The sequence below is a fragment of the Tardiphaga robiniae genome (assembly GCF_001618955.1).
Taxonomy (GTDB): Bacteria; Pseudomonadota; Alphaproteobacteria; order Rhizobiales; family Xanthobacteraceae; genus Tardiphaga; species Tardiphaga robiniae_A.
On the sequence record NZ_LVYV01000023.1, the window covers coordinates 1 to 57671 of the forward strand.

The following is a 57671-nucleotide window of genomic DNA, read 5'->3' on the forward strand; positions in this document are numbered from 1 at the left end:
GCTCACCGAGATGATCGCCATGGAGAAGACCCGGCTCAAGCAGACCGACGAGCCGCTGCTGCTCGCCAGCCATCGTGCCGCCATCGCGGGCCTCACCGAGCAATGCCGGCAGATCGAGGCGGAGCTGCGCGCCGCATCGCCGACGATGCCCGGTTGGCAACGAATTTCGGAATCCTGACCTCGATCCCGGGGATCGGCGAGCGCATTGCCACCATCCTGATGACCGATCTGTCCGAGATCGGCAGCATCGACCGCAGGGCCATTGCAAGCCTTGCAGGGCTGGCGCCGCATGTCAGCCAGTCCGGCAATGCGCCACCGCGGGCGATGATTGCCGGCGGTCGGCCCTGCGTTCGCGCCGCGCTGTACATGGCAGCTCTCGTTGCCTGCCGCCATCATCCGCAGATGAAACAGGCCTATCAGGCCCTGCGGTTGCAGGGAAAGCCTGCCAAGGTCGCACTCATCGCCGTTGCCCGAAAGCTCCTCATCACCGCCAACGCGCTCGTCAAAGCCAACAAACACTATGACGGAGAGACCCAGCCTCATTGACACACAAGACAGTCGCCGGGTTCGCGTGCGCGAAGATGCGCCCGCGCCCCGGAATGACGAGTTTGGGGCAACGCAGCAGGACAGCGCCGCGCCGAGCTACACCGCCGCCGCGTCCTCATGCCCGAAATAAGCCCGCTCCAGTCGCTGCGGCAGGTTCGCTTCCGACGTGGTCGCTTCCAGCACGATGCGCCCCTGCGACAGCGCATAGACGCGGTTGGCAGCAGCCAGCGCTTTCTCCACCAATTGCTCCACCAGCAGCACCGCAGTGCCTTGCTTCTGCAGTTGCGCGATCACCGTCAGCACGCGATCGACCAGCACCGGCGAGAGGCCCGCAGAAGGCTCGTCCAGCATCAGCAGCCGCGGGCGCCGCACGAGGCCCTGTGCCACCACCAGCATCTGTTGTTGTCCGCCCGAGAGTGACGCTCCGCGCTCATGGCGTTTCTGCGCGATCTCCGGAAAGAACGACAGCGCCTCGTCGACGCGCGCGTGGCGCTCGCCGCGCGGCAGGTCGTAGGCCGCGAGCAGCAGGTTTTCCGTCACGGTCTGCTGCGTGAACACACGGTGGCCCTCGATCACATGGACGAGCCCGGCACGCGCCGCCTCGCGCGGCGTGCCGTTGCTGATGTCGCGGCCGTCGAAGCGAACGCTCGCGGCATTGACCGGCAACAGGCCGGAGATCGCGCGCAGCAACGTGGATTTGCCGGCGCCGTTGGGGCCGAGCAAAGTGACCACTTCGCCGGCGGCGATATGCAGGTCGATGCCATGGAGCACGCGGATCTTGCCGTAGCCGGATTCCAGCGCGGTGACCCTGAGCAGCGGTTCAGCCTCCGAGGTAAGCACTGACAACCTCCTTGTGAACGCGGATTTCGGCCGGCGTGCCGGCGGCGAGGATCTTGCCGAGGTTCAACACAGTGACCTGATCGCAGATGTCGAAGATCAGGTCGGCGTGATGTTCCACCAGCAGCACGCCGGTGCCGCGGCGGCTGATCGCCTTGATCAGCGCGCCGAGCCGCGTGATCTCGTCGCTGGAGAGGCCTGCGGCAGGTTCGTCCAGCAGCAGGAAGTCCGGCTGCAACATTAGCGCGCGGGCGATCTCGATAAAACGCAATTCGCTGTGCTGCAGGCGATCGGCGCGGACATCCGCCAGCGCCTCCAGCCCGACGACGCCGAGCATGGCGCGCGCCTGTGCGGTGAGCTTGCGTTCGTCGCGATGATGCCGCGGCAGCGACAGCAGCGCCTCGGCAAATGTCGCTTCGCCCTCGATGGTGCCGCCGACCATCACATTCTCAAGCACCGAGGCTTCGCCGATCACGCGGGGCGTCTGGAAGGTGCGGGCGATGCCTTTGCCGGCGCGCAGTTCCGGCATGCCGGGCGGCAGCGCGTCATCGCCGAGCGTGATGGTGCCGCCCTTGGCGGCGTAATAGCCGGAGATCACATTCAGCGTCGTGGTCTTACCGGATCCGTTGGGCCCGATCAGGCCGTGGATCTGGCCGGGTTTCACGTCGAGATCGAGGCCGTCGATGGCACGGACATTGCCGAAGGTGAGGACGACTTCGCGCAGGGTGAGCGTCTTGGTAGTTGCCGTCTTGCGCAACACCTCGGAGAGTCCCGCGATGCGCGGCACGATGGCGCGGTTGCTGGCGAGCGGGCGGCGGCTCTTGAAGTCCAGCAGCGCCGCGATGCCGCCGGGCATCACCAGCACGATCAGCAACAGCAGCACCGCATAGAGGAAGGTCGACCACGCGGCCAGAGGTGCCGCGATCTCCGGCAGGATGGTGAGAATGATGGTGCCGAGCATCGGGCCCAAGATCGAGCCGCGGCCGCCGATCAGGATGGCGATGAAGAACAACACTGAGAGATCGAAGGTGAAGGCGTCCGGCGTGATGTAGGTCTGCAGGCTGGCGAACAGCCCGCCGGCAAAGGCCGCCATGGCGCCGGCGAGCAGGAAGATCGACACCAGCAGCTTCGGCTTGGAAATGCCGGTGGCTTCCGCGGCGACATCCGCGTCGCGGATCGCAATCAGCGCGCGGCCGAACCGGCTATAGGCGATATTGGCGCTGAGCCAGGTCGCCACCGCTGCAAAGCCGATGCACAGATAATAGAACCCCCATGGAGTATTGAACGGTGCCGAGAATTCCGGCCCGACGATGCCTATGCCGCCGCCGGTGACGCTCTGCCAGGCCAGTGCGATCTGCGTCACGATGGTGGCGAAGCCGAGCGTGGTCATGGCGAAATAGAAGGTACGCAGCCGCATCGCGGGCAGGCCGACAATGACGCCGAACACCGCGCCGACGCAGCTTGCTATGATCAGCGCGCCGTAGATCGGGACGGGCGGCAGCACATTGCCGGCTGCGAGCACGCTGGTCGTGTAGGCACCCAGCGTCAGCAGCGCCACATAGCCGATGGCGAGATGGCCGGCAAAGCCGACGACGAGATTGAGCCCGGCCACCAGCACCCAGTAGATCGCGGCACGCGTGCCGATCAGTGCCCAGTAATCATTGCTGACGAAAGGCAGGATCATCGCCAGCACGAACACGCCGAGAAACGGCAGCAGTGCCGGCAATACGGAGTGTCTGGTCGTGGTCTCGCGCGATGTCGGGATATCGGCGATTGCGGTCATCACACCCTCCGCGCCGTTGCAGAGCCGAACAGGCCCGAGGGCGCTGCCAGCAACACGATGATGAAGATCGCGAACACCGCGACCGACGAGAAGATGCCGCCGACCAGGAAATTCGCAGCCTGCTGGAACAGCCCGAGCGCCAGCCCGCCGATCAGCGCGCCGCGATTGTTGCCGAGGCCGCCAAGCGCCACCGGCACGAAGCCGTAGAAATTCAGCAGTGCGCCATTGGCGAAGAAGGCCAGCATCAGTTCGCCGCCGGCGAAGCCCGCCACGCCGCCGATCACGCCGGCGAGGGCATAGCTCGCCACGCGCAGGTTACGCTCGGGCAGGCCGAGCGCGCGCGCGGCGAAATTGTCCTCGGCAATCGCCATGAAGGCGTGGCCGACCAATGTGCGGCGATAGAGATATTCGAGGCCGAGTATGGTGAGGCCGCAGGCCACCACCGGCAGCCAGAATTTCTCGTCCCACACGCCGGTGCCGAGGCCGACGATACGCGGGAACGGCTGCGGCTCGGTACCCCATTTGATTGCGGTGACCTGCTGGATCATCAGCGCCAGCGCGAGTGTCGACAGCACGTAAAGATGCTGCTCGAGGCTTTTGAGCACCGGCCGCACCGCGACGAATTCGGTGATGACGCCGATGATGGCGCAGGCGATCAAAGTGAGGGCGAAGCCGACCAGCGTCGGCATCCCCATTTTGAGCATGAACAGCGAGCCGAACACCCCGCCGAGCATCGCGAGCTGTCCGGCGGTGAAGCTCATCACCCGCGAGGTCGAGAACATCGTATTGTAGGTGATTCCGACGAGCGCATAGATCGCGCCCGCCGCGAGGCCTGAAGCTATGATCGAGCCGAGCATGTGTGTCGTCCTCGCGCCGGCTTATGAGTAGCCGGGGGCGAGGGCGAAGGTGCCGTTCTTGGCGGAACGCGCTTCCGACATCACGATCTCGTCGGTCGGATAGCCGTTGTGCTGTGTGGGTGAAAACGAATAGTTGCCGAAATAGCCGGGATATTTGGTCAGCGAGTTCCAGTATTTGACGATGCCCTCGCTGTCGGTCGATCCGCTGGCCTCGACGGCCTTGGCGATCAGTTCGACCGCGTCGATACCGCCGGCGATCCACCACAGCAGCGTGTCGTTGAGCGGCACCTTGGCCTTGTTCAGGCGATCGACGAGATCCTGACTCTTCGGCGGCAGTTTTCCGGCTGAATCGTAACTGCAGCTCTTGTAGCCGATGGCGTAGACCTTCTCCCAGTTGGCGGGTTTCTCGACCAGGCCGGCGAGTTCGCCGGACGCCAGCGACGGATGGCCGACAAAGGGAACGTCCCAGTTCATCGACGCGCGGGTGTTGAACATGCGCGCTTCCATGCCGGTGGAAACGCTCCATACCACGATGACCTGCGCAGCGGCATTCTTGGCGCGCAGCATGTCCGGCGTCATGTCGGGCTGGGTCGCGTCGATATTGGCGCTGTAGACCACATCGGCGCCGTCTTTCTTGAAGGCCTCGACGGAGGCTTTCACGGCGGTGACGCCGTAGCCCGTGGTGTCGCCGATCACAGCGATCTTGCTGACTTTCAGTACTTTGAGACAATAGTTGCGCACCGCATCGTCCCACTGGCCGTTGGATGGCGCGATCCGAAACGCGGCGGGGAATTTCGCGGGGTCGATCAGCGTGTCGACGACGCAGGGATGCAGATCGGGCATCTTGGCGCGCGCCATCAGTGGCGTGGTGGCCAGTGCTTCGCCGGAATTCACCGGCCCCCAGATCGCATGGACCTTGGCCTGGCTGATCAGTTCCTGGGTGGCGTTGACAGCCTTGGTCGGATCGCCCTGCGTATCCCGCGTGATGATCTCGATCTTGCGGCCTTTGACGCCGCCAGCGGCATTGATGGCTTCCGTGGCAAATGTGACGCCGCGGTTGAAGCCGACGGTCGGCGCCGAACTCGGTCCGGTCATGGCCGCGAGCCAGCCGATCTTGATCGGTTCGGACGATTGCGCAATGGCGGGACGTGCGAGTGGAAAACTTGCTGCGCCGAGTGCGCCGGCGCCGCCCAACAGAATACCACGACGAGAAATGCTCATCTTGACTTCCTCCCTGTGTTTTCCCTTTGCGGTGCCTGTCATTGATGCAGGCATCCGTTTCGTCCGCCCGGTCACTGCCGGATTATGTATGTGTGTGATGTCGTTGGTTGGTCAGATACTCCGGATCGTCATGACATGCGTCGATGTCGCGCGGTGGCAGAGCGCGATGCGCAGATCCATCTCCATCGCCTCAGGCTGACCTGTCGCGGTGGCTTTGGCAATCGGCTTGTGATCTTTGACGATGGCAGGGGCGTTGCCAAGGGCCTGGCCGTTGCACGTCGCACGGTGCTGCTCTGCAGTCCTGCTTGTCTGTTGCAACGCAACGATATGTGGCCGTCGTCAGGTTGCGCTGAAGCCGCCATCTGCTGATAGCACATGGCCGACGATGTAGCCGGCATCGTCGGATGCGAGCCACACCACGGCTTCGGCGACTTCGTGCGGTTGGCCCATACGCCGGATCGGCAGGCCTGCTGCGACGGCCGACATGTCGGCGATCCCCGAGGCCAGCATCATGTCGGTGACGACGCGGCCCGGTGCCACTGCGTTGATGCGGATGCCGCGCGGCCCGCATTCCATCGCCGCCGAGCGCATCAGTGAGATCACCGCCGCTTTCGATGCGGAATACAGCGCAAGGCCGGGATTGGGATTGCGGATGCCGCTCACCGAAGCATTGATGACGATGCGGCCGCCGCCATTCAGTTCCATGGCCTGGATCTGATGCTTCAGGCCGAGAAACACCGAGCGGACATTGGCATCGAACACGGTGTCATAGACCGCGCTGGTCTGCTGCTCGACCGGCGCGCGCCGTTCCTGATAACCGGCATTGTTGAAGGCCACATCGAGCCGCCCAAAACGGGACATCACAGCCTGCACCAGGCTGGCGACCTCGGCCTCCTCGGTCACATCGGTGCGCACGAACAGCGTCTTGGTGCCGAACCGGCCGCAGTCGTCGGCGGCAGCCTGTCCCTCGGCCTCGCGACGGCCTGCGATCACCACCGCAGCTGCGCCTTCCTGCGCCATCAGCAGCGCAGCCGCCCGCCCGATGCCGGTGCCGCCGCCGGTCACGAGGCAGATGTGTCCGGCCATGCGGTCGCGGGGGCGGAACTGGGCAGCGCTGGTTGTCATAATCATTCCTTGCACGGATCGTGCTAACACGGTCGTTATTCGTCGCCAGCAATATAGTTGTATCATGCAACTATCGTCAAGGAGCCTGCGATTGTCTGATATTGACGCCGATTTGATTGATCACATCCGCGCCGCGTCGCGTCTGATGGTGCGCGAGCTCGGTTTCATGCAGGCAACGGTTGCAGCGACCGACTATCCGCCATCGGCGGTGCATACGCTGCTGGAGATCGGCGCGCGCGAGGCGATGACCGCGGTCGAATTATCCGCGTTTCTTGGGCTGGAGAAATCCAGCGTCAGCCGGATGATCCGCAAGCTGATCGACGCCGGCGAGCTGAAGGAAGCCGCCAGTGCCGGCGACGGCCGCGTCAAGCGGCTGCTGCTCACGGCCAAGGGGCGTCGCACCCGCGAGGCGATCGAGGCCTATGGGCAACGGCAGGTCACCAATGCCTTGCAGCGACTGGCTCCGGCCCAGCGTCAGAAGGTGGCCGAAGGTCTCGCACTTTATGCCGAGGCACTGGAAGCGCATCGGCTGGCAGATGCACAGACGCCGGACCGGACATTGGCCAGGCGGTCTTGAACCGCTACAGTCGAATCCGGCACACTCGACCGGCTTGACTGGTTCGCATCGTGCAAAAGTAAGTTGTGCCAAAGCAAAAAGAAACAGGGATGGAATTATGCCGGGCCACAAGAAGACCCCCGATCAACTCCGCAGCGCACGCTGGTTCGCGCCGGACGACCTGCGTGCCTTCGGCCATCGCTCGCGCGCGATGCAGCAGGGCTATGCGCCGGTGGAGTGGCAGGGGCGCCCGGTCATTGCGATCCTCAACACCTGGTCGGAAGCGCAGCCGTGCCACATGCATTTCAAGACCCGCGTCGATGACGTCAAACGCGGCATCCTGATGGCTGGCGGCTTCCCGATGGAGTTGCCGGCGCTTTCGCTGTCGGAGAGCTTTCTGAAGCCGACTACCATGCTCTATCGCAACATGCTGGCGATGGATGCCGAGGAATTGTTGCGCGGCCATCCCGTCGATGGCGTGGTGCTGATGGGCGGCTGCGACAAGACCACACCGGGGCTTCTGCTCGGCGCCACCAGCGCGGGCTATCCCGCGATCTATCTGCCCGCAGGCCCAATGCTGCGCGGTAACTGGAAGGGCAAGACGCTGGGCTCCGGCTCCGATGCCTGGAAATACTGGGACGAGCGCCGCGCCGGCAAAATCTCCGACAAGGAATGGGTCGAGGTCGAAGGCGGCATCGCCCGCAGCTACGGCACCTGCATGACCATGGGCACGGCGTCGACCATGACGGCGATCGCGGAATCCATCGGCATGACGCTGCCCGGTGCCTCGTCGATCCCCGCCGCGGACGCCGGCCACATCCGCATGGCCAGTGAATGCGGTCGCCGCATCGTGGAGATGGTGTGGGAAGATCTGACGCCGCAGAAGATCCAGACGCGCAAGGCCTTCGAGAACGCCATCACCGTGGCGATGGCGATGGGCTGTTCGACCAATGCGATCATCCATCTGATCGCGCAGGCGCGCCGCGCCGGGCAGGATATCGGCCTCGACGATTTCGAGATCGCCAGCCGCAAGGTGCCCGTGATCGCGAATGTGCGCCCGTCCGGCGACACCTATCTGATGGAGGACTTCTTCTATGCCGGCGGTCTGCCGGGACTGATGAGCCGCATCAAGGAACATCTGCATCTCGATGTGATGACGGTCACCGGCAAGACGCTCGGCGAGAACATCGCCGGCGCCGAAGTCTATAATGACGACGTCATCCGAACCGTCAAAGATCCCATCTACGCCGAGGGCGCGCTCGCGGTGCTGAAGGGCAACCTCGCGCCCGATGGCTGCGTCATCAAGCCGTCAGCCTGCGAGCCGCGCTTCCTCAAGCATACCGGCCCGGCGATGGTATTCGACGACTATCCCAGCATGAAGAAGGCGATCGATGACGAGAGCCTCGATGTCACGGCCGATCACGTACTGATCCTGCGCAATGCGGGTCCGCAGGGCGGGCCGGGCATGCCGGAATGGGGCATGCTGCCGATCCCGAAAAAGCTGGTGAAGCAGGGCGTACGCGACATGGTCCGCCTGTCGGATGCGCGCATGAGCGGCACCAGCTACGGCGCCTGCATCCTGCATGTTGCGCCGGAATCCTTCATCGGCGGTCCGCTGGCGCTGGTCGAGAATGGCGACATGATCACTCTCGATGTCGATGCGCGCACCATCAATCTCGACATCTCCGATGCGGAGATGGAGAAGCGCCGCGCCGCCTGGAAAGCCCCGGAGCGCAATTACGAACGCGGCTATGGCTGGATGTTCACCAAACATATCCAGCAGGCCAATGAAGGCTGCGACTTCGACTTCCTGCGCACCGACTTCGGCGCGCCGGTCAAAGAACCTGTGATTTATTGAGTGAGTGATCCCATGACCAAGCTCAGCGACGCGACCCGCGCCAAACTCAAGACCATCTCGACCGCCACGGTGGCCACCGCGCTCTACAAGCGCGGCTTCCGCAATCAGTGCATCCAGGATGTCCATCCGCTCGGCCCGGACCAGCCGACACTGGTGGGCGAGGCCTTCACGCTGCGCTACATGCCGGCGCGCGAGGATCTCAACAAGCTCGATGTGTTCAGGGACCGTTCGCATCCCCAGCGCAAGGCGGTCGAGGATTGCCCGCCCGGTGCCGTGCTCGTGATGGACAGCCGCAAGGATGCGCGTGCGGCCTCCGCCGGCGCGATCCTGATCAACCGACTGGCGCAGCGCGGCGTTGCCGGTGTGATCACCGATGGCGGCTTCCGCGATTCTGCGGAGATCGCCAAACTCCGCTTCCCCGCCTATCACCATCGTCCGAGCGCCCCGACCAACCTGACGCTGCATCAGGCCATCGAGATCAACGGCCCGATCGGCTGCGGCGATGCGCCGGTGTTTCCAGGTGATGTGATCCTTGGCGACAGCGACGGCGTCATCGTCATCCCTGCGCATCTTGCCGACGAGATCGCCAATGAAGCCTTCGAGATGACGGCCTTCGAGGATTTTGTCACCGAGCAGGTCCAGAAGGGGAAGGGCATCTTCGGGCTCTATCCGGCGACCGATGAGCAGACGCTGGTGGATTTCGCAGCGTGGCGGAAAGAGAAGGGGCGGTAGGGCGCGATCACGGCGTGCATCGCGTCAGGATGGAACCAGAGGCGGTTCTTGGCTTTGTCTTGGAGAGATGCGCCGGTGCGCATCATCCATCACTCAGCCGGAAAGAGACGCTATGCGCAGCCTCATCGTCGCGATCGGACTGTCGCTGCTGGCGCAGGGCGCAGCCCTCGCCAAGGATTCCGACAAGCCGTCCAGGGCTTTCAATGCCGAGACGATCAACGCCGCCAATTTCACCGGCAAGCTGCCGCCCGACGAGAAGCTCAGCCCGCTGGCGGTGAAGCTACAGGTGCTGCTCGACCGCGCGCATTTCTCGCCGGGCGAGATCGACGGGATGTTTGGCGACAATGTGGAGAAGGCACTGCTGGCTTTCGCGGAAGCCAACAGCCTGCCGTCCGGCAAGGCGCTGACGCCGGAGATCTGGGCGAAGCTGCAGGCGGGATCATCGGACCCGGTCATGACCGACTATGTGCTGACCGAGAAGGACGTGAAGGGCCCATTCCTCGACAAGCTTCCGGTCAAGATGGAAGAGATGAAATCGCTGAAGAAGCTGGACTACACCAGCGCCCGCGAAGCCCTCGCCGAACGCTTCCATATGAGCCAGGATCTGCTCGAGACGCTCAATCCCAAAGCGAAGTTCGACAAGGCTGGCGACACCATCACCATCGTCAAGCTCTCGGATCGCAAGCCCGACAGGGTCAGCCGCCTTGAGGTCGACAAGGTCCGGCAGACCGTGAAGGCCTTCGCCAAGGACGGCGCGTTGCTCGCCTTCTATCCTGCCAGCGTCGGCAGCGAGGAGAAGCCGACGCCATCGGGTGCACTGAAAGTGACGTCGGTTCACACCAACCCGGTCTATCGTTACGATCCGAAATACAAGTTCAAGGGCGTGGAATCGTCGAAGCCCTTCACCATCAATGGCGGCCCCAACAATCCCGTCGGTGCCATGTGGATCGGCCTGTCGGAGAAGAGTTATGGCATCCACGGCACGTCGGATCCCTCCCGCGTCAGCAAGAGCGATTCCCATGGCTGCGTGCGTCTCACCAACTGGGACGTGGAACGCCTCGGTGCGTCCGTGAAGAAGGGCGTGGAGGTCAGTTTCGTCGACGGCAAGCAGGCGGCGAAGTAGTGCGCGCGGTATTGCGCGTCCTCCTCGTCATTCCGGGGCGTGGGCGGCGCCAGCCGCGCGCGAACCCGGAATCCCGGAGTGTTTTCCGCTGAACATGCTGGGATTCCGGGTTCGCGATACGCCGCCTTCGGCGTCTCCTGCGCCCCGGAATGACAGTGTGGGGGACCCGAACATTTTTTCCTATCTCCCGTTGACAACATCCCCGTCTGGTTTATATTCCCATTCGTCCTGCCCCACCGAGAGGGGCGATCGCGATCGTCACGTTCGCGGGGTGGGATGCGGTGGACGCCGGAGATGCGGCGTTACGCGGTTTGGGGGTGACGTCTGTCTTCGGGCAGGACGGATCTGCGCCAGCACTGCCACTGGCAAGGAGACGGCCGAGTTTGGGATGGAAAGACTCTCTGGACAGTGTGACGGACGACCAAGTCAAAACGTGTCCGGCCTATTCGCTTGAGGCTCCCTTCCCATCGCCTTGGGACTTTAATTCGCGATCGGAGCGTTCGTCGAGGCAAAGTGCAAGCAACCGAAAAAAACACCGCAGGCGGAACGCTGGGCAATCGCTCGTGCTTCCGAAAGTCCTGATGGATTATCCTTGCGGAAGACCGCATTCGCATCAGGCCCAAGGGTGCAACGGGCACCTGGCGTTCCGCACGCCCTCTCACAGGGGGCGGGAATGCAACAGACGACGGCGCCCCCGCGCCGCAAACAATGGGGGTGATGACGCATGTCTGAAGAGCAGTGGCTGTTTGAAATTCACATCCGACGATCTGTGCGTGCTGTTATCCGCGATACGCCCGCACCCGCTTCACCATCTGCTCCACATGGGCGATTGGCGTTTCCGGCTGGATGCCGTGGCCGAGATTGAAGATGAAGCGTCCGCTGGCATAATTCGCCAGTACGTCATCGACTGCGCGATCGAGCGCAGCGCCGCCGGCGATCAGCACCAGCGGATCGAGATTGCCCTGCACGGCGACGTGGCTCTGCACTCGCTCGCGCACGAAGGACGGCTCGGCGGCCCAGTCGATACTCACGGCATCGACACCGGTGGCGCCGACATAACTTGGCAACAGGGCGCCCGCGCCGCGGGGGAAGCCGATGATCTTTACATTCGGAACCTTCGCGCGCACGCCAGCGATGATGCGCTTGGTCGGCTCCACCGACCAGCGCTGGAATTCCGCCGCAGGCAGTATGCCGGCCCAGGTATCGAAGATCTGCAGCACATCGGCGCCGGCCTTCAACTGATGGAGCAGATAGGTGATCGAGTTCTCGACGATGGTGTCGATGATTTTTGCGAAGGCCTCCGGATGCCGATAGGCCATCATCCGCGCCGGCGCCTGATCCGGCGTGCCCTTGCCGGCGACCATGTAAGTCGCAACGGTCCATGGCGCGCCGCAGAAACCGATGAGCGTAATCTTCGGATCGAGCTGCGCGCGCACGCGGCGCAGCGCTTCGAACACCGGTTCGAGCTTGGTGAAGTCTGCCTCGGGCGAGAGTGTCTCGACCTTTTCCGGCGTGTCCAATGGATCGAGCCGCGGACCTTCGCCGACTTCGAAGCGGACCGAGCGGCGGAGCGCATAGGGGATCACCAGAATATCCGAGAAGATGATCGCGGCATCGAAGCCGAAACGCCGGATTGGCTGTAGCGTCACTTCGGTGGCGAAATCCGGATTGAAGCACAGATCGAGGAAACCACCGGCCTGCGCGCGGACCTCGCGATATTCGGGCAGATAGCGTCCGGCCTGTCGCATCATCCAGAGCGGCGGCACCGCCTGGCGCTGGCCGGCGAGGACATCGAGGAACGGCTTGCGGGGCGCGGACTGGGTCAAATGCTTGGGTTCCGGAAACTGGTGCCGAAAGGCATGATTTTGCCGCCTCTGATACACCGCCGCTGCGCTCTTGGCGAGGCGCGGCAATTTCGCAAAAGCGGGTGATCGCCTCACGCTTTTGACGCATCTCAAGGTGCCATCGCGCCGCAAGCGGCATATAGACTGTACGAACATCATGAGCGAAAAGACCATGAACATCATGACCCCGATCGTCAGTCCAGAAATCGAACAGAACCGCACCTGCGCCAAGGTCTGGTTCGAATCCCTCCGTGACCGCATCTGCGCTGAGATCGAGGCGCTGGAGCGCGAGGCGCCGCAGGCGCTGTTTCCGGGCGTACCGGCCACGTTCACCTACAAGCCCTGGACCCGCGCGACGGGCACCGGTGGCGGCGTCGGCGGCTTCCTCTCGGGCGGTCGCCTGTTCGAGAAGATCGGCATCCACACCTCAAGCGCGAACGGCAAGCTGTCGCCGGAGATGGCGCGGCAACTGCCGGGCGGCGGATCGCAGCTCGATTACGTGTCCAGCAGCATCAGCCTGATCATGCATCCGCGCAGTCCGCGCGTGCCGACCGTGCATATGAACACGCGGTTCCTGTCGACGGCGGTGGGCTGGTTCGGCGGCGGCGCGGATCTGACGCCGATGCTGCCCGAGCAGCGCAAGGTCGACGCGCCGGATACGATCACGTTTCACGACGCGATGCGCGGCGCCTGCGATGCGCATGACCCCGCTTATTACAAGAAGTTCAAGGCCTGGGCCGACGACTACTTCTTTCTGCCGCATCGCGGCGTGGCGCGCGGCGTCGGCGGCATCTTCTACGATCAGCTCAACACGGGTGATTTCGAGAAGGACTTTGCCTTCACACGTGATGTCGGCTCGGCCTTCCTCGATGTCTATCCGCGCATCGTGCGGGCGCGGATGCAGGAAGCCTGGACCGAGGAAGAGCGTGCGCAGCAGCTCGAAACGCGCGGCCTCTATGTCGAGTTCAATCTGCTCTACGACAAGGGCACAATGTTCGGCCTGCAGACCGGCGGCAACGTCGAGAACATTCTGAGCTCGATGCCGCCGCTGGTCAGCTGGAAGTAAGGTCGATCAGGCTGCGCTCGGCGCCTGTTCGATCGCACCCTGCACGGCCCAGGACAGATCGGTGTTGAGCTGGAAAGCTACCGAACCTTCGTCGATGATCGCCTGCGGATTCTTGGCGAGCTTGCCGGCCTCGTCGAGCGCGTTGCGATAGTCCGACTTGAGCACCGCCAGATCGGCATAGGCCGGGAAGTCGTAGAACGACAATTCCTCCGGCGCGAGGCCGGGCTTCTTGGCGAGCAGGCGCTTGAGAATCTGGCCGCCGGAGAGATCGCCGAGATAGCGCGTATAGGCGTGGGCAATCAGCAATTCGCCGTCGCCCTTGGCGGCATCCGCGATCCGCTTGGCATAGGCTTCGCCGGCGGGCAGCATCGGCACAGCCGAGAAGTCGCCATCGCACAGCACATTGAGATCGGCTTGCATGGCCGATGCGCGATCGAGCCGATATCGGGCGAGTGCGGCGAGCACCGGCGTGTCGCGATGGCTCTCGAGCCCAGCTTCCAGCGCCTGATAGGCCGCCAGCAGATTTCGTTGCAGCAGGACATAGCCCTTGCGGCTGACGTCGCCGCGCAACATGTCCTTGATGATGCCGGAGCGCTCAGCTTCGGTGTGAAGCACCTTGGTGCCGAGATAAAGGGCGGTCACGACGCTGACGGGCGCAGTGCTATCTGCCGAGGCAGCAGGCATTGAATTCTCCGATGACTGATAAAGGGATGTGTTGGCGCTCGGGCTGACGACATCATATCACCCTCAGTGGATGCCACAAGGTGAGGCCAGGCCTGTCGCTACAGCGCGCGGCTGCGGGACTTGCGGCGTACCGGCGCAGATTTTCCGGTTTCCGTCGCAGGCAGGAACTGCGCGCCCTGTGCGGCGAGGAATGCGCGCATCGCCTGTGCCGGTGGCAGCAACACCTTGTCCTTGCGGTTGAGCACGAACCATTGCCGGATGATCGGCAGGCCGATCACATCCAGCATCACCAGTCGCCGCTGCTCCAGTTCGGTGGCCACCGTATGAGCGGAGATGAAGGCGATGCCGAGCCCGGCCATCACGGCCTGTTTGATGGTCTCATTGCTGTCCATCTCCATGCCGATCGTGGCACGCAAGCCTGCGCTCTCGAACAGTTGCTCCATCAATCCGCGCGTGCCCGAGCCGGGCTCGCGTGTCAAGAAAGTCTCGCTTGCGAGATCGCTCATGGAGAGGCGCGCCTTGCCCGCGAGGCGATGGTCGCTTCGCGCGATGATCACATGCGGATGATCGCCGATCAGGTTCACATCCATGTCGATCCCGGCCGGCGGTCGACCCATGATCGCGATATCGAGATCGTAGCCGCGCAGACCTGCGATGGTCTCCTCGCGATTGCCGACCGTCAGCAAGATCTCGATCTTGGGATGGAGCTTCGCGAAGGCCGAAATTGCGAAGGGCACGAAGTATTTCGCGGTACTGACGGCGCCGATGGAGATGCGCCCGCCGGTCTTGCCGGCCATCATGTCCAGCGATGTCGCACAGGCCGCCATCGCCGCTTCGATCCGTTCCGACAGCGCCAGCACCTCGCGGCCCGCATCGGTCAGAATCATCCCGTCGCCAGTGCGCTGGATCAGCGGCAGGCCGGCGAGGCCTTGCAGGTTGCGCAGTTGCAGGGTGACAGCCGGCTGTGTCAGGCGCAGCTTCAAAGCTGCCGCCGTAATGCTGCCGCTGGCGGCGACGGCGGCCAGTGCACGCAGCTGGCGGATCGAAATGTCGCGGAAGCGCTTCGTCATATAAGGAAAACTTTCGCCGCCTAATTTTTACGAAAGTTCCTTTATTTGGCCTGGCCGGTCAATATCTGTGGGCAAAATGGGCTATTTCTGTCATTCCCGGGCCTTCCGGACGCGGCCATGTGCCAGAAGGAGCCCAGTATTTTGCGGAGAGTGCGATGACCGACCACATGCCCCTGTCCCGATATACGGCTGACTATGCCGGACAGGATCCGCTGCGGCTGGCCGTGGCTGCTGCGGTCGATGCCTTCGCCAGGGCCTCCATCGAGATCTCCGACCTGATCGGCTGCGGCGCGCTGGCCGGAATTACCGGCGAGGCGCAGGGTGCGCAGAATGCCGACGGCGACGTGCAGAAGGATCTCGATGTCCGCGCCGACGAGATCGTTCGCGCCGCGTTGAAGTCCGTGTCCTGGGCCGCATTGGCCTCCGAGGAAGCCGAGACGGCAGATATCCGCGACGGGGGGCTGCTGGACATTGCCTATGACCCGCTCGACGGATCGTCCAATATCGAAACCAACATGACGGTGGGTACGATCTTCTCGATCATGCCATCAGCGAAGGGTGCGACGCCGTTCATGCAGAAGGGCAGCGCGCAGATCGCTGCCGGCTTCGTCGTCTATGGTCCGCAGACCTCGCTGGTTCTCACGCTCGGCGATGGTGTCGATATCTTCACGCTCGATCGCGCCGCGGGGAGCTACAAGCGAATTCGAACGCGTGTGCAGATCCCGGCCGAGTGTGCGGAATATGCGATCAACGCGTCCAACCATCGTCACTGGGAAGCGCCAGTGCGTGATTTTGTCGAAGAGTGCCTCGCCGGTGTCGATGGCCCGCGCGGCAAGAACTTCAACATGCGCTGGATCGCAGCCCTGGTCGCCGAGGCCTATCGCATCCTGATCCGGGGCGGCGTATTTCTCTATCCGTCCGATGCGCGCAAGGGCTATGCCGATGGCCGGCTGCGTCTCGTTTATGAAGCGCATCCCATGGCCTTCATCGTCGAGCAGGCCGGCGGCGGTGCGACCACGGGCCGTGCTCGCATTCTCGATCTCGTGCCGACGGCGATCCATCAGCGCGTGCCGCTGATTATGGGCTCGATCAGCAAGGTGAAGCGTATCGAGGCCATGCATCTTGATGCCAGCGCGGGACAAGCGCAGGCCGCGGCAGAATAAAGCAAAGCGCAGCCGAACAAAGAATGTGCCTACGACACATCCTGTTTTGACTCATTCAAAACATGACAGGCTTGAGGCCTTCTAAGACCAGCCGGCCCGAAACGGGTTGAGCATGACGTGACCGCGGCCTAGACAATCGCAGGGGTCGCAAAGGATACGCGCATGCTTCCGCAGCAGGTCAAGGTCTCCGATATCACCGACGAGAATTCGGCGCAGACCTATCTCAACCAGGCCATCATGACGACGTTCTGCCGCGTGCTCGATAGTTCGCGTCTGGCGCCCGATGTGGTGATGCGGCTTCTGGCAACGGCGATCGGCTCGACCTATCGCGAAGTTGCTGCTGCCCATCAGGACGGCCAGTGCCCCTGCGGATGGCGCCCGGTCCCGGATGCCGATATCGAGGCCCTGCGAGCGTCGCTCGAAGATGCGGCTGCGCCGAAGATGGCCGATGATCTGCACAGCATGGTGATCGCCGGACGGGCGTAACCGCCGGTCGATCTGCCCTGAAATAAGGCTCCATCTGCGCGAAATGGGCCACTGCGGATCACCGCAGATGGCAATTTTGCGTCTGTTCCGCTCTCCCGATCACGTGATTGGGCCAGCGCGATCGACATATGGCAATTCCTTTAGACCTAAACTACTTTGGCCCGATCCTTGAATGTCGAGGAGATCGCGATCGGTGCAAAGTGACCTCATGACATCCTCATCCGCTGCAGTTCTCGACCACACCCCGGCCAGCTCGACCGTCTGGCGCGAAGTCGCACGCGCGATCGCCGATATCGGCGCCAAGCGCTGCTTCGGCCTGGTCGGCGGCGCAAATTTCAAGGTGACGCTCGGCCTCACCGAGTTCGGCGTCGAATTCGTTGCTGCGCGTCACGAAGGTGGCGCGGTGAGCATGGCCGATGTGGCTGCGCGTCTGACGCGCGACCTGACTATTGTCAGCGTGACGGCGGGGCCAGGTCTCACCAATGCGATCACCGGCATCGGCGAGGCCGCCAAGAGCGACACGCCGCTGCTTGTGCTCGCGGGTGATGTGGTGCTCGGCGACAAGCAGTCGGCGTTTGCGTTTAATCAATCCGAACTCGTTCACGCGGTTGGCGGCGAATGGCGGCAGATCGCCGATGCGCAGAGCGCTTACGCCGACACCTGGAAGGCCGCGTCGTTGGCGCTGCGCGAGCGCAAGCCCGTCGTGCTCAGCCTGCCGATCAATGTGCAGGAAATGCCGGTGACGGCAACGATGGGCAAGAAGCATTTGCCGATCATGCCGCGTATCACGGTCAATCCTGCGAAGCTGGAAGAACTTGTTGCAACGATCCGGACATCGAAACGTCCGCTGATCCTCGCGGGGCATGGTGCGGTCGTGGCCGATGCGCAGCCGTTACTGGTTCAACTGGCCGACAAACTCGGCGCGTTGCTGGCGACGTCGTTGCAGGCGCATGGGATGTTTTCCGGTCATCCATGGAATCTGGGTGTGGCCGGTGGCTTCTCGTCGAAGGCGACGGCCGAGCTGATCGCGCAGAGCGACATGATCCTCGCCTTCGGCATGTCGCTGAACATGTGGACCACGAAGAAGGGCAAGCTGATCTCGGACTATGCCCAGCTCGTGCAGATCGATGTCGAGAAGGGGCGCATCGGCATGCATCGCCCGGTCGATCTCGAACTCGAAGGCGATGCCTCCGCTGTGGCCACTGCCGTGTTGCAGGCGTTTGATAAGACGCCGCCCAGCGAGGCCGGCTGGCGTACGCCAGAGGTTGCCGCGGTGATGACTGCCAGGGGCAACCATAATCTGGCCTATGACGACACCAGCACTGCCGACCACATCGATCCGCGCACGCTGAGCAAGGCGATGGACGATATCCTGCCGAAGGATCGTACTGTCGTGGTCGACGGCGGACATTTCGTCGGTTGGGTGACGCGCTATATTTCCGCGCCCGACCACAAAGGCTGGTGCATTCCCATCGCGTTCCAGTCCATCGGCCTTGGCCTTGCCGGTGCGATCGGTGCCGCAGTGACGCAGCCCGAGCGGCTGACTGTGCTGGCGGTCGGCGACGGCGGCTTCCTGATGTCGATCGCGGAACTTGAAACCGCCGTCCGGCTGAAGAAGCGTATCTGCATCTTCATCTATAACGACAGCGCCTATAGTGCCGAGGTGCATCACTTCGGGCCGGAAGGCTACGATGCCGGCATGGCGCAATTTCCGGTGACTGATTTTGCCGCCATCGCGCGCGGATATGGCGCCGATGGCGTTGTCGTGCGGACGCTCGCCGATCTCGATGCCGTGAAGAATTGGGTCGCTGATGGTGCGCAGGGCGTCTTCATCGTGGACGGCCGGATCAATCCAAAGCTGATCGCGGATTGGTATAGCGAGATGTTCAGCGGAGCGAACTTGTAGTTGGCCTTCTAACCTCTCCCCGCAAGCGGGGAGAGGTTATGCTGCGGTTTGGTTCATTGCCTCAATATTCCCCAACCACTCTTTCGCAATGGTCAGGTCCGCCTGCGACAGCTGATGGCCAACCGGCAGCGTACGATGTTGTACATCGCCGCCTGCCTTCGTCAGCATTACAGCCAGCCGCTGCGAATTGCTCGGCGGGATGATCGGATCAGACTGGCCCGACACGATCAGCACCGGCTTGCCGGCGAGATCTGCCACCGGCGCGTCACGCAGCGGCACCATCGCCCGCAACAATATGCCACCGGCCAGCGCTTCGGGACGCAACAGCATCATTGCCGCGGCGATATTGGCGCCGTTGGAATAGCCGAGCGCGATCGGTGCTTTGAGCCCGTAGCGCTTGCGGGCTTCGGTGACGAAGTCCCCGAGCTCGTTGGCGCGACGCCGTACGTCGTCCTCATCGAACACGCCCTCGGCAAGCCGGCGAAAGAAGCGCGGCATGCCGTGTTCCAGCACCTGACCGCGCGGCGACAGCAGTGCCGCACCCGGCGCAATCGCCTCGCCGAGTGGCAGCAGATCGCTTTCATCGCCGCCGGTGCCATGCAGCAGCAGGAGCGGCGTTGCCTCGCGCCGGTTGCCCGGCACGAAGCGATGGATGTGGGACAGGTCGTTGCTCATGACGCCACCTTCTCCGTGTCGAGCGATGGCAGCACGCGCTCGATCTCGCCGCGATGCTTTTCGAGAAACGCGGGCAGTTTCAGATGCTCGCCGAGGGATTCGACGGGCTCGTCCACGGCGAAGCCGGGGATGTCGGTGGCGATCTCGAACAGCACGCCGCCGGGTTCCCGGAAATAGACCGAACGGAAGTAGTTGCGGTCCTTCTGCTCTGTCGGCTGCTGGCCGTGAGTCTTCACCAGCTTGTTGGCCATCACCTGCTGATCGGCATCATCGATGGCGCGGAAGGCGACGTGATGCACCGAACCGCGGCCCTGACGACCCGGCAGGAAACCACCGGCTTCGTAGATGTCGACGATGCCGCCTTCCACGCTGTCGGCACTCAGACGAATGATCGAAGCTTCACGCGCCGTCTCCTTGAAGCCGAACACGTCGGTCAGGATCGCGCTGGTCTTCTCGGCCTTCTCCAGCAGAAGCGTCACGCCATGGAAACCGCGGATCGCGTGCTCTGCCGGAACGTCGCCATTGCTCCAGCCGGGCTCGTTCTCCGCGCCTTTGATACCGACCAGCGCGAGGCTCATGCCGTCCGGATCGGTGAACGGCAGCACCGCTTCGCCGAAGCGCTTTTCGAGCGCCTCATGCGCGATGCCCTTCTCGATGAAGCGATGCGTCCAGTAGCCGAGCGAACGGGCGGGGACCCGGAACGAGGTCTGCTGGGTCTGGCCCACGCCGCGGCGGCCGGGGGCCGCATGCTCCCACGGGAAGAAGGTCAGGATGGTGCCCGGCTTGCCGGTCTCGTCGCCGTAATAGAAGTGATAGGTGCCCGGATCGTCGAAATTGACGGTCTTCTTGACGAAGCGCATGCCCAGCGCGTGGGTGTAAAAGTCGAAGTTCCGCAAGGCGTTACCGGCGATTGCGGTCACATGGTGGATGCCTGACATGGTCTGTCTCCTGGTTAGGAAGCGTCTCGTCTTCCGTTGCCGGGATAATTGGGTCATCCCCGTTCAAAGACAATCTGGCCATTTGTGACATAACTGTCTATGTTTTGGGGACAGTCAGGAATGCCCATGGACAAGCTCAACAGCCTGCGCGCCTTCGTCAAAGTCGTCGAACTCGGCAGCTTCTCCGAAGCAGGGCGGCAGCTGCGGCTGTCGCGCTCGGCAATCTCGAAATATGTCGGCGAGCTCGAACAGGATCTCGGCGTTCAATTGCTCAATCGCACCACGCGTCATGCCAGCGCGACCGAGAATGGCCAGGCCTATTTCGAGCGCGCGCTGACCATCCTCGCCGATCTCGATGCCGCCGATCAGGCGGTGGCGCAGGCGCAATCGACACCGCGCGGATTGCTGCGCGTCAATGCGCCGATGTCGTTCGGCACGCTGCAGCTCGGGCCTGCCATTGCCGATTTCATGGCGCAGTGTCCGGAGCTGCAGATCCAGCTTGTGCTGTCGGACGATCAGGTCGATCCGATGCAGGGCGGTTTCGACGTGACGCTTCGCATCGCCGATCTGGAGTCATCGAGCCTGATCGCGCGAAAGATCGTCGCCATCGATCGCGCGATTTGCGCATCGCCGGACTATCTCAAGCAACATGGCACACCTAAGCTGCCGGAGGATCTGCGCAGTCACGCGCTGCTCACCTACGGCTTCCTGCTCACGGGCAATCAGTGGAAGCTGACCGGCAAGGATGGTGACGATCACTGGATCCAGCCGAGCTGGACGCTTTGCGTCAATAATGCGGAAGTGCTGCGCGATGCCGCGATCAAGGGCAGGGGCGTCGCGCTGCTGCCGACCTTCATTGCCGGCGATGCGCTGCGTGCGGGATCGCTGCGCAGCGTGCTCAACGCCTACAAGGCGCCGCCGCTGACGCTCTATGCGATCTATCCGCCGACCCGGCATCTTGCCGTGAAGGTGCGGCTGTTCATCGACTTTCTGGTGGCGCGGTTTGCTGGCGTGCCGGAGTGGGACAGGAAGCTCTAGCGCCAGATCGCGCGCATCCGCGAATTGATGTCCATGCGGACGCCCTGCGCCGCTGTACGCGCTGGATCGGCGGCGGGTGCTTGCGGCCAGGTCGTGCGTTCGAACAGGCCGAGCAGCGCTTCGGGAATAAAGCGGGTGCGTGACGCATAGACATGGCGGTCGCCTTGCGCATGCTGGCCATGGGTGAAGAAGCGCTGCGGCACCATCAGATGCAGATCATCCTTGGCGCGCGTCATCGCCACATAGAGCAGCCGACGTTCTTCCTCGATCTCCGCGGATGTCCCGGTGCCCAGGTCCGACGGCATGCAGCCATCGACCACATTCAGCACATAGACCGATTTCCATTCCTGTCCCTTGGCGGAATGGATGGTCGAGAGGATCAGATAATCCTCGTCGAGCAGCGGCACACCGGACTGATCGCTGGTCGCGTCCGGCGGATCGAGCGTGAGTTCGGTGAGAAAACGCTCGCGCGACGGATAGCCAGACGCGATCGCCTCGAGCTGGATCAGATCGGCGCGGCGCGTCAGCGAATCCTCATGAATGCGATCGAGATGCGGCTCATACCAGCGTCGCGCCAGTTCCAGCTCGGCGGGCCAGCCGGCGTGGCTCGATTTGATTTGACTGATGACCTCGACAAAGCTCCGCCAGTCCGTAGCTGCGCGCGGTGGCGCCGGGGCATGGGTGAGGGCATCGATCGGGTCGGGCGCTGCGATCATGTGATCCAGCGCGCGCTGTGCGGACGCGGGGCCGACGCCAGGCAGCAATTGCATCAGCCGGAAACCGGCAACGCGGTCGCGCGGGTTCTCAACGAAACGCAGCAGCGCCAGCATGTCCTTGACATGCGCGGCATCGAGAAATTTCAGGCCGCCGAATTTGACGAATGGAATGTTCCGCCGCGTCAGCTCCACTTCGAGTGATCCGCTGTGCGACGACGTCCGGAACAGCACGGCCTGTTCCTTCAGCTTCATGCCGCCTTCGCGATTGTCGAGCACGCGCGCGACGATGGCGCGGGCCTGATCGGTCTCGTCCCGGATGGTGACGAGCTGCGGCTTGGCGGAGGAGACGCGATCGGTCCAGAGATTCTTCGTAAAGCGTTCACGCGCGAGATCGATCACGCCATTGGCTGCTGCGAGGATCGGCTGCGTTGAGCGATAGTTGCGATCGAGCGTGATGATCTGTGCCGGCGGGCTGAACTGCCTGGGAAAGTCGAGAATGTTGCGCACGGTGGCAGCGCGAAACGAATAGATCGACTGTGCGTCGTCGCCGACCACGGTAAGCCCATGGCCATGCGGCTTCAGAGCCGTCAGGATCGCCGATTGCAGCCGGTTGGTGTCCTGATATTCGTCGACCAGCACGTGATCGAAGCGACCGCCGATGTCATCGGCGAGCAGTGGCTCGCTCGCCATCTGCGCCCAGTACAGAAGCAGGTCGTCGTAGTCGAGCACGTTCTGCCTCTGCTTGGCCTCGACATAGCCGGCAAACAGGTCGCGCAGTTCCGCTGACCATGCCGCGCACCATGGATAAGAGGCGCCGAGCACCTGATCGAGTTCGGTCTCGGAATTGACGCATCGGGAATAGATCGCGTGGCATGTGCCCTTGGTCGGGAAACGTGTCTCGGTCCTGGAGAAGCCAAGCTCGTGCCGGACCAGGTTCATTAGGTCGGCGGAATCCTCACGATCGTGAATGGTGAAAGCGGGATCGAGTCCGATTTGTTCGGCATAGTCGCGCAGCAGCCGCGCGCCGATGCCGTGAAAGGTGCCGGCCCAAGCCAGTGCGTCGGTCATCACGCTGGCATTGTCACCCATCACCTTGCGGGCGATCCGCTCGACACGACGGCTCATCTCGCTGGCAGCACGCCGCGAGAAGGTCATCAGCAGGATGCGGCGCGGATCGGCGCCATTGACGATCAGATGTGCGACGCGATGGGCAAGGGTGTTGGTCTTGCCGGAACCGGCGCCGGCGATGACCAGTAGCGGAGCGGATGTGGTGCTGTTCCCAAGCGGGAACACGCCGTGCTCCACGGCGCGGCGCTGTTCCGGATTCAAGGCGTCGAGATAGGAGGCTTGGGCGAGCACGGGATGTGTGTATCCGAGGTGAGGAATCACGCTCGCTGATTCCCGCTTTGTTCGCAATGGAAGAGCGGCGCGCCGAAGCGCGCCGCTGGAAGAATTACGCCGCCCGCACTTCGCGCAGGAACACATCGACCTGCGTGCGCAGGTCTTCGCCGTTGCGCGACAGGTCGCCGGCCGATTCCACTACGCGCGATGCGGCCAGGCCGGTCTCGCGGGCGGCATCGTTGACGCCAGCAATGTTCTGCGAGACCTCACCGGTGCCGCGGGCGGCTTCGGCGACGTTGCGGGCGATTTCGAGCGTGGCTGCGCCCTGTTCCTCGACCGCGGCGGCGATGGCGCTTGCGATCTCGCTGACGCGGCCGATGGTCGAGGTGATGTTCTGGATCGAATCCACCGAGAGCTTGGTGGCGCCCTGGATCGCGCTGACCTGGGCCGAGATTTCGTCTGTTGCCTTCGACGTCTGGGTGGCCAGCGCCTTCACTTCAGAGGCGACCACCGCGAAGCCGCGGCCGGCTTCACCCGCGCGGGCTGCTTCGATGGTGGCATTGAGCGCGAGCAGATTGGTTTGTGCCGCGATCTCGCTGATCAGCTTGACGACGTCGCCGATCTTCTGCGCGGCCTCCGCAAGGCTCTGCACTTCATTGTTGGTGACGTTGGCCTGTGACACCGCATCGCCGGCGACGCGCGCAGATTCGTTGACCTGCTGAGCGATCTCGCTGATCGAGGCATTGAGCTCTTCGATGGCGGCAGCAACAGCCTGTGCGCTCTGCGTGGCTTCTTCGGAGGCTGCCGCGACAGCTGCGGTCTGCCGGGTGGATTCTTCGGCGGTGGCGGCCATCGATTGCGCGGTGTTGCGCAATTCGCCGGCAGCCGAGCCGACGGCGGTGACCACGGTACCGACGCCGCTCTCGAAACGCGAGGCGAGCGCGTTCATGGTGTCGCGGCGATCGTGTTGGGCGCGCTCGCGCTGCTCTTCCTGAGTGGCGCGCAGCTGTTCGGTTTCAATCAGGCCGGTCTTGAAGATCTCGACAGCGCCGGCCATCGAGCCGATCTCGTCCTTGCGGCCTGCACCCGGCACGGCAATCGTGTGGTTGCCGCCGGCGATCGTGCGCATGGCGGTCTCGAGCGAACGGATGGGCTTTGCCATGGAGCGGCCCATCCAGGTGGCGATGGTGCCCGCGAGCAGCAGTACGCAGGCCGAAATGATGCCGAGCCAGTTGAGCGACGAGCGCATCAGGCTTTGATATCCGCTGGTGTCGCGGGTGATCTCGAACACGGCGATGTTATCGCCGGAAAAGCTCTTGATCGCGCCGAAGGTGGTGGCGACAGGCTTGTTGTCGAGCTCGCCATACTGGGTCACGATCTCGCCGGCCAGCGCGCGACGCAGCGTCTCGACGCTTGGCGCAGTGGCTTTCAACGTGGAAGCCAGCGTTTTACCGGCCTGGCCGTCGATCTGGTGGATGCCGACATCGACACCGAAGCGCGACTTCATGGTTTCGACGAAGGTTTTGCCGAACGGTGCGCCGACATCCACGGTGCCGAGAATGGTGTCACCGTCCATCGCTGGAGCCACGCCGAAGACGTTGAGTGCATCACGGCCGGGCTCGATGCCGCCGACCGCCTTCTTGCTGGTCATCGCTTGCACCACCATCTTGCGGCGCTCGGAGACGTTGTCTCCGAAGGTGCCGGGATTATGAATACGAGCGAAGCTGATGGCTGGCGGTGTTTGAATCGTAATCAGTTCGAGGCCGCGCGGCTTGATGCGCTGATGAACTTCCTTCAGATGCGCGAGCGCATTGGCGCGATCCTGCGTCTTGATGGCGTCCTTGATGGGCTGCGATGAAGCGATCGACTCGGCAACCGCAAGGAGCGTGCGCGTTTCGGCATTCAGCGCTGCCGTCAGATTGGCGTAGTCGTCACGGGCTTCGCGTGTAAGGGCGGTGTCGATGATCGCCTGTTGCTGCCACATGCTGAACGCCGCGAGCGCGCCACACGATCCGGCAGCAACGAGCGTGATGGCGACAATCATACGTGCTGAAATAGAATTGAGTGCTTGCATCGATATGCCCCTTGGACCGCGGCAAGCAATTTTGCTGCGGCACTGAAATTCCGCGTAAAAATAGGGAATCCGAGTGAAGGAGCTCTTAATTACCTCTGATATGTAGGTATCCCGGTATCATGATCCCATTATGCCGCAGCAGATTTGGCTTTAGGCGATGCCCGCATCGGTCGATCGAATGTGCAACGATACTAGTGGAGCCGAGACGAGCCATTCCCCGGCGCAAGGCACCGGTCCACGTGCGAGAGAAGAACCGCTGATTTGAGGGGCTTTTGGAGGCGGCAGACGGCGCCGAGCTTGGTGGACATCGCGAGAAGATCGGGCGCAGACACGCCTGCCGGTGAGGCCGCGTGACCTGACATGACGATGATCGGGATCTCCGGGCGGCACTGATGCGCCAGCTTCATCGTCTCCAGCCCGTCCATCCCCGGCATGAGGATATCGATGATGAGTAGATCAAAATCCGTATTGCAGAAGACGTGGCGCGCGCGCGGGCCGTCACTCGCGCAGGTGACGCGGTGGCCTTCGCGCTCAAGCATCAATTTGGTGAAGATCTGAACGACCTTGTCATCGTCGACGATCAGGATGCTTGCCATCTGCCGGTCCCCCGGATGCCGTCGCGCCAGTGCGGAGCATGGTTGTCTGGTTACGCACGCATCGCTACATGCCACGTTGCAAATGTGGCTTCTCGTTCAACGCTGCATCGAGCAGCGACCTGTGGACCTGAATATGTCCGTCATAGCTGACGAAGCCGAGCTTGCGAAACTTGTTCATGAAGAAGCTGACGCGCGACCGCGTGGTGCCGATCATCTCCGCCAGCATTTCCTGACTGATGTCGATATCGATGGGATGGCTGACACCTCCCTCGCCATAGTGAGCGAGGATCAGCAACAGGCGCGCGAGGCGCTTCTCGCTTGAATTGAACAATTGATCGATCAGATCTTCTTCGATCCGGTTGTTGCGCGACAGAAGATAGGCGACGAAGAACCCTGCGAAAGCCGGCTCGTCGCGCAGATGGGTGAGCATCACCGACTTGTTGATGGTAACGATCGTGCAGTCTTCCATCGCTGTCGTTGTGACGGTGCGCAGTGGATGACCATTCAGGCAACCCTCACCGAGGAATTGTCCGGGTTCGAGCAGGCCAACGACGGCTTCCTTGCCTTGTTCGGACAGGACCGTGAGCTTGATACGTCCGTTCAGGATGTAGCAAACAGAATCTGCCGTCTCACCCTGACAGAAAATGTTCTGGTTCTTCTTGTAGTCGGTCGTAACCTTTCCGATGCCGGGACAGGTCAGAAAATACGGTGCATCGAACTCGGCTGGAGCAGGGACCTTCAAGGCAGCTCGCCGTGTCATCACGAATCTCCGGACATCGATCTTTGTCAGATTAGTGTAAATCTATTCAGGGTTGTATTGTTCCCGTCCCGTCTGGCTAAATTGCTGACTTATGAGATCAGAAGCGCACATGCGCGCGTGCAGGGATCGATGGGGCCATCAATCGCAATGCACACATGGATACCACCAAGCGCGTGAGGCGGCGTAGTTACGTCGTCGGATTCACCGCCCTGAAACAACTTCCATCCATGTTGCTACGCAACTTAACACGCAGATCGTCTGGTCATGATCACCACACACGCTGCTCTCGAATTGCGAGGGTTAACGAAACGTTTCGATCGGCCTGCCGTCGATGGACTCGATCTCACGGTGCGTGCTGGCGAGTTCTATGCGCTGCTGGGTGCCAACGGGGCCGGCAAGACGACGACATTGCGCATGGTCGCGGGATTGCTGCGTCCCGATGCAGGATCGGTGTCCATACTTGGTATCGACGCGCTCGCCGATCCCGTTGCGGCAAAGCAGATCATGGCCTGGGTCTCCGACGAGCCGATGATCTATGACAAGCTGACGCCGCTCGAATATCTCGAATTCGTTGCCGGTCTATGGGGCTGCGATGCTGAAACGGCAGAGCGCACGTCGCATGGGCTGTTGGCATCGCTAGGTCTTGGTCCACATCTGCATGAGCGATGCGAAGGCTTCTCCAAGGGTATGCGCCAGAAGGTGGCGCTGGCAGGCGCGCTGGTGCATGAGCCCCGGCTGATCATTCTCGACGAACCTTTGACCGGGCTCGATGCCGTATCGGCGCGTCACGTCAAGGGCCTGCTGCAGGATCGGGTGCGCTCCGGCTGCACGGTGATCATGACCACGCATATTCTCGAAGTTGCCGAGCGCATGGCCGACCGGATCGGCGTGATCGCCGCAGGCAGGCTGATCGCCGAAGGTACGCTTGCCGAATTGCGCCAGCAGAACGGACAGGGCGACACCAGCCTCGAAGACATGTTCGTGGCACTGGTGGACGGCGCACCGGTCGCCGCATGACGCCATCCGCCAGCGTGATGTGGTTTGCCGGCCATGAAGTCAGGCTAGCATGGCGAGAGATGCTGGGCATGCTCACGGCGGGCCGTCGCTGGCGTCCGCGCAGCGTTTCGCTTCTGCTGATTGTCTTCGTGATCTTCCTGCATTTGCCGGCCTATGCGGTGGTGGGCCGTTTCGCAGATGTGCAGACGCCGCTCGATCAATCGACGGCGATTGTCATCACTGCAAGTATCTTCCTCGCCTGGGCGCTCGTTCTGTCGCAGGCGATCGAGTCCGTCACCCGCGTGTTCTACGCGCGCGCCGATCTCGATCTCATCATGTCGTCGCCGGCGCCGCCCACCAACCTGTTCTCCGTCCGCATCGCGGCTATCGCATTGACGGTGACCCTGATGGCGATGCTGCTGGCGACGCCTTTCGTCAATGTGCTGGTGATCGGCGGCGGTGCGCGCTGGTTCTCTGCCTATGCCGTCGTCATCGCGATCGGCCTTTCCGCATCGGCGTGCGCCATCGCCATCACCGTCGGACTGTTTCAGCTCTGCGGTCCTGCGAAGACACGACTGGTCGCGCAGATTATTTCAGCTGTGACGGGCGCAGGCTTTGTCATCGCATTGCAGGTCGCGGCGATTCTCTCTTACGGCACGCTGTCGCGTTTCGCCGTGCTGACCTCCGATGCCGCAGCCGCCTTCGCGCCGGCAGCGGATAGCGTGGTGTGGTGGCCCGCGCGCGCGATGCTCGGCGATGTCGCGGCACTGGTGTCACTGCTGGCAGCCGGGTTGATTCTGCTGGGAAGCGCCATGGCGATCTTCTCGCCGCGATTCAGCAACTACGTGGCCAGTGCCGCACCATTGGCGCAAGTTCGACGCAAGAAAGTCGCAAGACCGTTCCGACCGGGATCTCGACGTAAGGCCTTACGGCGCAAGGAGTTTATCCTGTTGTGGCGCGATCCGTGGCTGGTCTCGCAAACCCTGATGCAGCTGCTGTATCTGTTACCGCCAGCCCTGATGCTGTGGCGCAGTTTCGGCGAGGGGGCAGGCGCGTTCATCGTGCTGGCGCCGGTCATTGTGATGGCCGCCGGTCAGCTCGCCGGCGGCCTGGCCTGGCTGACGATCTCCGGCGAGGACGCCGCGGATCTGGTCACGACCGCGCCGCTGCCCGCAAATGCGATCATCACGGCCAAGGTCGAAGTCGTGCTGGTGATCATCGCTGCCGTGTTCACGCCGATGATCGCGGGTCTTGCGCTCGTCTCGCTGCGGCTGGCTGCGGTGACCGCATTGGCAACAGTCGTGGCGGCAGTATCAGCAACAGCCATCCAGCTCTGGTTCCGGGTGCAGGCACGGCGCAGTCAGTTCCGGCGACGTCAGACGTCATCGCGCATCGCGACCTTCGCCGAAGCCTTCTCGTCGATCGGCTGGGCTGCGACCGCGGCACTGGCACTGGTGTTGCCAATTGCCTCTGTAATCTCGGGCGCCTTGACGGCAGGCTTGATGGCGCTGACGTGGAAGATCAGTCCGGTCAGGACCTGAAACGACAAAGCCACCCTCGGACACGGCTGGCTTCGCAACTACCAACTGTCTCGAAACGACGATCAGGCCACCATCGACATCGGTGCGACGGCCGGGGTGGCTTCGCTAAAAACCTCGTCGGTGACCACCGTAAAACGCACCAGCGGCGTCGGGCCGAAATTGGTGGAGATCGCGACATCCGCGGCATCGCGGCCGCGGGCCATCACGATGCGCCCGATGCGCGGATGATTGTGACGCGCATCGAATGTGTACCACTTGTTTCCGAGATAGACTTCGAACCAGGCGCTGAAATCCATCGGTGCGGGATCGGTGGGCACGCCGATATCACCGAGATAGCCGGTGCAATAGCGTGCCGGAATGTTCATGCAGCGGCACAGCGTGACGGCGAGATGCGCGAAGTCGCGGCAGACGCCGATACGCTCTTCATGGCCTTCGAAGGCCGTGCGATCGTTGCGGGCATGGTGATAGCCGAACTCGATGCGCTGATGCGCGTAATCGACAATGGCCTGGACGCGTGCCGCGCCGTCTTCGATATGGCCGAACAGCGACCAGGCCAGATCGGACAGTTTCTGGGTGTCGCAATAGCGGCTGCCCAAGAGGAAGGTCATTACATCATCGGGGAGTTCGCTCACCGGCTGCAATAGCCCGGACGGGGGAGCCGCATCCGGCAGCCCGCTATCTGAAATCAGAAAGTCATTCTTGATCTCGATCAATCCCGGCGGCGCGACGATCCGCGTGCAGGTATTGCCGAACATGTCGAGATAGTCGTGCGCCTGCACGTCGTGGGAAAACTGGATGCGGTGCGGGCTCTGCAAATCCTTCGCGCGCGAAGGATGGATGCTGAGCATCAGGATCATGGGTGTTTCCTGCAAACACTGAAAAGCGATGTCATAGCCCGCGCGAATCTGCACTTTTAGGTCTCCACTAGCTCGGCAATTCAGGAATTTATCGTTGCCAGACAAGTGTAGTCACCGGACATCGTTCCGAGGTTCAGTGACAGGAATATGCAGAAAATGTGGGCAGCGAGGCCGCACCAGCCCCGCTGCGCCATAAGCTATTTCTTCAGGGACAACAGCAGCAGCGAGCGGGCAGTCACCTGATACATATGGCCGAACGGGAAATCCTCGCCACCCTTCGTATCGGGAATGTTGGTATCCACCAGAAGTTCCCAGGCCTGTCCGCCAAACGCCTCGGGCATCGTGAAATCGACCAGTCCTTCGAAGCCGTTCAGGATCATCAGCATGGTCTGATCCTCCGCCGGCTTGTGAATGCCGGTCTTCTGCGCACGGCCGTCCAGCAGCATGCCGAAGCATTTCATGTTGCCGTCTTTCCAATGTGCGTCTTCCATCGGGCCGCCATTGGCGTTGATCCATGTCACGTCGCGAACATCGAGGTCGGGGTCGTGCTCGCCGGTCAGGAAGCGGCTGCGACGCAGGACCGAGCAGCCGCCGAGCAGTTTGATGAGCCGCTTGGTGAAAGCGAGCAGGTCCTTGCCCTCGGTCGTCAGGCTCCAGTCGAACCAGGAAATCTCGCTGTCCTGGCAATAGGCGTTGTTGTTGCCGTTCTGCGTGCGGCCGAATTCGTCGCCGCCGAGCAGCATCGGCGTGCCCTGCGAGAACAGCAGCGTCGCCAGCATATTGCGCTTCTGCCGCTCGCGCAGGGCGACGATGGCCTTGTCGTCAGTAGGGCCCTCGATGCCGCAATTCCATGCGGCGTTGTTGGAGGAGCCGTCTTTGTTGTTCTCGCCGTTGGCCTCATTGTGTTTCTCGTTGTAGCTCGCCCAGTCGTTTAGCGTGAAGCCATCGTGGGCGGTGACGAAATTGATGCTGGCCCAGGCGCGGCGGCCCTGATGGTTGAACATGTCGCCGGATGCGACGAGCCGCGGCGCCAAGGCCGAGACCGGGGCTTTGCCGCGCCAGAAGTTACGCGCGGTATCGCGGAACTTGTCGTTCCATTCCGCCCAGCCGGGCGGAAAGCCGCCGACCTGATAGCCGCCGGGGCCGATGTCCCAGGGTTCGGCGATCAGCTTCACTGTCGTCAGCAGCGGATCCTGATCGACGGCTTTCAGGAAACCGCTCTGTTCGGTGAAGCCGTAGATCTCGCGTGCGAGAATGGTGCCGAGATCGAAACGGAAGCCGTCGATATGCATCTCCCGCACCCAGTAGCGCAGACTGTCCGCCACCATCTGGATGACGCGGGCATTGGACAGGTTGACTGTGTTTCCGGTGCCGGTGTCGTTGATGTAATAGCGCGGCTTGTCCGGCATCAGCCGGTAATAGCTGGCATTGTCGATGCCCTTGAAGGACAGGGTCGGGCCGAGTTCGTTGCCTTCGGCCGTGTGGTTATAGACCACGTCGAGGATCACCTCGAGCCCGCCGGCATGGAGCCGCGCCACCATCTCCTTGAACTCGCGCAGCGAGTTCGGCACGTCCGATGCGTAGCGCGGATCGGGTGCGAAAAAGCCGATGGAATTGTAGCCCCAGTAATTCACCAGCTTCTTGTTCAGCAGATAGTCGTCATTGATGAAAGTATGGATCGGAAGCAGCTCGACCGAGGTGATGCCGAGCCCGCAGAGATAATCCACCACCGGCTTGCTGCCGAAACCGGCATAGGTGCCGCGCAGTTTTTCCGGCACGTCGGGATGCAGCTTGGTGAAGCCCTTGACGTGGGTCTCGTAGATGATGGTCTGGTCCCACGGCACGGGCTGCCGACCGGCTTCACCGGCCCAGTCGAAATCGGGATCGACGATCACGCATTTCGGCATGAAGGGCGCCGAGTCGCGTTCGTCGAAGGTGGTGTCGTCGCCGGTTTCCATCTTGTAGCCGAACACGGCCGGATTCCACTCGAGCTGACCGGCATGGGCGCGGGCATAGGGATCGAGCAGCAGCTTGTTCGGGTTGAAGCGATGTCCCTTCTCGGGCTCATACGGGCCGTGGACGCGGTAGCCATAGAAAGTGCCGGGGCCGACGTCGGGGAGATAGCCGTGAAACACCTCGTCGGTATATTCCGGCAGCTCGATTCGTGTTTCCTTGTCACCGTCGAACAGGCAGACCTCAACCTTGGTGGCATTGGCCGAGAACAAAGCGAAGTTGGTGCCCTTTCCGTCCCAATGCGCGCCAAAGGGATAGGGAAGACCTTCTTCGACCACTCTGTTCGTCACGATTGCCCCACTGTCTGGTGATGAAATGCGCGGTATAACTGCGCCGCCGCATTTCCGTTGCAATGCAATCAGGTGGTTTCGGAATATATCTTGGCCTGCGAAGGTCGCCAGCCCGGAGTTCTGCCGAATGACTGACGTCTCCCATCACAAACGCATTGCATTGCTGGGCGCACCAGTCGAAGTCGGGGCCTCGCAGCGCGGGACCTTGATGGGGCCGGCAGCGATGCGGACGGCTGGCCTCGGGCCACTCTTGGAAGATCTTGGCTTTGTGGTGGAAGACCACGGCGATCTCACGCCGCCGGCTGTGCCTCTATCGACCGATACGCCGCCGGAGAATGCCAGGCATTACCGCGTGATCCAGAACTGGATTCAGGCGCTGAGTGCGCGGGCCTATACGCTGGCACAATCAGGGGCACTGCCGATCTTCATGGGCGGCGACCACAGCCTGTCCATGGGATCGGTCAACGGTGTCGCGCGCCACTGGCATGAACAGGGGCGCGAATTGTTCGTGCTGTGGCTCGATGCGCATGCCGATTACAACACGCCGCATACGACCATCACCGGCAACATGCATGGCATGTCCGCGGCCTTTCTGTGCGGCGAGTCTGGTCTCGACGGCCTGCTCGGTGCGGAGCCTCGGGCCTCGATCAAGCCTGACAATCTCGATCTGTTCGGCATCCGCTCCATCGACAAGCTCGAGAAAGAGCTGGTGCACGCGCGCAAGGTGGCCATTGCAGACATGCGGCAGATCGACGAGTTCGGTGTCGGCGTTCTGATCCGCCGTGTCATCGAGCGGGTCAAGGCGCGCAATGGCGTGTTGCATGTGTCCTTCGATGTGGACTTCCTCGATCCTGCGGCAGCGCCCGGCGTTGGCACCATGGTGCCCGGCGGCGCGACTTATCGCGAGGCGCATCTGATCATGGAGCTGCTGCACGATTCCGGCCTGATGTGCTCGCTGGATGTGGTCGAGCTCAATCCTTTTCTGGATGAGCGTGGACGGACGGCGCGGGTGATGGTCGAACTGGTCGGCAGCCTGTTCGGGCAGCAGATCACCGATCGGCCGACGCCCAGTAACGCAATTATACCGCCGGCCGGTGCATAAGAGCGGCGACCCACCCTCGGGATTCCGGGTTCGGCCCCGTCGCCCGCGGCAACGGTCCCGCCCCGGAATGACGAGGGTGGGGGACGTCCACGCTCGATTGGTTCCCCAAATTTAGCCTATTCCTCATAATCGCTTCGTCATATATCCGGAACTAACCCTGCAGCGCGGGATTGCTACCTCATGGTTCACACACGAGGAGCACGTCATGATTAAGCATCTTGCCATCATCGCCGTTGCTGCGGCGGGCATCAGCAGCGCAATTCCAGCCAAGGCCCAGGAGATCGGCGTGGGCGTCGGTCCGGGCGGCGTGACAGTCGGCACCGTCGGCCGCGATCGCTATCGGGATGACTACGACCGTGGGTATTACCGTGACCGTCGCGACCGCAACGAGACTGTGATCATCAAGCGCAGCCGCGATCGTGATCGTGGCTATTACGATGGCGGTGTCGAACGTCGAACTGTCATCGAACGCTACTAACATCGCGTCGAACGAGAGGCGGTCCTTCCTCGGAAGGGCCGCTTTTTCGTGCGTGATGGAAGCCCAAGTACCTTGATAGAAAGAAGTACCTTGATGGAAGACGAGCACCTTGAGTGATAGGACCATGACTACTGCAGCAACGGTTTGGTGGCAGGCCGGCACCATCTATCAGATCTATCCGCGGTCGTTTCAGGACTCCAATGGGGACGGCATCGGCGATCTCGCGGGGATCGTCGGCCGGCTTCCTTATCTGCGGCAACTCGGCGTCGACGCGATCTGGCTGTCGCCGATCTTCCCGTCCCCGATGGCCGACTTCGGCTATGACATTTCCGATTATATCGGGATCGACCCAATCTTTGGCACGTCGGCGGATTTCGACGCCCTGGTGGCGGCCGCCCACGGTCATGGCCTGAAGATCATCCTCGATCTGGTGCCGAACCATACGTCGGACCAGCATCCGTGGTTTATCGAGAGCCGGTCATCATCGGACAATCCGAAACGCGACTGGTATATCTGGCGCGATCCGAAGCCGGACGGCAGCGCGCCGACCAACTGGATGTCGGAATTCGGCGGCAGCGCCTGGCAGTATGACGAGGCCACAGGGCAATATTACTATCACGCCTTTCTCGATAAGCAGCCTGACCTGAACTGGCGCAATCCTGCCGTCCGTGATGCGATCCATGAGGTGATGCGATTCTGGATGCGGCGCGGCGTCGATGGCTTTCGTGTCGATGTGATCTGGCATCTCATCAAGGACGAGGAGTTTCGCGACAACCCGACAAACCCGAATTTCACAGCCGGGCGCCCGCCGCACGAGGCCTTCCTGGCGCTCTATTCGACCGATCGTCCGGAGACACTGGACGTTGTCTCCGAAATGCGCCGCGTCGTCGATGAATTCGACGATCGCGTGCTGATCGGTGAGGTCTATCTCCCGGTCGACCGGCTGGTCGCCTATTACGGCAAGGACCTGTCGGGCGCGCATCTGCCGTTCAATTTTGCGCTGCTCTCGGCGCCGTGGAATGCCTTTTCTATCCGCGAATTGATCGCGCGCTACGAGGCGGCGCTGCCGCTCGGCGCCTGGCCGAACTGGGTGCTCGGCAATCACGACCGGCCGCGCGTCGCCAGCCGGGTCGGGACAGCGCAGGCGCGCGTCGCCGCGATGTTGCTGCTGACGCTGCGCGGTACGCCGACGCTGTACTATGGCGACGAGATCGGCATGAAGCAGGTGCCGATTGCGCCGGATCAGGTGCAGGACCCGCTCGAGAAGAACGTCCCCGGCATCGGCGTCGGCCGCGACGGATGCCGCACGCCGATGCAGTGGGGCGGCACCGAACATGCGGGCTTCACCACGGGCGAACCATGGCTGCCGCTGGACACGGACTATCTGCATCAGAATGCGGCTGCTCTCGCCACCGATCCGCATTCGATCCTCAGCCTCTATGTGAAGCTGATCGATTTGCGCAAGCGGATGCCTGAACTAGTGTTCGGCGGCTATGAGCCTGTGGACGCCGCGGGCGATGTGCTGGCCTATCGGCGCGTTTATGACGGGCAGATGGTGCTGATCGCCCTCAACCTCAGCGGTGAACCTGCGTCATTGCATGTGGAGGCCGGTGAAATCCTGCTGGCGACCGGGCTGGATCGTTATGGCGAGAACGTTTCCGGTCAGTTGGACTTACGCGGCAATGAGGGCGTGCTTGTTAAGCTGCGCCCGCAATGACGTGACGAGGTTGGGCCGCTGTCAGGCGGGGTGAGCGTCGGTATCATCGTCGATATCGCTTCGCCGCAGCAGATAATCCAGTCCGCCGACGCGGTACCAGCGATAGGCATAGGCTTCCAGCATTAAATGATGCTTGCCCTTGGCGTCGGCGTGGCTGTGGTCTTCCGCCAAAAGGTTGATTAGGTGCTCACCTTGCTGGCTGTCGATTCCAACTGCGAATGTCACTTCGCATGGCTTCTCGTCGAGATTATGCACGAACAGCACCGAGTTGTTGCGCCAGTCATAGCGGATCGCCAGTACCGCGGGATTGCGCGTGGCGATGATGGCAAAGTCGCCCCAGCCGATCTCCGGTACTTCCTTGCGCATCCGGATCATGCGCTCGGTCCAGTTCAGCATCGAATTGGGATCGCGGCGCTGCTTGGCGACATTGACGTGATCGTATCCGTAGGGGCCCTTGTCGATCACCGGGTTCTTTGACGTGTCGCTCTTGGTGAAACCGGCATGCGGTTCGGTCGACCATTGCATTGGCGTTCGCGCGCAATTGCGTTCCGGCAACGACAGATCATCACCCATGGCGATCTCGTCGCCATAGCGCAGCACAGGCGTGCCCGGCAGCGTGTACATCAAGCTGTAAGCAAGCTCGATCCGGCGGCGATCGCCGCCGAGCATCGGCGCCAGCCGACGCCGGATGCCGCGATCATAGAGCTGCATGTCCTTGTCCGGGCCGAACTTGGCAAACACGATCTTGCGTTGCTCTTCGGTCAGACGTCCGAGATCGAGTTCGTCGTGATTGCGGAGAAACAGGCCCCATTGTGCCGTTGCCGGCCGCGGCTTGGTCACCTTCATGGCGGCCGCCAATGGGCGTACATCGCCGGAGGCCAGCGCATAGAACAGATTCTGGTTGACGTGAAAATTGAACATCATCTGCATGCGGTCGCCATCGTCGCCGAAATATTCCATGTCGGTTTCCGGCAGCACATTGGCTTCGGCGAGAATGATCGCGTCACCCTTGCGCCATTGCAGGAATTCGCGGAAGGCGCGCAGCATGTCGTACTGTTCGGTCGGCTTGTTGACCTTCGGTCCCTTGGTGGCGATCACGAACGGCACCGCGTCCATCCGAAAGCCCGAGACGCCGAGCTGCAGCCAGAAGCCCATGATCTTGAGGATCTCGGCCTGCACATAGGGATTGGACGTGTTGAGGTCGGGTTGGAAATCATAGAAGCGGTGGAAGAACCAGGACTTTGAAATCTTGTCGTGGGTCCAGGTCGATTTCTGCACGCCGGGAAACACCATGCCCTTGTTGGCGTTGGCCGGCTTCTTGTCCGACCACACATACCAGTCGCGATAGTGCGAGTCCTTGGCGCTGCGCGCATCCTTGAACCAGGCATGCTGGTCCGAGGTGTGATTGACGACGAGATCGATGATCACGCGGATGCCGCGCTGGTGGCAGCCATGGGTGAATTCGACGAAGTCACCGAGCGTGCCGTAGCGCCGATCGACGCCGTAATAATCCGAGATATCGTATCCATCGTCCTTACCGGGCGATGGCTGGAACGGCATCAGCCAGATCGCGGTAATGCCAAGGCCATGAATGTAGTCGAGCCGCCGCGTGAGGCCCTTGAAGTCCCCGCAGCCATCGCCGTCGGCGTCCATGAAACTGCCCACGGACAGGCAATAGAAGACGGCGTTCTTGTACCAGAGGTCGTCGATCATGATGGGCACCGGTATGCGGGACGGTGCGGTTCAAGTCGCGGCGTAAGCGAGGGTTCCCGTTCCTTTCTTTCCCTCTCCCGTTGTGGGAGCGGTCGAGACGGGAGAGGGGAAGAAAGAAAAAGGCGCCGCCGATTGCTCGGCGGCGCCTTTTAATGATTGTCGTCGGTTAGACGCGAGCGCGCTTAATCCATGCCGATCGTGGTCAGGTCCTGGAACCAGTGCTGGGCCTGCACGAACTTCTTCACCTTCGGCGACAACGCATGCGGGTTGGTGTCGTGAACGACCCAGACCAGCACCGCATCGTCGACGATCTGCGCATGGGCTTCGGCGAGCAACTCGTCCTGCTTCTTGGGGTCGAAGGTGTTCTTGGCTTCGTCGATCAGCGCGTCGACCTTCGGGTTCTTGTAGCCGCCCCAGTTCACGCCGACCGGAGCGATCTGGCCGGAGTGGAAGAAGCGGACGATGGCGTAAAGAGGATCCGAGGTGACGTAAGCGATGTTGTTGGACGTGATGCCCTTCATGCTGTCGTCGGCCGCGCCCTTGCGCCATGCGGTGTAGAGAACTTCGAGCTCGACGACCTTGAACTCGACCTCGACGCCGATTTCCTTGAAGCTCTGCTGCAGGAATTCGTTGATCGGCAGCGACAGCATCTGGCCGGTGCCGCCATTGGCGATGATGAAGGTCGCCTTCAGCGGCTTGTCCGGGCCGTAGCCCGCTTCCTTCACTAGCTTCTTGGCTTCGGCAAGATCATACTTGATCTTGAAAGTCGGCTTGCCGAACCATGGGCTCGACGGATCGACCTGGCCAATGGCGGGCTTGGCGAGGCCGTTCATCAGGGCGACGACAGCATCGCGATCAATGGCGAGGTTGAGTGCCTTGCGCAGGCGGACGTCGGTCCAGGGCGAACCCGGCAGCACGCTGAGATGATAATTCCAGACATGCGGCGTGACGTTGTCGACGATCTTCATGCCGGCGCCCTTGAGCTGCGGCACAGCATCGGGGGCGGGGGTCTCGATCAGATCGACCTGTCCGGCGAGCAATGCATTGGTGCGAGTGAGGGCTTCCGGCATCGGGACGAGCACGAGCTTGTCGGCTTTGGGAATGCGCTTCTTGTCCCAGTAATCCGGATTCTTGCTGAGTTCGGCGAGTTCGCGCGGCACCAGCTTGGTCAGCTTGAACGGGCCGGTGCCCGATGGCTGTGACGCGAACTTGTCCCAGTCCTTGCCGACCTTCTCATACTGCGCCGGGCTGGAGACCAGGAACCAGAGCATCTGATAAGGGAAGAAGGAGTCGACGTTCTTGGTGGTGATCTCGACGGTGCCGTCGTCGATCTTGGCGTAGCTCGCGACCGAGGGCAGGCGGGTCTTGACCTGCGCGCTCTGGCGCTTGTCGAATTGCGGCGCCTTCTCGTTCAGCACCTTGTCGAGATTCCAGATCACCGCATCGGCGTTGAAGTCGCTGCCATCATGAAATTTCACGCCCTTGCGCAAGGTGAAGCGCCACTTGGTCTTGTCGGTGTCGTCGACTTTCCATTCGGTGGCGAGGCCGGGAATGAGTTTGCCCGGACGATCGGCGACATCCATTTCCCAGGCGACGAGCGGATCGTAGATCGTGTAGCCGGTGAACTGGTAGCCGCCGGCGCCGCGATCGGGCTGACCCGTGGTCAGCGGCACGTCCGCCATCGAGATGCCATAGCGCACGACCGTTTCGGCTTGCGCCGGCGCGGCTGCGCTTATGACGGCGGCGATGGCCGCAACAAATAACGAGCTTCGAACGCGCATAAACCAGACTCCGTATGGTGGGATATTGTCCGCCAGATACCTGCAATCCTGATGCCAGATTGGGCATATCGAACGGTTGGTGTGTGCTGGTGTGCTGCAGTGCCGCAGTTTGAGTCATTGCGGTGCAAGGTTGCAGGCCTTGGCACAAGCGTTGCATAAGAATTAGCCAGTTTAGAACAAGCCAACACTGGCGGAAGCCAACGTGTCATCCAAAGCCAAGAGGGACTGATTACGATGCGTATCGAAAAGCCGACAAAGAGCCGTCTCGCGACAGCAATCACCTTGCTGACGCTCGCCACGGCCCTGACCTTGCCACAGGTGGCGCGCGCCGAAACGGTGCTGCGCATCGGCATGACCGCTGCCGATATTCCGCGCACGCTCGGCCAGCCCGATCAGGGCTTCGAAGGCAATCGTTTCACTGGCAACACGATGTATGACGGCCTGACCGGCTGGGATCTGTCGTCGGCGACCAAAGCGAGCGTTGTCATTCCCGCGCTCGCCACCGAGTGGGCAGTGGACGACGCTGACAAGAAGAAATGGACCTTCAAACTGCGTCCCGGCGTCACTTTCCACGACGGTTCGGCCTTCAATGCGGATGCCGTGGTCTGGAATGTGGACAAGGTGCTCAAACAAGATGCAGTCCAGTTCGATGCCAGCCAGGTCGGTGTGACCGCCTCGCGCATGCCGACCCTGGTGTCGGCGAAGAAGATCGACGACATGACCGTCGAACTGACCACGAAGGAGCCGGACTCCTTCCTGCCGATCAATCTCACCAACCTCTTTATGGCGAGCCCCACCAAGTGGCAGGCGCTGTTCGACAAGGCCGAAGGCGCCGATGCCAAGGCCAAGTCGCAGGCTGCATGGGCGGCCTTCGCGCGCGAAGCCTCCGGCACCGGCCCGTGGAAGATGTCGAAGTTCACGCCGCGCGAGCGTCTCGAACTGGTGAAGAACGACGCCTACTGGAACAAGGACCGCGTTCCGAAGACCGACAAGATGGTGTTGCTGCCAATGCCGGAAGCCAATGCCCGTACTGCGGCACTGCTGTCCGGTCAGGTCGACTGGGTCGAGGCACCGGCGCCTGACGCCGTCAAGGAAATCACCGCACGCGGCTTCAAGATCGAGAAGAACGAGCAGCCTCATGTCTGGCCGTGGCAGTTCTCGCGCGTCGAAGGCTCGCCGTGGAACGATATCCGCGTCCGCAAGGCTGCCAATCTCTGCATCGATCGCGAAGGTCTGAAGGACGGTCTGCTCGCCGGCCTGATGGTGCCGGCGACCGGCACCTTCGAGCCCGGCCACCCCTGGCGCGGCAAGCCGACTTTCGAGATCAAGTATGATCTGAAGGCCGCGCAAGCGTTGATGAAGGAAGCCGGTTACGGTCCCACCAAGAAGCTCGAAGTGAAGACGCAGACCTCGGCGTCCGGCTCCGGTCAGATGCTGCCGCTGCCGATGAACGAATATCTGCAGCAGGCGCTGGCGGAGTGCTACTTCGACGTCAAGCTCGACGTCATCGAATGGAATACGCTGTTCACCAACTGGCGCCGCGGCGTCAAGGATCCCTCGGCGAATGGCTCCAACTCCACCAACGTCACCTATGCGGCGATGGATCCGTTCTTCGCGCTGGTGCGCTTCCTGCAGTCGTCGATGGCGCCGCCGGTCTCGAACAACTGGGGCTTCATCAACAATCCGAAGTTCGATGAACTCGTGACCAAGGCACGCACCACCTTCGATGCGACGGCACGTGATGCGGCTCTGGCCGAGCTTCACGCGGCTTCGGTCGACGACGCAGCCTTCCTCTACGTGGCCCATGACGTCGGCCCGCGTGCGCTGAGCCCGAAGATCAAGGGCTTCGTGCAGCCGAAGAGCTGGTTCGTCGACTTCTCGCCGGTGTCGATCACGCCGTAAGCAACAAGTGAATATCGGCCGCACATTGTGCAGCCGATATTCACACGAACCTCTCCACGTCATGGCCGGGCTTGACCCGGCCATCCACGCCTTCTTCGCTGCAAAGACGTGGATGCCCGGGTCAAGCCCGGGCATGACGAACGAGGGGGCAGAGTTTCTGAACCGAAGGTGATCAGTGTTCGTCTACATCGCGCGACGCGTCGTCTATGTGATTCCTATCGTCCTAAGCGTGGCGCTGGTGTGTTTCCTGCTGGTGCACATCACGCCCGGCGATCCTCTCGTTGCCATTCTTCCCGCTGACGCATCGCAGGAGCTGGCGCAGCAACTGCGCGTCGCTTACGGCTTCGATCGTCCGCTGCCGGTGCAGTTCGGCCTGTGGCTGTGGCGCGCGCTACACGGCGATCTCGGCGCGTCGATCGCCACCGGACGTCCCGTTCTGGCTGAAGTGTTGAAGGCGGTCGGTAACACCGTGACGCTGGCCATCGCGGCGGCCGCCATCGGTTTCACGCTCGGTTTGTTCTTCGGCCTGATCGCCGGCTACTTCCGTGATACCTGGGTCGACAAGGTTGCGACCTCGATCGCCATCGCCGGCGTCTCCGTGCCGCATTACTGGCTCGGCATGGTGCTGGTCATCATTTTCTCGGTACAGCTCAACTGGCTGCCTGCGGTCGGCGCTGGGCCGGGCGGTTCTGGCTCGTGGGCCTGGGACTGGGAACACATCAAATATCTCGTGCTGCCGGCGATTACGACCTCGGTCATTCCGATGGGCATCGTGACCCGCACGGTACGTGCGCTCACCGGCGATATCCTGTCGCAGGATTTCGTCGAAGCGCTGCGCGCCAAAGGCCTGCAGGAAACCAAGGTGTTTCGTCACGTCATCAAGAATGCGGCGCCGACGGCGCTGGCGGTGATGGGCCTGCAGCTCGGCTATATGCTCGGCGGTTCGATCCTGATCGAAACCGTGTTCTCGTGGCCCGGCTCGGGGCTTCTTTTGAACTCCGCGATCTTCCAGCGCGACCTGCCGCTGCTGCAGGGCACGATCCTGGTGCTGGCGCTGTTCTTCGTGTTCCTCAATCTTCTGGTCGATATCGCGCAGGCGTCGATCGATCCGCGCATCAAGCGGAGCTGACCATGCTGGATATCCTCTCATGACCACGATGACCGACACCGCATTGCAGGCGGCGCCTGCCACCAAGGCCCGCGGCTATTGGGCCACGGTCGGCCGCCGCATCGTGCGCGACAAGGTCAGCATGGCCTGCGCGTTCATTCTGCTGCTGATCTTCCTGGCGGCGATCTTTGCGCCCTATCTGCATCTCGCAGATCCCTATCAGGGCTCGATGATCCGCCGTTTGCGTTTCATCGGCACACCCAATTATCCGCTCGGCACCGACGAACTCGGCCGCGATATGCTGGCGCGCCTGATCTATGGCGGGCGACTGTCGCTGCTGATCGGCATCCTGCCGGTGATCCTTGCCTTCTTCATCGGGACGGGGCTTGGCGTTGTGGCCGGCTATGTCGGCGGGAAGCTCAATACCGCAATCATGCGTACCGTCGACGTGTTCTACGCGTTCCCGTCGGTATTGCTGGCCATTGCGATTTCCGGCGCGCTGGGTGCAGGCATTCTGAACTCGATTGTGTCGTTGACGATCGTCTTCGTGCCGCAGATCACGCGCGTCGCCGAGAGCGTCACGACCGGCGTGCGCAACATGGACTATGTGGAAGCCGCGCGTGCCTCCGGCGCGAACGCCTTCACCATCATGCGGGTGCACATGCTCGGCAACGTGCTGGGCTCCATCTTCGTCTACGCGACAGGGCTGATCTCGGTGTCGATGATCCTCGCCGCCGGTCTGTCGTTTCTCGGCCTCGGCACCAAGCCGCCGGAGCCGGAATGGGGCCTGATGCTGAACACGCTGCGTACCGCGATCTATGTCAATCCGTGGGTGGCAGCACTCCCTGGTGCGATGATCTTCGCGGTGTCGATCTGTTTCAATCTGCTGAGCGACGGCATGCGCAGTGCCATGGATATCCGGAACTGATGGCATGAGTGATATTGTAGAAGAAATCGACAAGTTGGAGCCGCTGGAAGACATCGGCGGTGTTGCACAGCCGCTGTTGCAGGTGATCAGCCTGACCAAGCACTTCCCGGTGCGCGGCGGATTGTTCGCGCCGAGCAAGACCGTACGCGCCGTGGACGATGTGTCCTTCGCCATCGCCAAGGGCGAAACCGTCGGCATCGTTGGCGAGTCCGGCTGCGGCAAGTCGACGACGGCGCGGCTGCTGATGCATCTGATGCCGCGCAACTCGGGCGACATCATCTATGATGGCCGCACTGTCGGGCGCGAACTCTCGTTGCGCGAGCTGCGCCGCGGCATGCAGATGGTGTTTCAGGACAGCTATGCCTCGCTCAATCCGCGCCTGACCATCGAGGAATCGATCGCCTTTGGGCCGAAGGTCCACGGCATGGCAGACAAAGCCGCACGGCTGCTGGCACGTGAGCTGCTCGGCAAGGTCGGCTTGCGGCCTGAAACCTTTGCCAATCGCTATCCGCATGAAGTCTCCGGCGGCCAGCGTCAGCGCGTCAACATCGCGCGTGCGCTGGCGCTATCGCCGCGTCTCGTCATTCTCGACGAGGCGGTCTCGGCGCTCGACAAGTCGGTCGAGGCGCAGGTGCTCAACCTGCTGGTCGATCTCAAGCGCGAATTCGGCCTGACCTATCTGTTCATCAGCCACGATCTCAACGTGGTGCGTTACATCTCCGACCGCGTGCTGGTGATGTATCTCGGCGAGGTCGTTGAACTCGGCCCGGTGGACGAGGTCTGGGACGGGCCGGCGCATCCCTATACGCGCGCATTGCTCGCCGCGATGCCGTCATCCGATCCCGACAAGCGCACGGAAACGCCGCCGATCACCGGTGATCCGCCGAATCCGATCGATCCACCGTCCGGTTGTCGCTTCCACACACGCTGCCCGTTCGCGGAAGCGATGTGCGGCGAGGCGACGCCGAAACTGACTGAAATCACGGTGACTGGCCATCAGGCTGCCTGTTACATGGCGATCCCGGGTTCGGGACACAGCAAAGCACCTGCCGCAGGAGTGCACTGACATGACCAAACCGACTGCCAGGCAGATCAAGGCGCTGACCGAAGTCAGCGGCCTTCCCGCATCCGACGAGGTTGCCGAGCGCATCGCCAATTCGATTGGTCCTGCTTTTGAAGGCTTCGCTGCCGTAGCGGGCACCTTGCCGTTCGATCTCGAGCCCGCAACCTTCCTCGCTGTTCAGAATACGAAGGTTGCCAAATGAGCGTCACCGAACCCGCATTGCTGTCGCTGACGGAAGTCGCCGACGCTATCGCCACGAAGAAGATTTCGTCGCGCGACGCCACGCAGTCGTGCCTCGATCGCGCCGTGAAATCGCAGCCGAGTCTCAACGCCTATATGTCGATCGAGGCCGATGCAGCGCTGACGGCGGCGGACGCGGCCGATGCCGCGCTCGCCAAGGGGCAGAGCCGTGGCGTGCTGCATGGCGTACCGCTGGCGCACAAGGACATGTATTACGACGAAGGGCACGTCGTGACCTGCGGCTCGCATATTCGCCGCAACTGGGTTGCGACTACCACGGCGACATCGCTGCAGCGCCTGAAAGACGCTGGTACCGTGCGGCTCGGTTCGCTGCAGATGGTCGAATTCGCCTACGGTCCGCTCGGTCATAACGTGCATTACGGCGCCGTGCATAACCCGTGGCATGTCGATCACGTCACCGGCGGGTCATCGTCGGGTTCTGGCTCCGCTGTGGCGGCGCGTCTCACATTTGCGGCGCTGGGCTCCGACACCGGCGGATCGATCCGGCTGCCGGCGCATTTCTGCGGCGTCTCCGGTTTGAAAACGACCGTCGGTCTGGTCAGTCGCGCCGGCGCGATGCCGTTGTCGCAATCGCTTGATACGGTCGGCCCGCTGGCGCGTACCGTGGAAGATTGCGCGCTCGTGACCGGCCTGATGGCCGGCGCCGATCCGCTCGATCCGACCACAAGCATGCGCCCTGTGCCGGACTACATGGCGGCGACGCGTGCGTCTGCCAAAGGCATGACCGTCGGCATTCCCAAGGCGTTCTATGTCGACGATCTCGACGCCGACACGGCTGCCATTCTGCAGAATACCATTGCGACGCTAAAGGATGAAGGCATCAAGATCGTTGAAGTCGATCTGCCCAATCAGGGCCAGCTCACGGCGGCGTGCCAGTTCGTACTCGCGACGGAAGCCGCGGCGATGCACAAGCGCTGGATGATCGAGCGCCCGCAGGATTACGGTGCGCAGGTGCTGATGCGGCTGCAAAACGGCCTCGCCATCACCGGCGTGTCCTATATCGAGGCGCTGCGCTGGCGTGGTCCGGCGCTGGCGGCCTATCTCGCCGCCGTGACCGGCACTGATGCCGTGCTCGCTCCGGTCTCGCCCGGGGCAGCTCCGACCATTGCCGAGACCGATGTCGGCAACAGCTCGGGCGCCGAAGCGATGATCCAGCGGCTGACGCGCTTTACGCGTCCGATCAACTATCTCGGTCTGCCCGGTCTCTCGATCCCGGCCGGCTTCACCAAGGCGAAGCTCCCGGTGGGCATGCAACTGATCGGTCGGCCGTTCGATGAATCGACGCTGCTGACCGTCGGTGCCGCATTCCAGCGCGCCACGGACTTCCACAAGCAGTGTCCGGAGTTGGCATGAGTAATCTCGTCGAGGTTCGCAATCTCAACGTCCGGTTCGGCGGCGAACGCACCGTCTATGCGGTGAACGATCTCAATCTCACGCTCGGCGAGGGCGAAGTGCTCGGTCTCCTCGGCGAGTCCGGGTCGGGCAAGAGCGTCACCTTGCGTGCACTGATGCGATTGCTGCCGAAGAAGCGCACGCAGATCAACGGCACGGTGAACGTGCTCGGCAAGGATGTGTTGGTGCTCGACGATGACGAACTCTCGGCATTTCGCGGCCAGACAGTGTCGATGATCTTCCAGGAGCCGGCGCTGGCGCTGGACCCCGTCTATACGATCGGCCAGCAGATTGCCGAAAGCGTGATGCGTCACGAGGGCAAGAGTCAGGCCGAGGGCGTGAAGCGCGCGCTCGAAATGCTCGAGGTCGTACGCATTCCCTCCGCCAAGCGTCGCCTCGATGCCTATCCGCACGAGATGTCCGGTGGCATGCGGCAGCGCGCGATGATCGCGCTGGCCTTGGCGTGCAAGCCGAAGATCCTGCTCGCGGACGAGCCGACCACCGCGCTCGATGCCACCGTGCAGATCCAGATCCTGTTGCTGCTGCGCGAGCTGCAGCGCGAGTTCGGCATGTCGATCATCTTCGTCACGCACGATATTGGCGTTGCCATCGAGATCTGCGATCGCGTCGCCGTGATGTATGCCGGCCAGATCGTCGAACAGGGCACGCTGAGCCAGATCGTCCGCTCGGCCGTGCATCCCTATCCGCAGGGGCTGTTGGCTTCCACCGTGCACGGCGCCAAGCGCGGGGCACGGCTGGAGACCATTCCCGGTACGCCGCCGTCGCTCGACAAGCCGCCGGTGAATTGCTCCTTCGCGCCGCGCTGCAAATTCGCCCAGCCGCGTTGCGTCGAGGCGCCGCCGCCGAATGTCGAACTCGCCGACAATCGTGTGGTGCGGTGTATTTTGGCGGAGCAGGCGGCAGTGCCGGCCTGACGCCGTCCTACCCCGCCAAATTCTTCAGCAGGAACGTCAGCGCCGTCTGCGCGAAACTGTGCATGTTGCCCGACCGGTCGTTGCTGCCGGTCTCCAGCGTCATGACTTCGTTTCGCGGGCCGGCGACTGCCATGCAGCTATGGCCGGCGGCATCGCCATAGCGATTGCCGGAGGGGCCGGTTGCGCCAGTTTCCGACAAGCCCCAGTCACAGCCGAGGCGGGTGCGGATCTGAGTCGCCAGCAGTTGTGCGTAGGGCTCTGAAGATGAGCGCATGCCCGGTATCCTAAACGCGTCATCGGAAATATCCATCAATACGCGCCTAGCATCGCGCGTATAGATCACGCCGCCGCCGATGAAATAGGCGGAGGCGCCGGGCACTGCGAGCAGCGCGGCGGAGATCAAGCCGCCGGTCGAGGATTCAGCTATGCCGATGGTTTGCTTGCGTGCGATCAGCTCAATGGCGATCTTCTCGGCGAGGGGGATGAGATCTCTCATGACTTCTTCCCCCAAGGTTTTGACCAAGGCCTGATCCACGGCTTCTTCGCCAGTGATCCATAGACAGCGCGAATAAAATTCTTGCTGGCCGTTTCGTTCGGGGCCCATTTGGCGTCGAGATCGGCAAATGGCTTGGCCGCCAGGACCTCATCCTCGGTCTTGCCGTCCTTGATCAGTTTGGCCATGCGATCGCGCGCCGTCACCAGCATGGTGCGATAGTCGACCAGCGCAGCCTTGTTCGCGAGCGGCCCGTGGCCGGGAACGATCTTGGTGTTGTCGTTCGTCAGTTTCAGATAGGCGTCGGTCGCTGCGATCATCCCCTTGATATTGCCGCCGTTGAGGACGTCGATGTTGGGATAGCGGCCATTGGTTAATGTATCACCGGTCGCAATGACATTGGCGCTCTTGAAGTAGACATAGGTGTCGCCATCGGTATGCGCGTTGTCGGGATGGCGCAGTTCGGCGATGCGGCCGCGCAGGCTGAGCTTGAGCTGATGTGTGTAAGTGTTAGTCGGCAGCGCCGCCTTCGGCGCAGGTGGATTCTGTGCGCCGGTCAGGAAATTCGTGGTGCCTTTTTTCAGGCGGGTTCTGACCTTGACGTTGGCGACGATGGTCGCGCCTTCGTTGGCAAAGGCCTCGTTGCCGCCAGTATGGTCGCCGTGGAAATGCGTGTTGACGAGATACTTGACCGGCTGCGGCGTCACCGCGGCGATGGCCGCCTTGATCTTGTCGTGCAGCGGCGCGAATTGGCTGTCGACGAGGATGGCGCCCGATTTGGCCGTGGCCAGCGTCATGTTGCCGCCCTGGCCTTCGAGCATGTAGACGCCGTCACCGAGGTCGGTGGTCTTGATCTCGACCTTTGAGAAGTCGGGCGGTGGCGGTGCTGCCGGCGGTGTGGACGCCTGCTGTGCGAGCGCAGGCGCCAGCGCCAGAAGGGTGAAAACCGCGGCCAGTGTCGTCCGATTCATCGCAAGCTCCATTCCGAAACAGGCCAGACTTCTAGCATGTTTCGGATCGCGATCTGCTCGCGAACACGTGATGTCGACAATGCCGATCAGCGGCCAGAACGGTCACGTTCCGGCGGGACCTGGGAGAGCAGCCAGTCGCGAAAGGCCTTCAGTTTCCGCGAATCCGACGACGCTTCGGGAGACACCAGATAGAACCCGGCATCGGCGGGCATGCGCATGTCGAAGGGCACCACCAGCCGGCCCTTGGCGAGATCGCCCTCCACATAGGTGGTGCGGCCGATCGCGACGCCGAGGCCGTCGATCGCTGCCTGCAGGGTCATGAAGATCATGTCGAAGGTCAGGCCGGGCTGTTTCGAAATATCGGCCGGCAATCCGGCGGCGGTGAGCCAGAGCCGCCAATCATCGTCATAGCCGCCGCTCGAATGCAGCAGCGTATAGTCCGCGAGATCCTGCGGCTTCAGCAGCGCCTTCTTTCCGGTGCGGAGCGCCGGGCTGCACACCGGAAACAGATCATCCGCCGTCAGCCAGTCGGCGCGGAGGCCAGGCCATTGGCCGCGGCCGTAGCGGATCGCCGCATCGACATCGCCGCCCTTGAAATCGACCATGCTGGTCGACGTCGTGATACGCACATCGATATCGGGATGGGCTTTTTGGAACATCGAGATGCGCGGCAGGAGCCATTTCGACGCCATCGATGCCAGAGTGCTCACGGTCAGTACGTGGTCGTTGTCTCGTCGCTTGAGCCGGTCTGTGGCAAGACGCAGATCGTTGAAAGCCGCGCGCACGCCCGGCAGATAGTCGTGTCCTTGCGGGGTGAGCGCGAGCGCGCGGTTCTGCCGAATAAACAGTTTGAGACCAAGCTCTTCTTCCAGCCGCTTGATCTGATGGCTGATCGCCGTCTGCGTGACGTTCAACTCGCTCGCCGCATTGGTGAAGCTCAGATGGCGTGCGGCGGCTTCGAAGGCGCGCAGCCCGTTGAGTGACGGCAACCGGGTGCTCATCCACGCTCTCCCTGGCGATTCAACCCCACTTCCTATCCATGAGTTTGTCTCATGTGACGCGGTGCACAATGTCGTTTGTGCAATGTGAGAATGAAGCCGATATTTCCTCCATAAACTTAGCTTCAGGAGAGCAAAATGTCTACTTGCACCCGTGAATCGATGACAAATCATCATGCTCCGCTCAGCTTGGCGGCCATCGCCGAGACGTTCGACGTCTGGCGCGAGCGCGCCCATCAACGCCGCGAACTGGTGCATTGGAGCGAGCGTGACATCCACGATGCCGGCCTTTCGGTGGGGGACGTGATGGCTGAAGCCAGCAAGCCGTTCTGGCGTGCATAGGACGATCCGATCGTTCGGGAGCAACTGTCATGCAACATCTCAACCTCGATGACCTCGGTCAGTATTCCGATGTGGTGTTGTCACGCAGCGGCGCTGCGGTGACGGTTCGATTCGTTGAACTTGCCGATGCGGACGCACTCCAGGCCTATTTCCGTGGCCTGTCGGTCCGGTCGCGCTACAATCGCCTGATGGGCGCCGCCAGCGAATTGCCGGCGGCGCAGCTCGACAAGTTCATTCATGTCGGCGAGGCCGACAGCTTCTCTGTCGTCGCGACGGTCTCGCGCGATGGCTCAGAGACCATTGTCGGCGAAGCCCGCTACGCATTCGATGAAGCGACGTCCCGTTTCGAACTGGGCCTGTCCGTGGCCGATTCCATGCAAGGGCAGGGCATCGGCGTGGCACTCATGTCCAATTTGGAATGCCGTGCTGCGGCGCTCGGAGCCGACCAGCTCTTCGGAGATACATTGCGCTCAAACGAGGCAATGCTCGCACTGGCCCGCAAGGCCGGCTTCACATTCGCGCCGACGCCAGGCGATTGGAAGCAGGTGCGCTTCGTAAAGCAGATCGATACGGTGCCAACCGCAAACCCATGTGCGGTCTGGCGCCTCGCAGCGCAATCCCTGCAGCCGATACTTGCCTAAGCGCGGCAACACTCGCCACGTTCAGGCAAGGTATGATGCGACGAAGCAATTCAATCCCTCTCTAGCTCAGGATTGCTTCGTCGCATCTGCGTGTCCTGAAGACGGCGCCTATGCCGTCCCTTTCGCGAAGTCTGTCGATGTGGCCACGTCGCGCCACGCAGCCAGTTCCTTTTCGACAAAAGCATGCTTGCTCTCAATCCGCGCAACCGTGTCGCTGCCGAGCGGCAGACGGACCGGAGGAGTCTTGGCAGCCGCAAGCTGCATGAAGGCCTTCGCCAGCTTGCTGGGATCGCCGGGCTGCGCATGATTGACGTCGGCGGCGTGACCGCGGGTCTTGCCCACCGTGGCGTGATAGTCGCCGATCTCCAACGCGGTACGCACCAGCGAGTTGTCATCCAGGAAATCCGTGCGGAAGAAGCCGGGTTCGACCACGGTCACATGGATGCCGAGTGGCGCGACTTCGGCGGCCAGTGCTTCACTGATGCCTTCGACCGCGAACTTGGTCGAGCCATAGACGCCCCAGCCCGGAAAGCCTGCATATCCGCCGACGGATGACACGTTCATGATGTGACCCGAGCCCTGCCGGCGCATATGCGGCAGTACCGCGCGGGTGACGCCGAGCAGGCCGAACACGTTGGTGGCATAGAGGCGTTCGACTTCCTTGGCGCTGGCTTCCTCGATCGCGCCGAGCAGGCCATAACCGGCATTGTTGACCAGCACATCGATGCGGCCGAATTTCTTTACAGCCTGACCTGCGGCCTCATGGGCCTCGGTCTCGCTGGTGACATCGAGCCGCGTCGCCAGCAGGCGCTCATGGGTGCCGAGACGTGCGGTGACAGCATTGGGATCGCGGGCCGTTGCAACGACGGCATCGCCCTGGGCCAAAGCTTCCGCCGCAATGAGGGCGCCGAAACCGCGGGACGCTCCTGTGATGAACCAGACACGCATGATGGTCTCCCTTTCGTAATGGCCCCGCGTCAGTGCCGGGCTGATGGGAGGAAACTAGCGGCTCGCCAGAACTGAAATAATCCTCTATTTGTTCCATGTGTTCATGAGCTGGATTCAACAATGAGCCTGATCGGCCCGGCCGACTTCGTGACCTTTCTGGCGATTGCCCGGCATCGCAGCTTTCGCAATGCCGCCGTCGAACTTGGCGTATCTGCTTCGGCATTGAGCCATGCCTTGCGTGGCATCGAGGAGCGGCTGGATATCCGGCTGGTCAATCGCACCACCCGCAGTGTCGCGCTGACGGAAGCGGGAGAGCGGCTGTTCGCACGGGTCAGTCCGGCGTTTCAGGACATCAATGATGCGCTGGAGGACCTCAATCATTTTCGCGGCAAGCCGGCGGGGACGTTGCGCTTCAACGCCGCCCGGCAATCGGCACAGCTCGTGCTGCTGCCGATCGTCACGCGATTCCTGAAAGCCTATCCGGAGATCAATGTCGAGATTGCCGTGAATGACGGTCTTGTCGACATGGTCTCTGCCGGCTTCGACGCTGGCATTCGCTTCGGCGAAACCGTCGCAGCGGACATGATCGCGGTGCCGATCGGCCCGCGGCAGCGATCGGCCGTCGTTGCGTCACCCGGCTTCCTCAAGCAGCACAAGCCACCGCAGACGCCGCACGAGCTGAAAGACCTGCCATGTATCCGCTATCGATTCTGGGGCGGTGCGCTCTATCGTTGGGAATTCGAGCGCGGCGGCATTGAGGTCGAGATCGACGTCGCGGGTGTGCTCACCTTGAACGATCAGGACCTGATGGTGGACGCCGCGCTGGACGGAGCCGGACTGGCTTACGTGTTCGAAGGGCAGGTCGAGGAGTTGATCGCCAAGCGAAAGCTTGTTCGAGTCCTCGCCGACTGGTGTCCGGCCTATCCCGGCTTCTTCATGTATTATCCCAGCCGCCGACAACTGCCGGCGGCATTGCGGGCCTTCGTCGATTTTGCCAGGACGCCGGCTTTGGCGAAGCTGAAGGCCTGATGCGCTTCAGTTGCCCGTGAAGTTTGGCTTGCGCTTCTCGATGAAGGCTTGCACCGCCTCGCGATGATCCGCCGTCATGGTGGTGCGGATCAACCGCTCGGCCTCATGATCCCGCGCCGTCGCAAAATCGAAGGCGAGTGCTTCGTCGAGATTGTCCTTCATGTAGCGCAGCGCCAGCGTCGGCCCCTGCGCCAAGCCGCGCGCCAGTGCGAAAGCCTCGTCCTGCAGCCTGTCGTCGGGCACCACGCGGTTGAACAATCCGATGGCTTCGGCGCGGCTTGCCTCGACTTTTTCGGCAGTGAACATCAGCTCGCGTGCGCGGGCTGTGCCGACAAGACGCGTTAACAGCCAGGCGATGCCGTAATCGCCGCTGAGACCGACGCGCAGATAACCTGTCGAGACGAAAGCCGATTGCGCGGCGATGCGGATATCGCAGGCCATGGCAATGGCGAGGCCCGCACCCGCAGCGGGGCCGGGCAGGGCGGCAATGGTCGGCTTGCGCACGGCAACGAGGGCACCGGTCAGCAGGCGCTGACGCTCCTGCAGATCGGCGACACGCTCGTCGAACGACATCTCCAGCACCGCCTGCTTGCGATGCGCACCCATGCCCTTCACATCTCCGCCGGAGCAGAAGGCCGTGCCGGCGCCGGTAATCAGGAGCGCGCCGACATCGGGATTTTCGCCGCAGGTGCGGATCATTGTGCGCAATGCGGGCGTGAGATGGTCCGACAGCGAGTTGCGCGCTTCCGGCCGGTTCAGGGTGATGACGGCAACGCGCTCGCGGATCTCGCACAGCAGCTCACTGGTGCCGGTGTCGATGACCTTTACGGCTTCGCTCATGTGTCTCGCCCTGTTTCGCGTCAGAATTTCTCGACCCATGGACGGATTTCAAGCTCCGAACTCCATGCGCTGCGGGGCTGCTGTAGCACGTTCCAGTAATTCATGGCGATGGCATCGGGGTCGAGCATCGAGTCCGGCCTGTCCGCTGGCTCAACGCGGACTGAACTGCGAATACCGCCATCGATGACAAAGTGGGCGATGTGAATGCCCTGTGGCGCAAACTCGCGGGCCAGCGACTGTGCCATGCCGCGCAGCGCGAACTTCCCCATTGCGAAGGGTGCAGACTGCGCGAATCCCTTGATGCTCGCCGAGGCACCAGTGAACAGGATGGCACCGTGCTTGTTGGGCAACATGCGCTGCAATGCCTGTTGCGCGACCAGAAATCCGCCGAAGGCGCTAACAGCGATGGATTGTGCAACATCGGGAGGTGCGAGCTCGATGAAAGGCCCGCGGGCGCGCTGGCTGGCGTTGTAGACGACGATATCGGGTGCGCCGATCTGGCGTTCGACATCTGCAAACAGTTTGGCGACATCTCCGGCCTGGGTCGCGTCGCAGGCAAAAGCCTTGGCGCCGGTCTCCTGGCACAGCGCATCCAGCTTGCCGGGATTGCGGGCGGCGAGTGCGACGCGGATGCCCTGTTTGGACAGCAGCCTCGCCAGCGATGCGCTGATGCCCTCACCGACGCCGACGATCAAAGCGGTTTCGTAATGCGGAATTTCCATGGATCAAATCTCCGGCTGGGGCACTTTATTCGCTGGCGCGGCAGGCGCATGATGAAGATGGAAACGCAACTGCCAAACACAAGAGGCCGTCATGAACGCCCACGCCCAGATTGCCGCCAATCTGATCGCACCCGATACGTCCGGCATGAATTTCTACCGGGCCGATCCGGCGCTGACCGATCTGCTGCGTATTCATCTGCCGGAGGATTTGTTCAACCATATCGAACCGCATCTCGATCGGCTGGGCGGTCTTGTCGGTGGCCCGCTCGATGAAGCCGGGCGGATGGCCGACAAGCATGGACCAGTGCTGCATCAGCGCGACAAGTTCGGCCAGGACGTGCAGTGGGTGGAATATCACCCGGCCTATCGCGAGCTTGAGAACGCAGCTTTCGGCGAGTTTGGCATTCACGCGCTGTCGCACCGCAAGGGGATCATGGGCTGGCCCTCGACCTATCCGGTGACAGCCAAGCACGCCTTTACATTCCTGTTCAATCAGGCCGAGTTCGGCATGGGGTGTCCAATCAATGTCACCGATGGCGCTGCGAAACTGCTGTCGAATTACGGTGACGATGCGCTCAAGGCGAAATATCTCGACGGGCTGACGCAGACCGACATGAGCAAGCTGACCCAGGGTGGTCAGTTCATGACCGAGAAGGAAGGCGGCTCCGACGTCGGCAAGCTGACGACATCGGCCGTGCAGGAGGGCGATCACTGGCGGCTGCATGGCGAGAAGTGGTTCTGCTCCAATGCCGATGCGAAAGTCGTGATGCTGCTGGCGCGGCCGGAAGGCGCGGTCGGCGGCACCAAGGGTGTCGGCCTGTTCCTGATGCCGCGGACGCTCGACGACGGTACGCCCAATCACTACCGGATCGTACGCTTGAAGGACAAGCTCGGCACCCGGTCGATGGCATCAGGTGAGATCAAGCTTGAGGGCGCCATTGCATATGCCGTTGGCAAGCTCGATCGCGGCTTCGTGCAGATGGCCGAGATGGTGAATTCGTCGCGCCTGTCGAATGGCGTGAAGTCGACCTCGCTGATGCGCCGCGCCTGTCACGATGCGATGGCAGTCGCGCGCGGCCGTGTCGTGTTCGGCCAGCGCATCATCGACATGCCGCTGGCGCGGCGGCAATTGATGAAGATCATGGTGGCGACCGAGCAGGCGTTGTCGATGAGCTTCCTCACGGCGGATGCGCTGGACCGTGCCGAAGCTGGCAGTCAGGATGCTGCAGCGCTGCTGCGGATCCTGACGCCGACGCTGAAATTCCGTGCCACCCGTGACGCGCGCAAGGTCTGCGGCGATGCGATGGAGATGCGCGGCGGTGTCGGTTACATCGAGGAATTCGCCACCGCGCGGCTGCTGCGCGATGCCCATCTCGGCTCGATCTGGGAGGGCACCGGCAATATCGTTGCGCTCGATGCGCTGACGCGTGCGGTGGGCCGGCACGGTGCCGAGGCTGCGCTTGCTGCCGACTTGCATGCGCGGCTGGACGATTCTCCGAGCGTACCGCAGGCATGGCGCAATCGGCTGCGCGGCCTCGCCGACCGTGCCATCGGCTTCGCGCGTGAGGTCGCCGCGCGGTCGGATAACGAAGGTGATGCCCGTCGTGCAACCAGCTCGCTGTATCATGTGGCCAGCGCCATCGCGATGACATGGGAAGCGCACCGTATCCACGCACGACGCGGCGATGCGCGGCGCCTGCTTTTGTCGCGCCTCGTCATCGATCATCGCCTGATGGCGCCAGATCCGTTTGCGCTGGTGGAAAGCGAAACCCAGAAGCAGATCGTCGCGCATCTACTGGGCGAGCACGATGTCGGCATGGCGGAGGCCGGCCGGCTGGTTCTGGCATGAACGAGGTTGGCTTCGGCGGCGCGTGCCGCCGAAGCCATTTTACCTAGTCGGCAAGTGCCAGTCTGATCGCTTGCTCGACCGGCGAATACGCTTTGTCATCGCGGTCAAGCACGAGATCGCCGCGTGGCAACAGCGGTGGTTGTGCCATGAAGCGCGGCTCCGCTCCGCGATGCGGCTGTGCCGCATGGACCAGAAATGGGTGGCACAGATAGACTGTGCCAGCCTCTCCCAAAGCTAGTACTTCCGGCCGATGCGCGCTATCGGCAAAGCCGTCGGCGGCAAGTTCACCGAGCGACAGGCCGGCGTTACCGTGCGGAGCAAGTTGCCGTGCGATATCCAGATGCGATCCTGCACGAATTCGCGTCGGCGCATCGTCGGCGCCGACATCCGAGAACAGGAACAGCATCAGCAGCGCGCGTCCCTTCGAGACGATGTTGGCGCGCCACGACATGAAGTCCGGGTTCTCGTGACCGAATGACACATCGATGTGCCAGCCGGCATCGCCGGGATCCTCAGGCGAAGGGAACCGCACCGGGAAGGTGCCGAGACTTCCACGTGGCAGCCAGCGGCCCGTTCCGACCAGTTCATCGAAGGCGCGATGCAGCATCGGCGTATTTGCTGCCGCTGCGAAGGGCGGCTGCGAATAATCGTCGAGCCGGATCACCGGTTTCGTCCATGTGTTGCTGTCACTCGGATCGCAACCGGTGTCACGCCACAGGAGGGGGCGGCCGGCCTCTGCGAGGTCGCGCGAGAACGCGTGATCGATCCTGACGAAACCGTCATGGACGAATTGCGTCAGCTGCGCGTCGCTGAGGGCGCGCGTAGAGATATTGTTGTCAGGCATGTCAGAAGACTTTCAATGATCAGGCAAACCGGATGCGCTCCCTGCCAAGCAGGCACGCATCATGGAATTCGGTTTGAGCGCATGGCGTTCAAATCCGCGGGGCCACGGGCCCGGCTCAGATTTGGAAGAACGCCGTAATGATCGTCATCTTCATACCTGGAAATTTAATACTGCCATCCCCGTCGGTCAACCCGATTAGGCATTTGCAGTTTTCAGGAACGCGAGCAGCAAACGGCTGACCTCTTCCGGCTGCTCCTGCTGCACCCAATGGCCAGCGCCGTCGATCAGATGGACCGCGCGCATATCCGTGCAGGCGGTCTTCTGCATCGCCTCGATAGCGCGCGGCCGCTGATAGATGCCCCAGTCTTGCTTGCCCGAGATGAAGCATGAGGGCACATCGATGGTGCGCCCGGCAAAGGTCTCGTAGTCGGCGTTGAACGCGCCTGTCGTGTTGCAGCGGTACCACTGCAATCCGCCCTGGAAACCCGTGCGGGCATACTCGCCGGCATAGAAGGCCAGTTCGTTGTCTGGCAGCCATTCGCATGACGCGATCTGTTCCGGCGTCGGCATCTCTGCGGCGACGGTCTCGGCCATGGTCTGGTCGCGGTCCATCACATAATAGGTTGGCAGTTTCGCAAGTTCGTTCGCCGTCCATCCCTGCAGGGGATACGGCGTATTGCCTGGCCAGTCCGCGCTCTTGTGATGATAATAGGCGCGCAGGAAATCATGCACGCCCTGCGGCGCATGTTGCATATGAGCGTTGGCATCGCGTGTGGCGTAGTACCACTGATAGTGGATGCGCGGCCGCGGCAGTGCGGCGAGGTCCTGATGGACGAGGTCGCGATGCACGGGATCTTCCGTCTTTGGCGGAGCCGGCTGATCGGCGGTACCGAATGGCAGCGGCGGAGGCCCGGCGAAGGGC

The 57671-nt window shown here is 62.4% G+C and carries 51 protein-coding genes and 1 pseudogene (1 of these 52 running past the window's edge); 26 read left to right on the forward strand and 26 right to left on the reverse strand.

The annotated features are described in order from the left end of the window. Window positions 1-546 (forward strand): annotated as a pseudogene (locus A4A58_RS17600) (transposase); the annotation flags it as partial. Window positions 547-642: 96 nt separating this feature from the next. On the opposite strand, the gene A4A58_RS17605 reads toward A4A58_RS17600, so the two are convergent. The 5 genes from A4A58_RS17605 to A4A58_RS17630 all read right to left on the reverse strand — a co-directional run bounded on the left by A4A58_RS17605 (window position 643) and on the right by A4A58_RS17630 (window position 6369). Beyond that, a complete protein-coding gene (locus tag A4A58_RS17605) occupies window positions 643-1386 on the reverse strand; it encodes an ABC transporter ATP-binding protein (RefSeq protein ID WP_158005701.1) in 744 nt (247 codons plus the stop codon). Further along, a complete protein-coding gene (locus A4A58_RS17610; RefSeq protein ID WP_068734439.1) occupies window positions 1367-3166 on the reverse strand; it encodes a branched-chain amino acid ABC transporter ATP-binding protein/permease in 1800 nt (599 codons plus the stop codon). The genes A4A58_RS17605 and A4A58_RS17610 overlap by 20 nt, the downstream gene beginning before the upstream one ends. Further along, window positions 3166-4023, reverse strand: a complete 858-nt coding sequence (locus tag A4A58_RS17615) for a branched-chain amino acid ABC transporter permease (protein WP_068734444.1) — start codon at window positions 4021-4023, stop codon at window positions 3166-3168. Before A4A58_RS17615 ends, A4A58_RS17610 begins: the two co-directional genes overlap by 1 nt. 21 nt (window positions 4024-4044) lie before the next feature. After that, window positions 4045-5244 carry an ABC transporter substrate-binding protein gene (locus A4A58_RS17620; RefSeq protein WP_068735308.1) on the reverse strand — a complete coding sequence of 400 codons (1200 nt, stop codon included), beginning with the start codon at window positions 5242-5244 and terminating at the stop codon, window positions 4045-4047. Window positions 5245-5583: 339 nt separating this feature from the next. Next, on the reverse strand, window positions 5584-6369 hold the full coding sequence (locus A4A58_RS17630; protein ID WP_244499795.1) for an SDR family NAD(P)-dependent oxidoreductase: 786 nt from the start codon (window positions 6367-6369) through the stop codon (window positions 5584-5586). A 91-nt stretch (window positions 6370-6460) separates the two neighbouring features. Here A4A58_RS17630 and A4A58_RS17635 point away from each other — a divergent pair, with 91 nt between their 5' ends. The 4 genes from A4A58_RS17635 (at window position 6461) to A4A58_RS17650 (ending at window position 10638) form a co-directional block, all read left to right on the forward strand. Continuing rightward, complete coding sequence (locus tag A4A58_RS17635; protein ID WP_433993633.1) at window positions 6461-6946, forward strand: MarR family winged helix-turn-helix transcriptional regulator; 486 nt, start codon at window positions 6461-6463, stop codon at window positions 6944-6946. Window positions 6947-7043: 97 nt separating this feature from the next. Then, window positions 7044-8783 carry an L-arabinonate dehydratase gene (gene araD / locus A4A58_RS17640; protein WP_068734448.1) on the forward strand — a complete coding sequence of 580 codons (1740 nt, stop codon included), beginning with the start codon at window positions 7044-7046 and terminating at the stop codon, window positions 8781-8783. A 12-nt stretch (window positions 8784-8795) separates the two neighbouring features. Beyond that, a complete protein-coding gene (locus A4A58_RS17645) occupies window positions 8796-9515 on the forward strand; it encodes a ribonuclease activity regulator RraA (protein ID WP_068734450.1) in 720 nt (239 codons plus the stop codon). Between the two features lie 112 nt (window positions 9516-9627). After that, on the forward strand, window positions 9628-10638 hold the full coding sequence (locus A4A58_RS17650) for a L,D-transpeptidase family protein (protein ID WP_068734451.1): 1011 nt from the start codon (window positions 9628-9630) through the stop codon (window positions 10636-10638). Between the two features lie 779 nt (window positions 10639-11417). Here the strand turns inward: A4A58_RS17650 and hemE are convergent. Next, window positions 11418-12464, reverse strand: coding sequence for a uroporphyrinogen decarboxylase (gene hemE / locus A4A58_RS17655; protein WP_068735310.1), 1047 nt, complete (start codon window positions 12462-12464; stop codon window positions 11418-11420). A 175-nt stretch (window positions 12465-12639) separates the two neighbouring features. Between hemE and hemF the strand changes: the two genes are divergently transcribed. Then, entirely contained in the window at window positions 12640-13548 is a 909-nt protein-coding gene (hemF, locus tag A4A58_RS17660) for an oxygen-dependent coproporphyrinogen oxidase (protein WP_081421969.1), read from the forward strand. 6 nt (window positions 13549-13554) lie between these two features. On the opposite strand, the gene A4A58_RS17665 is transcribed toward hemF, so the two are convergent. Further along, window positions 13555-14232: a heme oxygenase (biliverdin-producing) gene (locus A4A58_RS17665; RefSeq protein WP_068734453.1), complete on the reverse strand. Its 678-nt coding sequence runs from the start codon at window positions 14230-14232 to the stop codon at window positions 13555-13557. Between the two features lie 98 nt (window positions 14233-14330). Beyond that, complete coding sequence (locus tag A4A58_RS17670) at window positions 14331-15302, reverse strand: LysR family transcriptional regulator (RefSeq protein ID WP_068734456.1); 972 nt, start codon at window positions 15300-15302, stop codon at window positions 14331-14333. Window positions 15303-15457: 155 nt separating this feature from the next. Between A4A58_RS17670 and A4A58_RS17675 the strand changes: the two genes are divergently transcribed. From A4A58_RS17675 to A4A58_RS17685, 3 genes are all read left to right on the forward strand, one after another. Continuing rightward, entirely contained in the window at window positions 15458-16465 is a 1008-nt protein-coding gene (locus A4A58_RS17675) for a class 1 fructose-bisphosphatase (protein WP_068734458.1), read from the forward strand. A gap of 162 nt (window positions 16466-16627) precedes the next feature. Further along, window positions 16628-16951: a hypothetical protein gene (locus A4A58_RS17680; RefSeq protein WP_068734459.1), complete on the forward strand. Its 324-nt coding sequence runs from the start codon at window positions 16628-16630 to the stop codon at window positions 16949-16951. A 208-nt stretch (window positions 16952-17159) separates the two neighbouring features. Continuing rightward, the gene (locus tag A4A58_RS17685; RefSeq protein ID WP_068734460.1) at window positions 17160-18857 is read left to right on the forward strand and encodes a thiamine pyrophosphate-binding protein; all 1698 of its coding nucleotides are present in this window, start codon (window positions 17160-17162) and stop codon (window positions 18855-18857) included. Between the two features lie 36 nt (window positions 18858-18893). Here A4A58_RS17685 and A4A58_RS17690 read toward each other — a convergent pair whose 3' ends face one another. Then, complete coding sequence (locus A4A58_RS17690; RefSeq protein WP_068734461.1) at window positions 18894-19532, reverse strand: alpha/beta hydrolase; 639 nt, start codon at window positions 19530-19532, stop codon at window positions 18894-18896. After that, a complete protein-coding gene (locus A4A58_RS17695) occupies window positions 19529-20470 on the reverse strand; it encodes a ring-cleaving dioxygenase (protein ID WP_068734463.1) in 942 nt (313 codons plus the stop codon). The genes A4A58_RS17690 and A4A58_RS17695 overlap by 4 nt, the downstream gene beginning before the upstream one ends. A 126-nt stretch (window positions 20471-20596) precedes the next feature. On the opposite strand from A4A58_RS17695, the gene A4A58_RS17700 reads away from it, so the two are divergent. Further along, a complete protein-coding gene (locus A4A58_RS17700; protein WP_068734468.1) occupies window positions 20597-21508 on the forward strand; it encodes a LysR family transcriptional regulator in 912 nt (303 codons plus the stop codon). On the opposite strand, the gene A4A58_RS17705 is transcribed toward A4A58_RS17700, so the two are convergent. The 4 genes from A4A58_RS17705 to A4A58_RS17720 form a co-directional block, all read right to left on the reverse strand. Beyond that, window positions 21505-23583 (reverse strand): ATP-dependent helicase, encoded by a 2079-nt coding sequence (locus tag A4A58_RS17705; protein ID WP_068734470.1) that lies wholly within the window; start codon window positions 23581-23583, stop codon window positions 21505-21507. The genes A4A58_RS17700 and A4A58_RS17705 overlap by 4 nt on opposite strands. A gap of 94 nt (window positions 23584-23677) precedes the next feature. Continuing rightward, window positions 23678-25639, reverse strand: a complete 1962-nt coding sequence (locus A4A58_RS17710; RefSeq protein ID WP_068734472.1) for a methyl-accepting chemotaxis protein — start codon at window positions 25637-25639, stop codon at window positions 23678-23680. A 191-nt stretch (window positions 25640-25830) separates the two neighbouring features. Continuing rightward, a complete protein-coding gene (locus A4A58_RS17715) occupies window positions 25831-26235 on the reverse strand; it encodes a response regulator (RefSeq protein ID WP_068734474.1) in 405 nt (134 codons plus the stop codon). A 64-nt stretch (window positions 26236-26299) separates the two neighbouring features. After that, a complete protein-coding gene (locus tag A4A58_RS17720) occupies window positions 26300-26995 on the reverse strand; it encodes a Crp/Fnr family transcriptional regulator (protein WP_068734475.1) in 696 nt (231 codons plus the stop codon). 264 nt (window positions 26996-27259) lie between these two features. Here A4A58_RS17720 and A4A58_RS17725 point away from each other — a divergent pair, with 264 nt between their 5' ends. Together A4A58_RS17725 and A4A58_RS17730 are read left to right on the forward strand one after the other, a co-directional pair. Continuing rightward, window positions 27260-28012: an ABC transporter ATP-binding protein gene (locus tag A4A58_RS17725; protein WP_068734477.1), complete on the forward strand. Its 753-nt coding sequence runs from the start codon at window positions 27260-27262 to the stop codon at window positions 28010-28012. Continuing rightward, a complete protein-coding gene (locus A4A58_RS17730; RefSeq protein ID WP_068734481.1) occupies window positions 28009-29532 on the forward strand; it encodes a permease in 1524 nt (507 codons plus the stop codon). The genes A4A58_RS17725 and A4A58_RS17730 overlap by 4 nt, the downstream gene beginning before the upstream one ends. A 62-nt stretch (window positions 29533-29594) precedes the next feature. On the opposite strand, the gene A4A58_RS17735 is transcribed toward A4A58_RS17730, so the two are convergent. Then, window positions 29595-30443, reverse strand: coding sequence for a transglutaminase-like domain-containing protein (locus tag A4A58_RS17735; RefSeq protein ID WP_068734483.1), 849 nt, complete (start codon window positions 30441-30443; stop codon window positions 29595-29597). A gap of 143 nt (window positions 30444-30586) precedes the next feature. After that, window positions 30587-32692: a glycogen debranching protein GlgX gene (gene glgX, locus A4A58_RS17740; RefSeq protein WP_081421931.1), complete on the reverse strand. Its 2106-nt coding sequence runs from the start codon at window positions 32690-32692 to the stop codon at window positions 30587-30589. A gap of 127 nt (window positions 32693-32819) precedes the next feature. Here glgX and rocF point away from each other — a divergent pair, with 127 nt between their 5' ends. The 3 genes from rocF (at window position 32820) to A4A58_RS17755 (ending at window position 35989) form a co-directional block, all read left to right on the forward strand. Further along, the gene (rocF, locus tag A4A58_RS17745; RefSeq protein ID WP_068734485.1) at window positions 32820-33794 is read left to right on the forward strand and encodes an arginase; all 975 of its coding nucleotides are present in this window, start codon (window positions 32820-32822) and stop codon (window positions 33792-33794) included. Window positions 33795-33999: 205 nt separating this feature from the next. Beyond that, entirely contained in the window at window positions 34000-34272 is a 273-nt protein-coding gene (locus A4A58_RS17750) for a hypothetical protein (RefSeq protein ID WP_068734487.1), read from the forward strand. 124 nt (window positions 34273-34396) lie between these two features. Further along, entirely contained in the window at window positions 34397-35989 is a 1593-nt protein-coding gene (locus A4A58_RS17755; protein WP_068734489.1) for an alpha-amylase family glycosyl hydrolase, read from the forward strand. Window positions 35990-36010: 21 nt separating this feature from the next. Here A4A58_RS17755 and A4A58_RS17760 read toward each other — a convergent pair whose 3' ends face one another. Next, window positions 36011-37702 carry an alpha-amylase family protein gene (locus A4A58_RS17760; RefSeq protein ID WP_068734492.1) on the reverse strand — a complete coding sequence of 564 codons (1692 nt, stop codon included), beginning with the start codon at window positions 37700-37702 and terminating at the stop codon, window positions 36011-36013. A gap of 182 nt (window positions 37703-37884) precedes the next feature. Beyond that, entirely contained in the window at window positions 37885-39483 is a 1599-nt protein-coding gene (locus A4A58_RS17765) for an ABC transporter substrate-binding protein (RefSeq protein ID WP_068734497.1), read from the reverse strand. A 234-nt stretch (window positions 39484-39717) separates the two neighbouring features. Between A4A58_RS17765 and A4A58_RS17770 the strand changes: the two genes are divergently transcribed. The 7 genes from A4A58_RS17770 (at window position 39718) to A4A58_RS17800 (ending at window position 47072) form a co-directional block, all read left to right on the forward strand. Then, window positions 39718-41385, forward strand: a complete 1668-nt coding sequence (locus tag A4A58_RS17770) for an ABC transporter substrate-binding protein (protein WP_068734499.1) — start codon at window positions 39718-39720, stop codon at window positions 41383-41385. 175 nt (window positions 41386-41560) lie between these two features. Continuing rightward, on the forward strand, window positions 41561-42514 hold the full coding sequence (locus tag A4A58_RS17775; protein ID WP_068734501.1) for an ABC transporter permease: 954 nt from the start codon (window positions 41561-41563) through the stop codon (window positions 42512-42514). Between the two features lie 28 nt (window positions 42515-42542). After that, window positions 42543-43421 carry an ABC transporter permease gene (locus tag A4A58_RS17780; RefSeq protein WP_192855919.1) on the forward strand — a complete coding sequence of 293 codons (879 nt, stop codon included), beginning with the start codon at window positions 42543-42545 and terminating at the stop codon, window positions 43419-43421. 4 nt (window positions 43422-43425) lie between these two features. Continuing rightward, window positions 43426-44487, forward strand: a complete 1062-nt coding sequence (locus A4A58_RS17785; protein ID WP_068734505.1) for an ABC transporter ATP-binding protein — start codon at window positions 43426-43428, stop codon at window positions 44485-44487. A gap of 1 nt (window position 44488) precedes the next feature. Then, the gene (locus A4A58_RS17790) at window positions 44489-44686 is read left to right on the forward strand and encodes a hypothetical protein (protein WP_068734507.1); all 198 of its coding nucleotides are present in this window, start codon (window positions 44489-44491) and stop codon (window positions 44684-44686) included. Next, window positions 44683-46098, forward strand: coding sequence for an Asp-tRNA(Asn)/Glu-tRNA(Gln) amidotransferase GatCAB subunit A (locus A4A58_RS17795; protein ID WP_068734510.1), 1416 nt, complete (start codon window positions 44683-44685; stop codon window positions 46096-46098). The genes A4A58_RS17790 and A4A58_RS17795 overlap by 4 nt, the downstream gene beginning before the upstream one ends. Next, window positions 46095-47072 (forward strand): ABC transporter ATP-binding protein, encoded by a 978-nt coding sequence (locus A4A58_RS17800; RefSeq protein ID WP_068734512.1) that lies wholly within the window; start codon window positions 46095-46097, stop codon window positions 47070-47072. The genes A4A58_RS17795 and A4A58_RS17800 overlap by 4 nt, the downstream gene beginning before the upstream one ends. Before the next feature lie 7 nt (window positions 47073-47079). Here A4A58_RS17800 and A4A58_RS17805 read toward each other — a convergent pair whose 3' ends face one another. The 3 genes from A4A58_RS17805 to A4A58_RS17815 all read right to left on the reverse strand — a co-directional run bounded on the left by A4A58_RS17805 (window position 47080) and on the right by A4A58_RS17815 (window position 49537). Beyond that, window positions 47080-47568, reverse strand: coding sequence for a CinA family protein (locus A4A58_RS17805; protein WP_068734514.1), 489 nt, complete (start codon window positions 47566-47568; stop codon window positions 47080-47082). Beyond that, window positions 47565-48536, reverse strand: a complete 972-nt coding sequence (locus A4A58_RS17810; RefSeq protein WP_158005702.1) for an MBL fold metallo-hydrolase — start codon at window positions 48534-48536, stop codon at window positions 47565-47567. Before A4A58_RS17810 ends, A4A58_RS17805 begins: the two co-directional genes overlap by 4 nt. Window positions 48537-48622: 86 nt before the next feature. After that, window positions 48623-49537, reverse strand: a complete 915-nt coding sequence (locus A4A58_RS17815) for a transcriptional regulator GcvA (RefSeq protein ID WP_068734518.1) — start codon at window positions 49535-49537, stop codon at window positions 48623-48625. 159 nt (window positions 49538-49696) lie between these two features. On the opposite strand from A4A58_RS17815, the gene A4A58_RS17820 reads away from it, so the two are divergent. Together A4A58_RS17820 and A4A58_RS17825 are read left to right on the forward strand one after the other, a co-directional pair. Continuing rightward, window positions 49697-49876, forward strand: a complete 180-nt coding sequence (locus tag A4A58_RS17820) for a DUF1127 domain-containing protein (protein ID WP_433993634.1) — start codon at window positions 49697-49699, stop codon at window positions 49874-49876. A 29-nt stretch (window positions 49877-49905) separates the two neighbouring features. Then, window positions 49906-50517 (forward strand): GNAT family N-acetyltransferase, encoded by a 612-nt coding sequence (locus A4A58_RS17825; RefSeq protein ID WP_068734522.1) that lies wholly within the window; start codon window positions 49906-49908, stop codon window positions 50515-50517. Between the two features lie 108 nt (window positions 50518-50625). On the opposite strand, the gene A4A58_RS17830 is transcribed toward A4A58_RS17825, so the two are convergent. Further along, the gene (locus tag A4A58_RS17830; protein WP_068734524.1) at window positions 50626-51465 is read right to left on the reverse strand and encodes an oxidoreductase; all 840 of its coding nucleotides are present in this window, start codon (window positions 51463-51465) and stop codon (window positions 50626-50628) included. Window positions 51466-51585: 120 nt separating this feature from the next. On the opposite strand from A4A58_RS17830, the gene A4A58_RS17835 reads away from it, so the two are divergent. After that, window positions 51586-52494: a LysR family transcriptional regulator gene (locus A4A58_RS17835; RefSeq protein WP_068734526.1), complete on the forward strand. Its 909-nt coding sequence runs from the start codon at window positions 51586-51588 to the stop codon at window positions 52492-52494. A gap of 6 nt (window positions 52495-52500) precedes the next feature. Here the strand turns inward: A4A58_RS17835 and A4A58_RS17840 are convergent, their stop codons facing one another. Together A4A58_RS17840 and A4A58_RS17845 are read right to left on the reverse strand one after the other, a co-directional pair. After that, window positions 52501-53334 carry an enoyl-CoA hydratase gene (locus tag A4A58_RS17840; protein WP_068734528.1) on the reverse strand — a complete coding sequence of 278 codons (834 nt, stop codon included), beginning with the start codon at window positions 53332-53334 and terminating at the stop codon, window positions 52501-52503. 20 nt (window positions 53335-53354) lie between these two features. Next, window positions 53355-54056 (reverse strand): SDR family NAD(P)-dependent oxidoreductase, encoded by a 702-nt coding sequence (locus A4A58_RS17845; protein ID WP_068734530.1) that lies wholly within the window; start codon window positions 54054-54056, stop codon window positions 53355-53357. Window positions 54057-54147: 91 nt separating this feature from the next. Between A4A58_RS17845 and A4A58_RS17850 the strand changes: the two genes are divergently transcribed. Continuing rightward, window positions 54148-55905 carry an acyl-CoA dehydrogenase family protein gene (locus A4A58_RS17850; RefSeq protein ID WP_068734531.1) on the forward strand — a complete coding sequence of 586 codons (1758 nt, stop codon included), beginning with the start codon at window positions 54148-54150 and terminating at the stop codon, window positions 55903-55905. A 43-nt stretch (window positions 55906-55948) separates the two neighbouring features. Here A4A58_RS17850 and A4A58_RS17855 read toward each other — a convergent pair whose 3' ends face one another. Together A4A58_RS17855 and A4A58_RS17860 are read right to left on the reverse strand one after the other, a co-directional pair. Beyond that, window positions 55949-56749 carry a phytanoyl-CoA dioxygenase family protein gene (locus tag A4A58_RS17855; protein WP_068734533.1) on the reverse strand — a complete coding sequence of 267 codons (801 nt, stop codon included), beginning with the start codon at window positions 56747-56749 and terminating at the stop codon, window positions 55949-55951. Between the two features lie 195 nt (window positions 56750-56944). Then, window positions 56945-57671, reverse strand: the 3' portion of a protein-coding gene (locus A4A58_RS17860) for an alpha/beta hydrolase (protein ID WP_068735315.1). The gene runs 428 nt beyond the window's last position; 727 of the gene's 1155 nt are visible here — the last part of the coding sequence; the start codon falls outside the window, past its right edge; the stop codon is at window positions 56945-56947.

Bases quoted from the DNA above. Each gene is read 5' to 3' on its own strand.
- A4A58_RS17610 (WP_068734439.1), bottom strand. From the start codon at position 3,166: ATGACCGCAATCGCCGATATCCCGACATCGCGCGAGACCACGACCAGA.
- A4A58_RS17615 (WP_068734444.1), bottom strand. From the start codon at position 4,023: ATGCTCGGCTCGATCATAGCTTCAGGCCTCGCGGCGGGCGCGATCTAT.
- A4A58_RS17620 (WP_068735308.1), bottom strand. From the start codon at position 5,244: ATGAGCATTTCTCGTCGTGGTATTCTGTTGGGCGGCGCCGGCGCACTC.
- A4A58_RS17630 (WP_244499795.1), bottom strand. From the start codon at position 6,369: ATGACAACCAGCGCTGCCCAGTTCCGCCCCCGCGACCGCATGGCCGGA.
- araD (WP_068734448.1), top strand. From the start codon at position 7,044: ATGCCGGGCCACAAGAAGACCCCCGATCAACTCCGCAGCGCACGCTGG.
- A4A58_RS17645 (WP_068734450.1), top strand. From the start codon at position 8,796: ATGACCAAGCTCAGCGACGCGACCCGCGCCAAACTCAAGACCATCTCG.
- A4A58_RS17650 (WP_068734451.1), top strand. From the start codon at position 9,628: ATGCGCAGCCTCATCGTCGCGATCGGACTGTCGCTGCTGGCGCAGGGC.
- hemF (WP_081421969.1), top strand. From the start codon at position 12,640: ATGAGCGAAAAGACCATGAACATCATGACCCCGATCGTCAGTCCAGAA.
- A4A58_RS17665 (WP_068734453.1), bottom strand. From the start codon at position 14,232: ATGCCTGCTGCCTCGGCAGATAGCACTGCGCCCGTCAGCGTCGTGACC.
- A4A58_RS17670 (WP_068734456.1), bottom strand. From the start codon at position 15,302: ATGACGAAGCGCTTCCGCGACATTTCGATCCGCCAGCTGCGTGCACTG.
- A4A58_RS17675 (WP_068734458.1), top strand. From the start codon at position 15,458: ATGACCGACCACATGCCCCTGTCCCGATATACGGCTGACTATGCCGGA.
- A4A58_RS17680 (WP_068734459.1), top strand. From the start codon at position 16,628: ATGCTTCCGCAGCAGGTCAAGGTCTCCGATATCACCGACGAGAATTCG.
- A4A58_RS17685 (WP_068734460.1), top strand. From the start codon at position 17,160: ATGACATCCTCATCCGCTGCAGTTCTCGACCACACCCCGGCCAGCTCG.
- A4A58_RS17690 (WP_068734461.1), bottom strand. From the start codon at position 19,532: ATGAGCAACGACCTGTCCCACATCCATCGCTTCGTGCCGGGCAACCGG.
- A4A58_RS17695 (WP_068734463.1), bottom strand. From the start codon at position 20,470: ATGTCAGGCATCCACCATGTGACCGCAATCGCCGGTAACGCCTTGCGG.
- A4A58_RS17700 (WP_068734468.1), top strand. From the start codon at position 20,597: ATGGACAAGCTCAACAGCCTGCGCGCCTTCGTCAAAGTCGTCGAACTC.
- A4A58_RS17710 (WP_068734472.1), bottom strand. From the start codon at position 25,639: ATGCAAGCACTCAATTCTATTTCAGCACGTATGATTGTCGCCATCACG.
- A4A58_RS17715 (WP_068734474.1), bottom strand. From the start codon at position 26,235: ATGGCAAGCATCCTGATCGTCGACGATGACAAGGTCGTTCAGATCTTC.
- A4A58_RS17720 (WP_068734475.1), bottom strand. From the start codon at position 26,995: ATGACACGGCGAGCTGCCTTGAAGGTCCCTGCTCCAGCCGAGTTCGAT.
- A4A58_RS17725 (WP_068734477.1), top strand. From the start codon at position 27,260: ATGATCACCACACACGCTGCTCTCGAATTGCGAGGGTTAACGAAACGT.
- A4A58_RS17730 (WP_068734481.1), top strand. From the start codon at position 28,009: ATGACGCCATCCGCCAGCGTGATGTGGTTTGCCGGCCATGAAGTCAGG.
- rocF (WP_068734485.1), top strand. From the start codon at position 32,820: ATGACTGACGTCTCCCATCACAAACGCATTGCATTGCTGGGCGCACCA.
- A4A58_RS17750 (WP_068734487.1), top strand. From the start codon at position 34,000: ATGATTAAGCATCTTGCCATCATCGCCGTTGCTGCGGCGGGCATCAGC.
- A4A58_RS17755 (WP_068734489.1), top strand. From the start codon at position 34,397: ATGACTACTGCAGCAACGGTTTGGTGGCAGGCCGGCACCATCTATCAG.
- A4A58_RS17760 (WP_068734492.1), bottom strand. From the start codon at position 37,702: ATGATCGACGACCTCTGGTACAAGAACGCCGTCTTCTATTGCCTGTCC.
- A4A58_RS17765 (WP_068734497.1), bottom strand. From the start codon at position 39,483: ATGCGCGTTCGAAGCTCGTTATTTGTTGCGGCCATCGCCGCCGTCATA.
- A4A58_RS17770 (WP_068734499.1), top strand. From the start codon at position 39,718: ATGCGTATCGAAAAGCCGACAAAGAGCCGTCTCGCGACAGCAATCACC.
- A4A58_RS17780 (WP_192855919.1), top strand. From the start codon at position 42,543: ATGACCGACACCGCATTGCAGGCGGCGCCTGCCACCAAGGCCCGCGGC.
- A4A58_RS17785 (WP_068734505.1), top strand. From the start codon at position 43,426: ATGAGTGATATTGTAGAAGAAATCGACAAGTTGGAGCCGCTGGAAGAC.
- A4A58_RS17790 (WP_068734507.1), top strand. From the start codon at position 44,489: ATGACCAAACCGACTGCCAGGCAGATCAAGGCGCTGACCGAAGTCAGC.
- A4A58_RS17795 (WP_068734510.1), top strand. From the start codon at position 44,683: ATGAGCGTCACCGAACCCGCATTGCTGTCGCTGACGGAAGTCGCCGAC.
- A4A58_RS17800 (WP_068734512.1), top strand. From the start codon at position 46,095: ATGAGTAATCTCGTCGAGGTTCGCAATCTCAACGTCCGGTTCGGCGGC.
- A4A58_RS17805 (WP_068734514.1), bottom strand. From the start codon at position 47,568: ATGAGAGATCTCATCCCCCTCGCCGAGAAGATCGCCATTGAGCTGATC.
- A4A58_RS17810 (WP_158005702.1), bottom strand. From the start codon at position 48,536: ATGAATCGGACGACACTGGCCGCGGTTTTCACCCTTCTGGCGCTGGCG.
- A4A58_RS17815 (WP_068734518.1), bottom strand. From the start codon at position 49,537: ATGAGCACCCGGTTGCCGTCACTCAACGGGCTGCGCGCCTTCGAAGCC.
- A4A58_RS17820 (WP_433993634.1), top strand. From the start codon at position 49,697: ATGACAAATCATCATGCTCCGCTCAGCTTGGCGGCCATCGCCGAGACG.
- A4A58_RS17825 (WP_068734522.1), top strand. From the start codon at position 49,906: ATGCAACATCTCAACCTCGATGACCTCGGTCAGTATTCCGATGTGGTG.
- A4A58_RS17830 (WP_068734524.1), bottom strand. From the start codon at position 51,465: ATGCGTGTCTGGTTCATCACAGGAGCGTCCCGCGGTTTCGGCGCCCTC.
- A4A58_RS17835 (WP_068734526.1), top strand. From the start codon at position 51,586: ATGAGCCTGATCGGCCCGGCCGACTTCGTGACCTTTCTGGCGATTGCC.
- A4A58_RS17840 (WP_068734528.1), bottom strand. From the start codon at position 53,334: ATGAGCGAAGCCGTAAAGGTCATCGACACCGGCACCAGTGAGCTGCTG.
- A4A58_RS17845 (WP_068734530.1), bottom strand. From the start codon at position 54,056: ATGGAAATTCCGCATTACGAAACCGCTTTGATCGTCGGCGTCGGTGAG.
- A4A58_RS17850 (WP_068734531.1), top strand. From the start codon at position 54,148: ATGAACGCCCACGCCCAGATTGCCGCCAATCTGATCGCACCCGATACG.
- A4A58_RS17855 (WP_068734533.1), bottom strand. From the start codon at position 56,749: ATGCCTGACAACAATATCTCTACGCGCGCCCTCAGCGACGCGCAGCTG.